The sequence below is a fragment of the Oceanospirillum maris DSM 6286 genome (genome assembly GCF_000422865.1).
Lineage (GTDB): Bacteria > Pseudomonadota > Gammaproteobacteria > Pseudomonadales > Halomonadaceae > Oceanospirillum > Oceanospirillum maris.
In genome coordinates this window covers 115343-173013 of sequence record NZ_AUGW01000008.1, presented here as the reverse complement: position 1 = coordinate 173013, position 57671 = coordinate 115343, and the positions used below count along the sequence as shown (strand labels likewise).

The following is a 57671-nucleotide window of genomic DNA, read 5'->3' as shown; positions in this document are numbered from 1 at the left end:
TTCAGCACCAGCGGCCTGCCACATCTGGGTAATACGGTTGACCGCTTGATCGGTATTGTCAGGTGTTGGCGTTAAAATCACCTTATGCTTCTGATACAGATCCACTAAAGCAGCGCTAACTCCACTTTTTTCGGAGCCGGCGATAGGGTGGCCTAAAACAAACGTTTCTGGCAAGTGCCCCCAGATATTAATGGCGGAGGCCAACACAGAGCCCTTGCTACTGCCAACGTCGGTTAATACTGTATCCGGGCGCAGTAAAGGCTTAACTTGTGCCATCACCGATTCCATAGCGATAACCGGCACAGAAAGCACGATCAGATCCGCATCGGCAATCCAGTCTTCTGCCTGAGTCGAGCCTTGGTCAATCATGCCGATCTCAATCGCCAAATCGACTTCATCTTGATCGCGATCACAACCAATAATCGTCCCACCTAAACCGGCTTTCCTTAGGGCTAACGCCAACGAACCACCGATTAAACCTAGGCCGATAATCAATGTTTTTTTAACAGGCTTCACTCGGGGTTGCTCTCCTCTAAAGGGGTTTGACGATCCGCCATAACCTTTTTCAAGGCGTTGATAAATCGACCGTTTTCTTCTGCAGTACCAATAGAGACCCGCAGATGATTCGGCATTTGATAAGGTGCAACCGAGCGAACAATTACGCCTTCTTGCAATAACGCCTGATCAACAGGCCCAGCAGGCTGTGCAACATCAACACAAATAAAGTTACCCACCGATGGGATAAAATCCAAGCCTAAGCGTTTAAATTCAGACTCTAAATACGCCATGCCCTCTGCGTTTACCTGCACACTTTTTGCCAGATAATCCTCATCATCCAAGGCCGCAATAGCAGCCTCTTGAGCAGCCATATTAGCGTTAAACGGTTGACGAATTCGATTCAAAATATCAGCGACTTGAAGATGACTCACGCTGTAACCAATACGCAACCCAGCTAAACCGTAGGCTTTCGAGAAGGTACGCGTGACCACAAGATTGGGATACTCGCTCAATAACGCAATACCATTCGGAAAATCAGGTTGATCTACATATTCAGTATAAGCTTCATCTAACACCACAATAATGCGTGCCGGTACCTTATCGAGAAAAGCCCGCACCTCTTGTTCACTCAGCCAAGTGCCGGTTGGGTTATTGGGATTCGCAATAAAAATCACACGGGTTTTATCCGTAATCGCCGCCGCCATCGCCTCCAGATCATGCCCCCAGTTTTTAGCCGGTACGGCAATATGTTGCGCACCAATCGCTTGGGTAACAATCGGATAAACCGCAAAAGCATGTTGAGAGTACAAAGCGGCACTATGACCGGTTAAATAAGCACGGCCAATCAACTCAAGTACATCATTGGAGCCATTGCCTAGGGTTATCTGCTCGCTATTAACACCCAGCTTCTTCCCCAAGGCCTGCTTCAAACGAAAAGCATTGCCATCAGGATAACGTGTTAACTCAGGTAGAATAGAACGAATGGCATCCAAAGCTTTCGGGCTTGGCCCAAGGGGATTCTCATTACTGGCTAGCTTAACAATATCGCTAATACCTAGTTCACGCTTTAGCTCTTCAACAGGCTTACCCGGCTGATACGGCTGTAAGCCCTGAACACCTTTATTGGCCAATTCAATGTAATCACATGCCATAATTATCTACCTTCTTTAACTGCTAAAACGGGAGGCTAAGCCTCCCGTTAGGATCATTCTATTTCGTTGGTGCGAATATCCTTGGGACGCCTAAAGCACACCCCTTGGATAAGAGCCTAGGATCTTAATATCAGAAACCCGAGGACTAATCTCCGCTAACGCAGCTTGAACTTGATCGCTGTCCGCATGGCCTGAAAAATCAATAAAGAAGACGTAATTCCAAGCACCCACTTTGGAGGGGCGAGTTTCTACGCGCGTCAAATCGATACCGTGACGCTGAAAGGGTTCCAGTAGATCATGCAGGGCACCGGGCTGATTACGGGTAGCAACCATAAGCGAGGTTTTATCTTCGCCGCTGGCAGGCACTTCTTGATTACCGATAATCAGAAAACGGGTGGAATTATCCGGTTGATCCTCGATCTTCTCCGCCAGTTTTTGTAAACCATAGAGCTGAGCGGCCATATCTCCAGCAATGGCCGCAGAGTGCCATTCACTTTGCACCAAACGTGCTGCTTCAGCATTACTGCTTACCGCAATACGTTCAGCGCTTGGGTAATGCTGATCCAGCCATTTACGACACTGGGCTAACGACGACGCATGGGAATAAATACGAGAGATTTTATCCGTGCGAGTATTGTTACCCACCAGTAAATACTGGTGAATACGCAATACCACTTCACCGGAGATCTTTAATGAGGAGTCAATAAAGCTATCCAGTGTATGACTGATCACACCTTCAGTGGAGTTTTCCACCGGCACAACGCCATAGGCAACAGCACCGGATTCCACTTCACGAAAAACATCATCAATTGCCGCCATCGGCAGACTAACAGCCGAATGACCAAAATGCTTTAATGCCGCCTCTTGAGTAAAGGTGCCTTCTGGGCCTAAAAAGGCAACCTTTACAGGATCTTCAAGGGCTAGACAAGCCGACATAATTTCACGGAACAGACGGGCCATCTCTTCATCCGATAGCGGGCCTTCATTTCGCTCCATCACACGGCGCAAGACCTGAGCTTCACGCTCAGGGCGATAAAACTGAATATCCGTAGCACCGGAAGCCTGTTTAACTTCTGCAACCTGTTGCGCACAACGGGCGCGCTGATTGATCAACTGTTGGATCTGCTGGTCAATATTGTCGATCTGGTCGCGCAGCAGGCCCAGCTGCTCTGCTTCACTAAGGTTTACTTCTGACATGACAATCTACCCGTGGCGTTTCTCGAAATCAGACATGAAAGCGGTCAAAGCATCAATCGCTGCTTCCGGTACCGCATTATAGATACTGGCGCGCATACCACCTACCGATCGGTGCCCCGCCAAGTTCAGCAGACCCGCTGCTTCAGATTCCTGTAGGAAGACTTTATCTAGCGCCGCATCTGCCAAAGTGAAGGGTACATTCATCTGCGAGCGGTTTGCGATGGCGATCGGGTTGGCATAAAAATCGCTGTTATCAATCGCCTGGTACAGCTTGTTCGCCTTACGGGTATTGATCTCAGCCATTTTCTCGAGGCCGCCGATATCGTTTTTCAGCCAGTCGAAAACCAGCCCCGCCAAATACCAGCCATAGGTTGGTGGCGTGTTGTACATGGAGTCGTTTTCAGCGCAGATCCGATAGTTCATCATCGAAGGTGTCGCAGGCATCACTTGATCTAGCAGGTCATCACGGATGATCACGAGAGTCAGTCCTGCTGGGCCGATATTTTTCTGAGCACCTGCATAGATCACACCATACTGAGTCACATCTAAAGGCTTAGACAAAATATCTGATGACATATCACAAACCAAAGGTACACCATCCGTTTCCGGTAGGTAATCAAAGGCTAGGCCGCCGATGGTTTCATTGCTAGTAAAGTGCAAATAAGCCGCATCATCTGTTAGTTTCAGCTCGTTTTGAGCCGGAACACAGGTATAGCCTTGAGCTTTGCTGCTACCGGCTACATGCAAACCTTCCGCATAGCGAGATGCTTCTTTAATGGCCTTGCCTGCCCAAACACCGGTTTCAATATAGTTTGGCGTGCCCCCATGACCCAAGAGATTTAGCGGCACCATTGCAAACTGGCTACTAGCGCCACCTTGCATAAAGAGCACTTTGTAGTTATCCGGGATATTCAGCAGCCCACGAAGATCTTTTTCAGCTTGACTGGCAATGGCAACATAGTCATCACTTCGATGACTCATCTCCATGACCGATAGCCCCCGTCCCTGCCAATCCAGCATTTCGTATTGAGCTTTTTTCAACACAGCTTCAGGTAACGCTGCCGGTCCCGCACAAAAATTAAAGTGACGTGTCATTATGCTCTTCTCAAAATCGAAGCGTTTACAGCCTTAAAGCAATCACTTTAGATTAAAGTCTTTGCCTGTAAGATCTGGGGGGATTATCTGTTTAGGGTTTTCGATAATCGCCCAAAGCTTCTGGTCGTATCAACGCGGTTGAAACCGCATCCGGTAGAAAACTGTTCCGACGAGGAGGCCCCCGCCGGAAAGGTGCGCTTAACGCGACTTATTCAGCTGTTGGATCAGCTTTATCGGTATCGCTAGAGCTATCCGTATCGGTATCAGATACTTCGCCTTCAATCTCAGGCTTGTCGCCTTCTGCAACAACCGTACAATCAACAACAGCACCATCAACAACAGCACCGTCTTCTAGCTCTTCTTCTATTTCTGTAGGCTCATCAACACGAACCGCTGTCACAAGGTTTTCATCAGCACCGAGACGAATCAGCGTGACACCTTGAGTATTACGACCAGAAACAGATACCTCAGCAACACGGGTACGTACTAAAGTGCCCTTATCGGTGATCAGCATCATCTCATCCAGATCACTAACCTGCATAGCAGAAACCAGCTGGCCGTTGCGTTCACTGGTTTGCATCGCGATAACGCCTTGTCCACCACGACCGTATACAGGGAAGGCTTCTAGACGAGTACGTTTACCATAACCATTTTCAGAAGCGGTCATGATATAGATCTGTTCGCTATTGTCGTTCTCTGCGCTCTCTTCTTCATCCACGACATTAGTCTGAGGAATAATAAGAGAGATCACATGGGCACCTTCCGGTAGACGCATACCGCGCACACCCCGTGCCGTACGGCCCATAGCTCGAACCTTGGACTCTTCAAAGCGGATCATTTTACCGGCACTGCTCAACAGCATTACATGGTTTTCACCATTGGTAATCGCCGCACCAATCAAACGATCACCCTCTTCAATATCTAGAGCGATCAAACCACTGCTACGGGGGCGAGAGAACTGGCTCAAGGCTGTTTTCTTAACCGTACCATTAGCGGTTGCCATAAAGACAAAGTGATCATCTGGGTATTCACGTACCGGTAAAATAGTGCTGATCTGTTCGCCATCTTCCAACGGCAACAGATTTACCATAGGTCGACCACGGGAACCACGACCTGCCTGAGGTAACTCGTAAACTTTCAACCAATACACTTTACCCTTGTTGCTAAAGAGCAGAATGGTATCGTGAGTGGAAGCCACTAGCAGGTGCTCAACAACATCTTCATCTTTAACCGATGTGGCTGATTTACCACGACCACCGCGATGCTGAGCACGGTAATCACTTAACGGCTGGGACTTGGCGTAACCACTACGGGAGATCGTCACAACCATATCTTCTTCGTTGATCAGATCTTCCATGGTCAAATCAAGGTGACTACTAATGATCTCGGTACGACGCTCTTCACCGTACTGCTCACGAATCGCTTCTAACTCTTCACGAATCACCTGCAGCAGTTTTTCAGCATCGGCCAAAATACCGGCTAACTCCGCTACTTTCTCCAGAATATCTTTATATTCGTTCAGTAGTTTCTCGTGCTCTAAGCCAGTCAGGCGGTGTAGGCGTAATTCCAGAATGGCTTGGGCTTGAGCAGGGGACAGGCGATATTCACCATTGTCTTCCTGTAGGCCAAATTCAGCTTCTAGGTCATCTGGGCGGCAAGAATCTGCGCCAGCACGCTCTAGCATAGCAATCACATTGCCCGGCACCCAGCTACTATTGATCAGCTTCTCTTTCGCTTCTGCGGCAGAAGGTGACTGACGAATCAGCTCGATCACTGGGTCAACATTGGCCAATGCAATCGCCAAACCTTCCAGAATATGACCACGCTCACGGGCTTTACGCAGCTCATAAACGGTACGGCGGGTAACGACTTCACGGCGATGACGCAGGAAGGCTTCAAGTAATTGTTTCAGGTTCAATACTTTAGGCTGACCGTTTTCCAGCGCCACAATATTGATACCAAACACATTTTGCAGCTGGGTCTGGGCAAACAGGTTGTTAACAACCACATCACCAGATTCACCACGCTTTAGTTCAATAACGACTCGTAAACCGTCTTTATCCGACTCATCACGCAGCTCAGAGATTCCCTCGATTTTCTTCTCTTTAACCAGTTCAGCGATACGCTCAATCACACGCGCCTTGTTTAGCTGATACGGAATCTCATGAATAATAATGGTTTCTTTGTTGGCTTTATCATCACGCTCAATCGTATGGCGCGCACGGACATAAATACGGCCACGACCGGTGCGATAAGCCTGAAGAATACCCGCACGGCCATTAATAATAGCGGCTGTTGGGAAATCAGGGCCGGGGATATACTCCATCAGCTCGTCAATAGTCAGCTCGCTATTATCCAGCAAAGCCAAACACGCGGTGACAACCTCGGTTAGGTTGTGTGGTGGAATATTGGTCGCCATACCTACGGCGATACCAGATGAACCGTTAACAAGGAGGTTAGGAACCCGAGCAGGCAAAACTTCTGGGATCCGCTCTGAACCGTCATAGTTATCGACAAAATCAACGGTTTCTTTATCAAGATCCGCTAGCATTTCATGGGAAATACGCGCCATACGTACTTCGGTATAACGCATTGCAGCGGCACTATCACCATCAATAGAACCAAAGTTACCCTGACCATCAACCAGCATATGTCGCATAGAGAAAGGCTGAGCCATACGCACAATAGTGTCGTAAACAGCGCTGTCACCGTGGGGGTGGTACTTACCAATCACGTCACCAACAACACGGGCTGATTTCTTATATGATTTGTTCCAGTCGTTGCCAAGCTGCTGCATCGCAAACAGTACACGACGGTGCACCGGCTTAAGGCCATCACGAACATCGGGAAGAGCACGACCTACAATTACGCTCATGGCGTAATCTAAATAGGATTGTTTTAGTTCGTCTTCGATGTTAACTGGCAGAATTTCTCTTGCAAATTCACCCATGAGTATCGGAATCCTTTATTCAGCAACACTGCGTTGCAACCCTGTGCGCAACACTCGTCTTGAAAATTCACCCGATTATACTCTTTATTACCCCCTTGCAGCAATTTGGTCACGTATCGAATAAGAATTACAAAAAGGTGATAAATCAAATTGTTAACAGATTTTGAGCGTTGACAATGAGAAAAAAACAAAAAAGAAAGAAAGGCCAAAAATCAAAGCAAGAGTTCTTTCCTGCTACGGGAAACACCCAAAGCGTTGGATATCCACAAGACCTTCTCGTGTACTTCCGTTTGTACCGAAAGAATAACATCCTCTGCTTGCGCGGCCTGACGCTCCATCTCTTCCATACTGGCAATAAAGACCTCAACCTGCCCGACTTGATTACGGGCGACTTTGGCACCTTGATGGGCAAACTCTGCCGCACGATCAGAATGCCCCTGTACGGTTTTTGACATCTCTAACAGATAGCTAGAGGCTTCCCTTTGCTCCTCTGCTGCACAGGAAATATCCGTCATATTGCTTTTTAAGTTATTCGACGAGTGCCTCAACTGACTCAGTATGCTGCCAATTTTAGTCACAGAGTTCTGCGTTTCCATCGATAAGTTACGCACCTCATCGGCTACCACGGCAAAACCCCGACCATGTTCACCAGCCCGAGCGGCTTCAATCGCTGCATTTAAGGCTAGTAGATTGGTTTGGTCAGAAATACCATTAATCACATCCAAAATACTGGTAACTTCGTCCACGGCCGCAATCAAGTCATCCAAGGATTCATGGCCGCTACTGAGTGTAGCAATAGCTTGCTCGCTGGAACGCTCAACATTCCTGGCGCTTAACTGGCTCTCTTCCATAAAGCTTGCCGTGCCACGGGCAAAGCTTTCAACCTGTGTCGAGCTAGCATCCACATCTTGGGCCAGCCGTGTTAGCTCATCAGTAAAGCTGTGGGATTTAGAAATATAATTACGGGTCTCATTAGCGGTTTTACTAATAGTATCAATATCGCTTAACACCACTTCTAGGGAATCCGTAATTTGTGTCAGTTGAGCGTGTTTTTCTTGCTGCTGATGCTGCATTGTTTCAATCATCTGATTAAAACTCTGGGCAATTTGCCCTGTTTCACTATCGGAGCTATGCACGGCAATCAATCGCATCTCACCACTTTCGATTAAGCTTCCAATGCCGTTAGAGAGTTCACGCAACGCTTTTAATACCACACGGCTTTGAAACAGGTGCAACACCAAGGCGACAATAACAATCAAAACGACATAGCCAATAAAGATGGTCGTGACCTGCTGCTCAACCTGATCTTTATGTACCAAAACCGTCTTCTGCCCGTCTTTAATCAACTGCTCAAGATTGCCAATCAGTTGATTCACTGCCCTACGACTTTCAACGCCCAGTAGAGTATCCCGAAGCATATTCTCAAGCTCAGCAGGATAACGACGTAAAAGATCGTTCAACTCACCAATCAGCAGATCTCCCTGCTCTTGCTTTTTCGCACCATACGACTCACCTGACCAACCCATAAGAGCGGCCATTTCATCAACTTCTTCTTCCTCATAAAGCCTAAAGCGAGGCAGCTCTTTGAGCGCCTCAGCCTTAGCTTGCAATTGATCAATCTCCGCCAACAGCAAGACCCTATGATGCTTATCCTGAGTATCGTTAAACTGCTCTCTCAAATATTTAATCTGGCTAATACCCAGAACAATAGGATGTAAGGCAAATAAGTAATCCGCACCCAGTCCTAAATCATCGGCTTGTCCTTGCTGGGACTGTCCTTGTTGAATATAGTCATAAAGAGCATCAGCAGCATTAGCGATCTCTTTTTCAGACTGCAACAAAAGTCCTTTTTGATTACCTGCCAGCTTACCTGCCGCACGAAATTTAACCGTTACTCCCTGCTTTAATTCATTCAGGGAATTTTCAATTTCGGCGGCTAATAGCGGCGGCAACTGATGAAGACTGCCACTCACAAGGCGATCAATATCTTGCTCCGCTTCACTGAGCTTTAAGGCATTGCCAGTGGCAAGATATTCTTGCACCTTACGCCTTAGATCAATGGTGACCTCTTCCTTGAGTTGTGAATAAGATTGAGTTGCAGAAAAAGCATTATCCAAACGCTTTAATCCCCAAAGCAGCGTAGCTGCCAAAGAAACGGCAATCAAAACCAAAACAATAGAGGTTGCCCGTGTGACCGTAGCAATTTTCATGGACATTTAGCCTTTGTCTCGCTAATTTTCTTACTTAGCTTTCAATATCGATGTGTTGTATTTTCCGCACACCTTGCCAAACCCAAATGACATATTTCTGACAGTTGCATGACAGAAATATGACAACAGTTATTGATTCAACTCAACCATAGCGTTCATCAAGCTTTTCCACTTTTGCCGCTTTTTTACAATTTTGTTACAAACTGTAATTTACCGGATTAAACCCTGTATTCTCTGGCCTATGAAAGACCTTTGTTGGATAATGTCGCGCCCCGAATTGATGGAGTCTTACGGTATGTGGTTTAAGAATCTTCAACTGTTTCAATTAAACAAAGACCTTGAACTCGATGCAGGCCAGCTAGAATCTCAACTAGAAGCATTCAAGTTTGAGCCCTGCAAAAGTATAGAGACCTATCGCTTGGGCTGGAGCTTGCCAGCACCAACAGCAAGTCAGTTATGCCATATTAGTGGTGGTGCAATTTTGTTATGCCTGCGCCGTCAGGAAAAAGTGATCCCTGCCGCCGTTGTTAATGAAACGTTAAAAGAACGCGTCGAAGAATTAGAAGCCAAAGAAAACCGCTATGTTGGTCGAAAAGAAAAACTCACCATCAAAGAAGATATTCTAAGCGAGCTAACCCCCCGCGCATTTGTTCGCTCAAGCTTTACCTGGGGCTATATCGCCCCTACAGAAAACATGGTGGTTATCGATGCGTCTAGCAGCAAAAAAGCCGACGAATTTTTAGATTTACTGCGACAAACCATCGGCTCACTCCCCGTCGTACCTTTTAATACCGAGCAAAGCCCTAGTATTGTAATGACCCAATGGTTACAAAATGCTGACACTCGACCACAGGGTTTAGAGCTTGATGGTCAGTGTGAGCTACGCTCTGACTTAGAAGAAGGTAGCGTTATTCGCTGCAAGCAACAGGAAGTGGATGCAGAAGAGATTCTCGCTCATTTGGAAACCGGTAAGCAGGTCGTTAAACTGGCACTTGACTGGCAAGAACGTCTTCAGTTTATTTTACAAGATGACCTGACAATAAAACGTCTACGCTTTGGTGATGATCTGCTAGAAGAAGCCAAGGACAGCTATGCAGACGAAGACCCAATGACACGACTGGATACAGATTTCACGCTAATGTCTTTAGAGTTAAAACGCTTTATTCCCACCTTAGCAGAATGGCTCGGCGGCCAAAGCCAGCTTGGACAAGCCTAAAACCGGCCTTAAATAAAAGAGCAGGGAGAAAGGGAGAAAGGGAAAAGAAGCCTAATAAGAGCGAATACGCATGTCGTCTCAGAGCGCTGAATCTACCTCGAAGCGCTGAACTTTGATCAAAATACTCAATTCGCCTCAAAACACTAAAACTGATTACTCAATGGACTCAGATCGAACATGAACACACCGGAAAACGATAGTTTTAAAGAGATTCGCCCCTACTACGACCATGAAGTTTACGATGTGGTGCAAGAGGTTATTCACAACCCTGAGTTGATCAATGCGATCTGCCAGTTTCGTTTTCCACAACTGAATAAAAGCTTCGGTTTTTTACTGCGTCCATTAGTTCGCCGCAAGCTAAAAAGTCAATTTGCGACGATCAAAACAATTGCGGATTTCCAAAGCCAAGTCGCCAGCTATATGGATCGTTTGATCCGCAATTCCACCGATGGTTTTACGGTTTCTGGCTTAGAAGAGCTGAACACCAATAAAGCTTATCTGTTTATTGCCAACCACCGTGATATTGCGATGGACCCAGCCTTTGTAAACTATGCCTTGTATCAAGCGGGACGTAATACTGTCCGTATCGCTATTGGTGATAACTTGCTTCAAAAGCCTGTCGTCAGCGATATTATGCGTCTGAATAAGAGCTTTATCGTAAAACGCTCGGCAAAAGGCGTGCGAGAGATGATGAAGACGCTGACCCAGTTATCAGGCTATATCAATTACTCGCTACTAGAAGAGAAACACTCAATCTGGATCGCCCAAAAAGAGGGTCGAGCCAAAGACGGTATCGATATAACAGATCCCGCTATCGTTAAAATGTTCTTTATGAGTCGCAAGAAAAAAGGCTCAGGCCCGAGCTTTGCGGACGTGATTAACGAGCTCAATATTGTGCCAGTGACGATCTCTTATGAGTACGATCCTTGCGATGAAATGAAAGCCCAGGAGCTTAACGCATTAGCAACAGATGGTAGCTACAATAAAAGTGAGTTCGAAGATATTGATAGTATCGTGAAAGGCATATCTGGCCAAAAAGGCAGAGTTCATGTGCATTTTGCTCAACCGATTTCAGGCGATTTTGAGAACGCGAACGAAGCAGCGGCACTTATCGATCATCAAATATGGGGCAACTACCATTTTTATCCGTCTAATTGGCTCGCTCTCGAAGCCTTAGGTGGCTTTGATCATTTGGATGGTAAACCAACGATCACCGATCAGGAGCGTGCTAAGTTCAACCAACGTATTGAAAACGTGCCTGAAGCACTACGACCTTATCTATTAACAATGTATGCTAATCCGATTTTAAATAGCCGCGGCTTGATTAAACCTGACTGAGTAAAAAACCATGGGCCTTGCCCAATAAAAGGATCTCTCAATGCTGCAAGATCAAGAAAAAGAAGCCCATAAAGTAACCCTTATTGGGGCTGTGCTTGATACGGTTCTAGGTGTGGCCAAAATTATCGTTGGCTGGCTCAGTAACTCCCACGCACTCATTGCAGATGGCATACATTCTTTATCTGATCTACTCACCGATGCGCTTGTTATTGTTGTCACCCACTATGGTCGCCAAAAACCCGACCAAGAGCATCCATACGGCCATGCCCGTTATGAAACCATGGGTACGCTGGTTTTAGGTAGCTTATTAATTGCAGTGGCTGGAGCCATATCCTACGACAGCTTAATCCGTTTATGGGAAGCAGAAAACCTTGCAGTACCCGGCTGGCCAGCACTTGTAGTTGCGGCATTATCTATTCTGGGCAAGGAGTGGATTTATCACTACACCATGCGGGTCGCCCATAAAATAAAATCGAAGTTACTGGTTGCAAATGCATGGCACAGCCGCAGTGATGCCTTGTCTTCTATTGTCGTTTTTATAGGCATAGCAGGCACGATGTCAGGCGTTCAATGGCTTGACCAAATTGCGGCTTTAATTGTCGGTCTTATGGTGGCCCATATTGGCTGGAAACTGGTCAGTGACAGTATGAAAGAGTTAGTCGACACGGCACTACCTGAAAAAGAAACCCATGACATGCTAGAGCAGGCTAAGAGCCTTGATAGCGTCAGATCAATACACAGTTTACGTACGCGTAGAATGGGGTCTCAGGTTTTTTTAGATATCCATGTTGAAGTTAACCCGCGTATTAGTGTGTCAGAGGGGCATCAAATTGGTGTTCAAGTTGAGCAAATTATCAGAGATAAGCACTCAGACGTAGAAGATATTACAGTACATATTGATGCCGAAGACGACTCAGATAAAAGCCTGCCACCACTTGAAGACCTGCTACCGTTACGGGAAGATATCATTCAACGTTTACAATATTGCTGGCGCGCCCTGCCGATTGATTTTCACTCTAATCAACTGGTGCTTCATTATTTAAACAACCGTATTGATATTGATCTCTATATAGCAGAAAGCCTGCCTAAAACGGTTTCAGAAGCAATTTTAAAGCAGCAAATTGAAGGTGAAGCCTGGCTAGGGCAACTTCGGGTATGGCGACGCGCTTAATCCTTAAGAAAAAAACGTCTATTTAATCCTGAGCACAGCTTATATAATTCAGCCATAGGCGAACTGTAGAAAGCCGAAAAAGATTACAGGTTGCAAACTGCATCTAAGGAGCCATTATGAGCACCGCAAACGAAATGAACAAAACACGCGTTATCAATGAACTGCGTCAGTTTATCAAAAAGCTACTACAAGACCCTGAGATTATCCCAACGTCTCTAGAGATTGCGCGCAAACACTACGGCGAACAAAATTCTGCGACCATTATCGCCAACGAGATCAGCAGTAACACCAGTGTAAAAATCCCTGATGCCCCTGAAGATTTCTCTGAAGCCGATCGCCTTTATTTAGAGTTATTAAAAGAAGTCACGGATGAAGAACAGGCAATGTACTAATGAGAAAAGGTACTAATGAGAAAAGGTACTAATGAGACAAGGTACTAATGAGACAAGGTACTAACCGCGTTTAATTATGCGGTCAGTATGAGGTAAACCCTCCAAGCGCTAGCATTTAAAGGTTGGCGGGTTTACTCCACAATCACATCATTTTTACCACCACCGTTACCGGCATCCTTTACCACAATCTCATGCACAGAGAGTTGACGCCGAAGCTCTTGGGGCGACTCATCAAACCAACGCTTAAAAGCACGGCTAAAGTTTGCAGGATGGTTAAAGCCCAGCCGATAGCTAATCTCTCCCATACTCAAATAATCTAATTGTACCCAGTGTAGCGCCTGCTTCTGACGCAACTCATCCAACACCTGTTGATAACTTAAGCCTTTCTCCTGCAATCGTCGCTGAAAAGTTCTCTGACTCAAATTAAGATGAGCAGCAATATCATTCAAGGAAAGATGGCCTAAGGGTAAATGGTTAAGCAGCAAAGATTCCAAGCGAGTGAGTAAATCACTACGATCTAAGCGCGCCAGATACTCAGCCACCAAAGCATCGTTTTGCTCTGCCAGTTCTGGGCTTGCGGTTAACAACGGCTGATACATCGCCTTGGCATCAAAAACGATCTTATCGTAAGCAGCATTGAAAAAAACCGGACATTTAAACAAGCGTTGCCACGGTGTTGGATCTAACGGCTGCGGGCGACTCAGCCAGACGAGTTTCGGTGAAAAACCTGGGCGATAAATATGCCGTGCAGTTAAAACACAAGTACCAACAAACGCATCCATCTCTTCTGGTGGTAGCTGTTCACGACCGAGTCCTTTTTTTAAACGCAGGCTAATCTCTACCTCTGCCCCCAAAGGGATAACCGTCATTCCAGCATAATTAGCAAACATTCTTAAGTTCTGAGCCAAGCGCCCAAAGCAATCCATCAGTGTGTCACTGGCCCAAATAGCAAAGCCTAACGCATGCCAAGAGGTTGGCCTCACAAAGCGTGCGACCGTTAGACCTACGGCCTCGTCCCCGGATAAATTTCGAGCCAATCGCCAAAGGCGCTCTAACACCATGAACGAATATCGAGTTTCCGGCAGATTAACCTGTGTTTGATCAATACCCACTCGCGCTAATAAAGAACCGCCATCAATAGAGTAATAATCCAGCGCTCGGCTAATCACTAAAGGCCAACTGCCAATAACGCTAACCTGATGAAAATATGACACCGACATGGCTGAATACCTCTAGCTCAGAAAATGATCAGATCAATTAAAGACGTACATTTTAAGCCGCTATTTAAATCAAGTGGCTATTTAAGTTAAGCCGCTATCGAGTAATAAGTTTATATATTTATCATTTCACGCCATTTAATTATCTATAGGTGACAAGCACTTGTTACGCACACCCTTTTCGCTCAAGAATCGATGCTCAAGGCTTTATTTAAAAAAGACCATAAAACGCGCGACGACATAACAAAAACAATGGAGATTGAACATGCCAACCAAAATTCTGCCAAGTGCAAAAGCCGCCAAAAACTATCCACTACTGATCAAACAGATTTTTGCTTCTGCTGGTCGCTTTGAGCCAGACAATAAAATCAGCTACCGAGGCGAAGCTGAATTCAGCTACGATGAATTTCGTCAGCGCGTACAGCAGCTTGCCAACACGTTAAAAGCTGCAGGCGTTGAGGCAGGGGACACGGTTGCCGTAATGGACTGGGATAGTCATCGCTATTTAGAGTGCTACTTTGCCATCCCTATGTTGGGAGCCGTGCTACACCACGTTAATATCCGCCTGTCCCCAGAGCAGATTGCCTACACCATGAACCATGCGGAAGATAAGCTGGTACTCGCCCATGATGATTTTATCCCTCTTGTACAACAGATTCAGGATCATTTAACCACCGTTGACGGCTATATTCGACTAACCGATACCAGCAATAGCGAAACCGTTGGAGAGATCGATTTTATCGGTGAGTACGAAGCTCTGCTACGCACCCAGGAGCCGATTTGTGAGTTCCCAGACTTCGATGAGAACAGCATCGCCACAACCTTCTACACCACCGGCACCACCGGCAATCCTAAAGGGGTTTACTTCAGCCACCGGCAACTGGTGCTACACACCATGAATATGGCAACAACGCTGGGCAGCTATGAAGGCTTACCTCTGCTGCGCTCCGACTCTGTTTATATGCCGATCACTCCAATGTTCCACGTACACGCCTGGGGCGTACCCTACGTTGCCGTGATGCTGAACTGTACTCAAATCTATCCAGGGCGCTATGAGCCAGATCTGCTGGTCCGCCTGATCCGTGACCACAAAGTCACTGTTTCCCACTGCGTACCTACTATTTTACAGATGCTGTTAGCCTGCGAGACCGGCCAGAAAACCCGCTTGGATAACTGGAAGATTCTAATTGGCGGTAGCGCTTTACCCCAAGGTTTAGCTCAAGCGGCAATCGATAAAGGTGCCGATATTTACTCCGCTTACGGCATGTCAGAAACCTGTCCTTTACTGACAGTAACGCACCTCAATAAAGAACAGCGTTCATTACCTATGGCGCAACAGTTGAAGTACCGCACCTTAACAGGGGTTCCCGTTAACTTTGTGGATCTGACAATTAGCGAACCCGATGGAAGCCTGGCGGTACATGATGGCCGAGCGGTAGGAGAGATAACGGTACAGGCACCCTGGTTAACTCAAGGCTACTTTAAAGAAGATCAAAAGCAGGAAGAACTATGGCAGGGCGGTCGCCTTCACACCGGTGACGTTGCCAGCATCCATGAGAATGGCTTTGTTGAAATTAAAGACCGTATTAAAGATGTCATTAAAACCGGCGGTGAATGGCTTTCCTCCATCGAGCTGGAAAACCTGATTAGCCAACACCCCGATGTTGCTGCTGTCGCCGTGGTAGGCGTGCCTGATGAAAAATGGGGTGAAAGACCTTTCGCGATGGTCGTACCAAAACAGCCGGAGCTGACCCAAGCAACCTTGCAACAACACCTACAACAGTATGTTGAATCTGGGCATCTATCTAAATGGGCTATTCCTGATGAGATTCAGATGGTAGATGACATTCCCAAAACCTCGGTTGGCAAGATCAACAAAAAAGAGATCCGCGCTCAGCTAAGCCATTAATTAAACGTAATGATCAGGGGCAGACAGCCCTCTAATTTTCTATTTTGGAGCAAATTATGACCCAACGTGTTGTTTTTCTTAGTGCGGTACGCACCGCGATTGGTGGCTTCGGCGGCAGCCTAAAAGACGTGCCCGCCACAACGTTAGCTGCATCGGTGACCCGTGAAGCGGTTGCTCGTGCCAATTTACAACCTGAGCAGATCGGTCACGTTGTATTCGGTAATGTACTACACACCGACCGCCGCGATATGTATATCAGCCGAGTAGCGGCACTTGAAGGCGGCTTACCTGAAAACACCCCAGCACTGACCGTTAACCGTCTATGCGGTAGTGGTCTGCAGGCTATTATTACTGCTGCACAACAGATTGAGCTTGGCGTTTGTTCCGCCGCTGTAGCCGGTGGTGCAGAATCCATGAGCCGCGCTCAATATTGGGTGCCTGCCGCTCGCTTTGGTCAACGTATGGGTGATAGCCAAATCATTGATTCCATGACCGGTGCTCTCACCTGCCCAATGGAAAACTATCATATGGGCGTTACCGCTGAGAATATTGCTGAAAAGTGGCAAGTCAGCCGTGAACAGCAAGATGCCCTTGCCGTGTTAAGTCATCAGCGGGCGCAGGCTGCAACAGAAAAAGGTTACTTTAACGATCAGATTATGCCCGTTGAACTCAAAAGCCGAAAAGGCAGTACCCTGTTTTCAGTAGATGAGCATATCCGTCATAACTGCACCGTTGAAGATATGACGAAGTTACGCCCAGCCTTTCAAAAAGAAGGGTCGGTCACGGCAGGTAACGCATCCGGTCTAAACGATGCCGCCGCCGCTGTTACGATGATGTCTGAGTCTGAAGCTGAAAAACTAGGCCTAACGCCTATGGCAAAATTGGTTGGCTATAGCTTTGCCGCCGTTGAGCCTAAATATATGGGTATCGGGCCAGTACCAGCAATACGACAACTACTTGAAAAGCACAATTTAAGCGTTAACGATATCGACGTTTGGGAAGTCAATGAAGCATTCGCAGCTCAAGCTTTGGCCGTAGCGAAAGATTTAGGCCTACCAGAAGACAAAGTAAACCCTAATGGCAGTGGAATTTCTTTAGGTCATCCCGTAGGTGCCACAGGTGCTGTGATCACAGTGAAAGCGATTTATGAGCTGGAAAGGGTTCAAGGAAAATATGCTGTAGCCAGCCTCTGCATCGGCGGTGGACAAGGCATTGCAATGCTGATTGAGCGTTAACAGCAGTAGTATCTTTAGCGTACTCGATGAAATAAGGCTCCCTAGGGAGCCTTATTTCATCGGCGTCTTTTTACGACGCCATTCAATTAACAATGTTCAACTAGCGGCATTCAGCTAAAACAACAAACCTAGTAAAAATCATCACTGGCTTTAGTTGCAATCATTTCACCGCTAAATAATGACAACAGCAAAGCAGAGATCCGCTCATGCATAATCACCGTGTGATAGTTGCCGCTTTCTTGCATATGTGTACGTAAAGCATCACGTACAGCCTTAACGCCGGTAACATCAATAATAATGTCGATGTTTGTACTTTCAACTAACAGACTATTCATATCCGTTGTCGTTAACACCTTATTTTCCCGCGCTAATAACATACCAGGGGCGTTATCATTGGTATCAGCCACACCAACGATATCAATAAAGTCCGCTTCAAAAAGCTTCTGCAGCAGCTCAATACCTGCATGACCTGCACCAATAACCGCTATTTTAAAGTGCTCCGTATTCATGTTTTATTTCCTTTTTTGTTTTATTGCCTAAAACGCTCTCTTGAGAGTGACAAAAAAACAGGTATTTGCAAAGAGAACAAGACCATTTTTCGTGTAAGCCAATGACTATTAAAGAGTTTATTGCTTTGAATCATCCTCTTGAGAGTAGTTCTCTCAAATCAATAATGGCAGCATTAGCCCGTGATATATAAGAAGCCATTACTAAAGAGTGATTAGCAAAGACACCGAAGCCACTGCCATTAAGAATCATCGGGCTCCACATGTTTTCCTGAGTTGACTCAAGCTCCCGTATAATTTGACGTAAACTTACTTCTGCATTCTTGTCTTCTAATACACCTTGAAAATCAGTCTCGACTGCTTTCATAAGATGAATCAAAGCCCAAGCCGTGCCTCGGGCTTCATAGAATACATCATCAATCTCAGTCCAAGGCGTTCTCACTTGCTGTAAATCAGGTGTTCGAGTGGATTGTGTTGCAGAACGATCGCCTGCCAAATCGATATTTTCTTGGCTTTTCCCCACACTAGCACTAAGCCGCTGAGACAGGCTTCCCAACCGTGTTTCTACATCCATCAACCAGTTACGAAGGTTATCGGAACGGGCATAAAACTGGGCGTCATTCTGATTATCATCGGCCAAACGGTCACGATAGCTAATTAATGCTTTAATTCCTTGGCGATACTCACCTTCAGAGGAAGGTAAAATCCAGCTATTACTATCAAAATTAAATTGCGGCTCAACCACCGTCAGGTCTTTATCTTCTGTCGATTGTGATTGCGATCGAGAGATGTCTTTACGCAACGAACGGCTCATATCCCGCAATTGAATCAATACGCCATATTCCCAGTTCGGAACATTATCCAGCCACAACCCCGGTGGAAAACGATCATTACTCAGATAACCACCGCGTTTGTCTAATAAAGTTTCTGCAATGCAGATCATGGTTGTTGTGGTTGCGTAACCCACCGTACCCTCTTTTACGTTATTTAACTGAGCTTGACTTTGAACGTGCTCGCGCACAGAAAAAGTCTCAGGTTCTTGACTCCAGTACCAACCAACCCCCACAGCCCCTACTAAATAAACAGCAAGGCCACCGCCAATAATTTTGCCCGCAAAACCACCGGGCATACGATCCTTCAAGTTGTCCCACAGGCCAAGGACTCTTGCTCCTAGCTGCTTTAACATATCTTTTGTGTCCTTATTAGAAACTATTAATATTAAATGCGGTCGATTGGATTCAGATTACAACAATCAGGTTACAATGCGTGCAAGCTAAGTATAGTGGGTACGATGCGCAAAAAGGTATAGAACTCTACATTGAACATAAACTCACTGGAACCCTATGGAAAATAGATGATCTTATGACTATAACAACATCGTTAAACCATTTCATTAGGATGACCATTTTGAAGCGATCAACAGCATTTTCATTTTTTATTGCCATCGTACTTTACTGCCAAACGAGTGTGGGTATGGCCGGTTTTTTCGATCAACCCTCTGCAGACTCTAAGCTATCTTCAACAAAAAATGCTGGTTTTGGTAGCGCTTCTGCAACAGGTTTTCTGCCGGTTGAGCAAGCGTTCCTACTCAAAGCCGCCTTAAAAGGGTCGACTCTTGATCTTACTTGGAAAATAGAGCCAGAGCACTATCTATACCGCTCAAGATTCAGAGTAGATGTTCTATTGCCTGAGCACACAGAGCTTTCTGAGATTTCGATTCCTAGAGGTGAACCTGTTCATGACGAGTTTCAAGGGGATGTGGAGATATTTCGGGATACGGTTCAACTAAGCTATGGCATAGAGGCGAGTAAGAGCCAATTACAAAAAGGCGTTGTTATTAACGTGACATTTCAAGGCTGTGCAGAAGCGGGGCTTTGTTACCCACCGCATACTCAAGAAATCAGTCTTGTACCGCGCTAATATCACGCCTTGAACGGTGCTAATCTCACCAAAGTATCCTGCTAGAATAAGCCCTGGGGCAGGCCATAAAAAACAAGTCTATAAAAAACATTTTTATGGCTTATTCAGCACTTAATCCATCACAAAGAGACTTGAAGCAGAGCACACACGATTGAAATAAGGCATTAAGTGTACAAAGGGACAAAATTCAGTAACACGCGGTAAAAAGTAGCCAAACAAGGCTGAACATACGAAAACTGGACAACATCTTACAAATTCGGCAAACTAGCCACCTTCAAAGAGTATGATTTACTATTTCGTCATCATTTAGCGGATATTTAATACAAATCATCTTCTTTTTATAGATTTTAACAGCAAACAAGCTCAAACAGCTGTTTGCTTTTTATTTTTTCAATTTTGCCCTTTGGATGCACGCATTATTATGGCTTCGATACTCGTGTTAAATGGCCCAAATTTAAACCTATTGGGTACTCGTGAACCTGAGATTTATGGTCACCAGACTCTCTCTGATATTTCAGAGCATCTAGCAGTTACAGCATCCAGTCAAGGCCATCAATTGGAATGCTTCCAAAGCAATGCCGAACACGCACTGATCGATCGTATTCATGAAGCCCGTAGCGAAAGCGTCAACTTTATTATTATCAATCCCGCTGCCTTTACCCACACCAGTGTCGCCCTGCGAGATGCCTTATTAGGCGTGCAAATCCCCTTTATTGAAGTTCATCTGTCTAATGTCCATGCCCGTGAACCTTTCCGGCACCATTCCTATTTATCAGATGTTGCCCAAGGAGTCATTTGTGGCTTAGGAGCACAAGGGTACGATTTTGCTTTAGCCGCAGCGCTACAATATATTGATAAAAATGCCATTAAGCTGGTGTAGTTCTGAAATACGCATAGACCTAAAATCAGCCCTGAAATTAACTCGGATATTAAAGTAGACCTGAAGACCCACGTTTCACCTTCAGGTTAAAGCACGCTTAAACAAATTATCTGCCTTAGCAGAATGCACATAACAGTAAACCGGATACGGTTTATTTTGTTCCACTCACATGCAAAAAGAGATTAATCATGGATATTCGTAAAGTTAAAAAACTGATTGAGCTGCTGGAAGAATCCAACATTGCTGAAATCGAAATCCAAGAAGGCGAAGAGTCCGTACGTATCAGCCGTAATATGGCAACAGCTCCTGTTCAGTATGCTCCTGCACCAGTAGCAGCACCGGCTCCTGCTGCACCTGTTGCTGCGGCATCTGCTCCGGCTGCACCTGCCGCTCCTACCGGCCATATTGTTACATCGCCAATGGTTGGTACTTTTTATCGCTCTCCAGCGCCTGGTTCTAAAGTGTTTGTAGAAGTGGGTCAGCAAGTTAAGAAAGGTGACACTATCTGCATCGTTGAAGCGATGAAGATGATGAATCAGATTGAAGCAGATAAAGACGGTACTATCGGTGAAATTCTAGTAGAAGACGGTCAAGCGGTTGAATTCGATCAGCCTCTAGTCACGATCGTTTAATTACGCAGTTTCCATTGACTCCAGAATTCATAAGGCTCGATCATGCTTGATAAAGTACTTATTGCAAACCGGGGTGAAATCGCGCTGCGTATTCTGCGTGCCTGTAAAGAATTAGGCATTAAGACTGTAGCCGTTCACTCTACAGCTGACCGTGATCTAATGCATGTTCGTCTCGCTGACGAATCTGTTTGTATCGGCCCAGCATCTTCAACCGATAGCTATCTGAACATTCCTGCGATCATTAGCGCGGCAGAAGTCACGGACTCCGAAGCGATTCACCCAGGTTATGGTTTCCTAGCTGAAAATGCCGATTTTGCAGAACAAGTTGAACGCTGCGGCTTTAAATTTATAGGCCCTAAAGCTGATGTTATTCGTCTAATGGGCGATAAAGTATCCGCTATTGAGGCGATGAAAAAAGCTGGTGTTCCAACGGTTCCAGGCTCCGACGGCCCGCTACCAGACGATGCAGAATATATTCTAAAAACCGCACGCCGCATCGGCCTTCCCATCATCATCAAAGCTGCGTCAGGCGGCGGTGGTCGTGGTATGCGTGTTGTACATACGGAAGCACACCTGGTTAACGCCGTACAAGTGACTAAAGCAGAGGCAAAAGCTGCATTTGGTGATGATACGGTTTACATGGAAAAATTCCTACAGAACCCACGTCACGTTGAAATCCAAGTACTGTCAGACGGCCAAGGCAATGCGATTCACCTTGGTGATCGTGATTGCTCTTTGCAACGCCGTCACCAGAAAGTCTTGGAAGAAGCGCCAGCACCTGGCATTCCTGATGAGATTCGTCGTGAAGTGCAAGAGCGCTGTGTAAAAGCCTGTGTTGATATTGGCTACCGCGGTGCAGGTACGTTTGAGTTCCTATACGAAGACGGTGGTTTCTACTTTATCGAGATGAACACCCGCGTACAGGTAGAGCATCCAGTATCTGAGATGGTTACCGGTGTTGATATCGTTAAAGAGCAGCTACGCATTGCTAGCGGCCAGCCTCTGAGCATCAAACAAGAAGATATTGTCATTCGTGGCCACTCATTCGAGTGTCGTATTAATGCCGAAGATTCAAAAACGTTCCTACCATCCCCTGGCCGAGTGGATCACTTCCATTCACCGGGTGGTTTAGGCGTACGTATGGACAGCCATCTTTATGATGGTTACACCGTACCGCCTTATTACGACTCCTTAATTGGTAAGCTGATTACCTGGGGTGAAACCCGTGAAATCGCGCTAACCCGTATGCGTAATGCTCTAGATGAGATCGTGATTGAAGGCATCAAGTCCAATATCGCGCTACAACAAGATCTAGTACGCGACAGTGGCTTTATGGAAGGTGGTGTTAACATTCACTACCTTGAGAAGAAGCTGTCTCTGTAAAGACTGCTGCTCTTCGCATTTTAAAAACCGGAAGCTTTTCGCTTCCGGTTTTTTTGTTTTACGTCAGACTAATCTGACGCCTCAGATCCAATAATCCCTTTTGTTTTACGTTAGGCTATTGTTTTACGTTAGAATAGTCGGCGTTATTCAATCTTATCCATCCGTTGAGTTTAGCTTACCAATACAACATAGATTCACGGATGTTATACAACATAGCTTTACTGCTGTTATTCGGAGATCTTTCATGCCTTGGCTTCAAATCAAAATGGATACCAACCCAGCCCACGCTGAAGTGTTGGAAGACGTGCTACTGGCAGCAGGTGCTAATGCGGTCACTCTAGAAGACGGTGAAGACCAACCCTTATTTGAACCGATCCGAGGCACCACCCCTCTATGGCAGCAAACACGCATTACTGGCCTTTTTGATGCTGAGCAAGATAGCAAAGCCATGGTTGAAGCGCTGCAAAATGGCTGGGCTGAGGTATTCCCTGATCAAGCTTTTCCATCGCCACGTATTGAAATTCTTGAAGATAAAGACTGGGAACGAGAGTGGATGGAAAACTTCCATCCCATCCAAGTGGGCGAGCGCCTTTGGATCTGCCCAAGCTGGAAAGAAGCCCCGAATCCAGAAGCAACAAACCTTGTACTCGACCCAGGTCTCGCTTTTGGGACAGGGACTCACCCAACCACCTTTATGTGCCTACAATGGCTTGATAAACATGATGTTAGCGGGCAAACCGTTATCGATTATGGCTGTGGATCTGGTATTTTGGGTGTAGCCGCTTTGTTGCTCGGCGCAGAAAAAGCCTATGGCGTTGATAACGATCCACAGGCATTAATTGCCACCCGTGAAAACACTGATCGCAATAGTCTACCCGCTGAAAGTTTTGATGTGTTTTATCCTGGAAAGATTGGTGATGTTCAGGCCGATCTTATGTTGGCTAATATTTTGGCGGGGCCATTAATTGATCTTGCGCCAACACTGGCAGCACTTATCCGTGATCAAGGTCATTTAGTCTTATCAGGTATTCTTGCTCACCAAGCGGATGATGTTATGGCCGCCTATGCCCCGTGGTTTAATTTTGCCCCAGTAGCTCAAAAAGAAGAATGGGTTTGCCTAAGTGCCATTAAAGTTCAATCTTAGAAGATTCAATTTTAGGGTATCATTATCTTAAGACCTAAAATCAAGACCGTTAACACCCATGATTCAATAGGCGATTAAAACGAGTAATACGCTATTAAAAACAGGCAATCCGTTTTATTCTGTGATTGCCTGTTTGCTTATAGACTTTTATGATGCACCTAAGACTCTTGCTGGAACATAGATAACCCGATGATGGATGACCGGCTAACTCACTGCCCTTACTGCTCAACGATTTTCTCCATTTCAGAAGCTGAACTAGAACAAGCTTATGGTGCCGTTCGTTGCGGAAGCTGCAAGAAAATCTTTAATGCATCAACGCATTTGTTTACCTTAGAAGAGACATTGGAAAGCAACCCAGCATCGTTATCGGTCTCTCAATGGCCCTTGTTTAACTCAGAGCCAGAACCTCGCCATGAATACGATCAAGAGCCTCCCCTTTACTCAGAATCTATTCAAGATACGGTTCAAGAGCCTATACCTTCCTCCCAGAAACAACCCCATAAGCCTAACCATGCACCTGATGATGAGTATGGGCAGTTTCAAGCAGACTCTAACACCGGCTATGAGCAAGATTATGATGAATACCCTGAGCATAACGGTGATGAGCTTAGCCATGAATACAACCATGAACAGGATTTTGGGATTGCGGTAGCGCCAGAGCCTCAGCTAGAAGAAGAGCCCCAGCCAGAAGAAAAGCCTCAGCCAGAAGAAAAGCCTCAGTCAGAAGAAGAAAAGCGACAAATAGAAGAACAACTAGAAATAGAAGCACAACGAGTAAAAGCACAACAAGCAGCACGCCGTGCTCAAAAAGCATCTAGAAAGAAACAACAAGCATCAAGCATCAGCCTTAAAGCGGATAGAAATGATGGAACATCAACCCTCAACAATAATATTCATTTTAATGCTGAGCCAGATACACCACAGCCTAAAAAACCAAAGCTGCAAAAAGATAATATATTGGCCAATGGCTTGCCGTGGATTCCGGCAACGGCTGCCGCTGCAATCGTAGCCGTAGTACTCCTACTACTCTGGAGTAATACCCGTAGTTTAAGCCAGTCGCCGGGGTTTGCAGGCTTTGCAGAAGCACTTTGCGAATTAAGCAGCTGCGACCACTTTTTACCCTCAGATTTTGACTCCTTAGAAGCCACGCAAACAGAGATCATTCAAAACAATACTCAGCTATTTGCAGATCTCCTGCTTAATAATCCTGGAAAAGTAGCGCTGCCATTTCCCGCTATTCTCGTAGAACTGCGCAGTAGTACAGGAAGGGTTGTTGCCGAACACCTTTATCAGCCAGATCAGTATCTAAGAGGTAAACCTTTCGCGGATCATATCCTACCGCCAGACCTGCCCGTTGCCTTAACACTGCCAATTGAAGAGAAAATACAGGATCTGAGTAATTTTACTGTTCTCTATTTCCCAGCGGCAGACCGATAGTTTCAAAACATATCTCTATGCCATATCAAGCTTCTACGCCTTTCCTTTCTAGTCCTTGGACATAGTTCTGCATATCTCTACCCTCCAAAAACACACGTCTGAATATTATTCTAAATAAACCTATTTAGCAGCATTGCACCATTTGAGAACAGTAAGAAGCCTATATCGCACTATAATAAAACACTAAAAAGCCCTGAAAATCGGCAATTTAACGATGCGCACTAATAAAAAACACTATACGCCCACTTTTGGAGCATTGCGCATCCAGTATACATTTCTTTATTATTCGACCTTATCCTAGACAGTCAACACCATAAATAAGACCCAAAAATTATAAATAACCTGTATTAAGTCACAGGCAAAACAACAATCCGTCATGCATACTAACCGAGGAAATCCATGCCATATATCCACAATACAATCACAGGCCTAATGGCCTCTAGCCCTGCCCAGTCCGAGTTTTATCAAGCCGTAGAGGAAGTCTTAGAATCACTGGAACCCTTACTGGAAAAAAGCCCTCACTACCGTAAGAACCACATTATTGAACGTATGGTAGAGCCTGAACGACAAATTATGTTTCGTGTGCCATGGGTTGATGACAACGGTGAAATTCATATCAACAAAGGCTACCGTATTGAGTTCAACTCTGCCCTAGGCCCTTACAAAGGCGGTCTTCGTTTTCACCCTTCCGTTAACGCCAGTATTATTAAGTTTCTAGGCTTTGAGCAAATTTTCAAAAATGCGTTAACCGGGCTGCAAATTGGCGGTGGTAAAGGCGGTTCCAACTTTGATCCGAAAGGGCGCTCTGATAACGAAATCATGCGTTTCTGCCAATCGTATATGTCGGAGCTTTACCGCCATATCGGCCCAACAACGGATGTACCCGCCGGTGATATCGGTGTTGGTGCCCGCGAAATTGGTTATATGTTTGGTCAATATAAGCGCCTTACCGGTCGCTATGAAGGCGTGCTAACGGGCAAAGGTACGCTTTGGGGTGGTTCACTTGTGCGTAAAGAAGCCACGGGCTATGGTTGTGTTTTCTTTGCAGAAAATATGCTGAAGTCACAGGGTGATGATCTTAAAGGTAAAACCTGCTTAGTTTCTGGTGCTGGTAATGTTGCGATTTACACCATTGAGAAGCTCTATCAGCTGGGTGCCCTACCGGTTAGTGCCAGTGATTCATCTGGCACGTTATATGATGCAAAAGGCATTAATCTTGCTCATCTAAAAGAGCTAAAAGAACAGAAGCGAGTTTCTCTGCAAAACTATCTTGAGCAGTATCCCCATGCGGAGTTTGTGCCGGTTAAAGACTATCCTGAAGATGGCCATGCGGTATGGCGCTATAAAGCGGATGCGGGCTTCCCTTGCGCCACTCAAAATGAGCTGACTGAAGCCGATGCCAAAGCTTTAATGACTAATGGCTGTAATTGCATTAGTGAAGGGGCCAATATGCCGTCGACACCTGAAGCCGTTGAAGTATTCCTACGCAATAAAATTCATTACGGCCCCGGTAAGGCAGCCAATGCTGGCGGTGTGGCAACCAGTCAATTAGAAATGAGTCAAAATGCCAGCATGCAGCAGCTTTCCTTTGAACAAGTTGAAACTCGATTGAAAGAGATCATGCATGATATTCACCAGCGCTGTAGTGAAACAGCGAAGGAGTTTGGTCAACCCCACAACCTTGTCTTAGGTGCCAATATTGCGGGTTTCCGTCGTGTTGCAGATGCCATGATAGAACAGGGTGTTGTGTAATTAGATAGCGGCTATGTATGGCTGTTATGTAATGAGTTAGATAGTGCTAGAGGCAGTTTAGCCTATATCTTCTTTTGCTTTTCTCGCGAAGCTAAGCCCTGTACATGAACAAATTTGGTACAGGGCTTTTTTTGGCAATAGTGATCGAAACGATAAAGGTTAAGGTAATGTCTATTTTTTAATCACATTTAGCCCTCTTCGACTTTACACCCGCAAGATTCCTAGTATCATTAGCGCCCCTCAATATGCCCATTTGGTGCAGCTTACAAGATGCTGGCCGCATCTTGGCCATCGTCTCACCACCTCTTTGGTGGCATTGCACCATTTTTCTTACTTTTACGGTTAACCATGATTAACATTGGCCCTTACACTCTTAAGTCACCGGTTATACTTGCTCCTATGGCAGGCGTTACCGACCGCCCCTTTCGACAGCTGTGTCGTGAGATGGGAGCTGGGCTTGTGGTGTCTGAAATGGTGACCTCTGATATTACGCTATGGAATACCCGTAAATCTCAACTGAGACTGAATCACCAAGGCGAAGAAGAGCCTAGATCCGTTCAAATTGCCGGTGGTGATCCTGGTATGCTGGCGGAAGCCGCTCGGATGAATGCAGAGCAGGGCGCGCAGATTATCGACATTAATATGGGCTGCCCTGCTAAAAAAGTCTGCAACAAAGCCGCAGGATCAGCACTATTAAAAGATGAACAATTGGTTGCCGATATTCTTAAAGCGGTTGTTGAGGCTGTGGATATTCCTGTCACGTTGAAAATACGTACTGGCTGGGATCGAGATAACCGTAATGGTGTAACTATTGCCAAAATTGCAGAAGATTGTGGCATTCAAGCCTTAGCGGTTCATGGCCGAACCCGAGCGGATGCCTATAAAGGTGATGCAGAATACGACACAATTGCCCGTATTAAGCAGGAGATCCAAATTCCGGTATTCGCCAATGGTGATATTACATCGTCGGAAAAAGCCCGCTATGTTATGGATTACACCAACGCGGATGCGGTAATGATAGGCCGAGCAGCCCAGGGGCGTCCGTGGATATTCCAACAAATAGCCCACTATTTGGAAACAGGCCAACATCTGCCTGATCCAGATTCAGCCACACGGCATCAGATACTGAGCCGCCATTTAACAGCACTTTATGCATTTTATGGCGAATTGATGGGCGTTCGTATCGCCCGAAAACACGTTAACTGGTACTTAGGTACTCAGGAAGCAGGGGCCTCATTTCGCCGCTACTTCAATCAGCTGGAGCAACCTGAAGCGCAACAAGATGCGATTCACCGTTTTATACTCGAACCCAGCCGGTTAAATGATTGGACTAACCCTGTGGCACGCACTGCTTAATGCCTGCCCGTTACAGATAAGAACCTGATCAATGGATATCTCCAGCAATACACCAGAAGTCTCTGCAGAAACCACTCACAATCGTACTCTTCGTAGCAGTGTTGAAGATGCGATGAGTAACTACTTCACCCATCTAGACGGCCAACCTGCCACCAACTTATACCAGATGGTTTTAGCTGAAGTAGAGCTGCCGCTGCTTGAGGCTGTGATGCGGTACACCAATGATAATCAAAGTCAGGCCTCTGAGATTCTTGGCCTAAACCGTGGTACTTTGCGTAAAAAACTAAAAACCTACGGCCTGCTTTAGGTCTGCTTTGAACAACCTTTTTTAATCAAAATGGCAGGTTTCCATACCCTCTGCTATTTCTGTTGTCTTACCACCCTTTGAGAAAGAAGAGCATACTATGTCTGCCCAAACGTCTGCCAAAACGTCTACCAAAGCACAAAACCTCCCCATTCGCCGGGCCTTAATCAGTGTTTCGGATAAAGCTGGCGTTGTCGAATTTGCCCAATCATTGTCTGATCGTGGTGTTGAAATCCTATCAACCGGCGGAACTTACAAGCTGCTAAAAGAGCAGGGCGTGCCTGCGGTTGAAGTCTCTGACTACACCGGTTTTCCAGAGATGATGGACGGTCGTGTTAAAACACTGCACCCTAAAATTCACGGTGGTATTTTGGCGCGACGTGGTCAAGATGATACCGTTATGGCAGAAAACGATATCCAAGGTATCGATCTTGTTGCCGTTAACTTATACCCGTTTGAAGCAACCATCGCCCGTGATGACTGTACACTAGAAATGGCAGTAGAGAATATCGACATTGGCGGCCCAACCATGGTGCGCTCCACAGCGAAAAACCACGCATTTGTCACCATCGTGGTTGATGTTAACGATTACAGCCGTGTGCTGGCGGATATGGATGCTAACGAAGGTGCCGTTGAGCAGAAAACTCGCTTTGACCTAGCAATCAAAGCCTTTGAGCACACCTCTAACTATGACGGTATGATCGCCAACTACTTTGGCCGCCTAGTTGAAGGTGGTAGTGAAGATTTTGCCCGCACTTACAATGTACAGTACATGAAAAAGCAAGAGATGCGCTACGGTGAAAACCCACATCAAAAAGCCGCTTTTTATGTGGAACAGAACCCCATTGAAGCTAGTGTTTCTACTGCGAAGCAGCTGCAAGGTAAAGAACTATCCTTCAACAATGTGGCGGATACCGACTCAGCTTTTGAGTGTGTAAAATCCTTTGTTGAACCCGCCTGTGTCATCGTTAAGCACGCGAACCCATGCGGTGTCGCTATTGCGGAAAACCCGCTACAAGCCTACGAACTAGCCTTCCAAACTGACCCAACCTCAGCCTTCGGTGGCATTATCGCCTTTAACCGTCCATTGGATGCTGAAACCGCACAGGCGATTGTTGATCGTCAGTTTGTTGAAGTGATCATCGCACCGGGAGTTTCTGCGGCTGCCAATGAAATCGTAGCAAGCAAGCCCAATGTTCGTCTGTTAGATTGCGGTGATAATTGGCCCGGTGAGCGTGATCATAGCCTTGACTACAAACGTGTTAATGGTGGCCTGCTGGTTCAGGATCGTGATCTGGGTATGGTAACGAATGAAGACCTGAAAGTTGTCACCCAAAAAGCCCCAACTGAAGAGCAAATGTGTGATCTGGCCTTTGCTTGGAAAGTGGCTAAATTTGTTAAATCTAACGCGATTGTTTACGTTAAAAATGGCCAAACCATTGGCGTGGGTGCCGGCCAAATGAGCCGTGTTTACAGTGCTAAAATTGCGGGTATTAAAGCGGGAGATGAGGGTCTAGAAGTACCTGGCTCTGTTATGGCATCGGATGCCTTCTTCCCATTCCGTGATGGTATTGATGCCGCAGCAAAAGCGGGCATCAGCGCGGTTATTCAACCGGGCGGTTCTATGCGTGACCAAGAAGTAATCGATGCCGCAGACGAGCATGGCATGGCGATGGTCTTTACGGGTATGCGTCATTTCCGTCACTAAGACTATTTCCATCGCTAATACTAAACAGCACAGATACAGGCTAGATGAGATAGGATAAAAAGAAGGCTCTGATATGGCATCAGGGCCTTTTTTATTAATGTCAGATCATGGCGTGTGAATATACGCCGAAGATACAGATGAAGTTGCTAGCCTAGCATTCAACCTCTATGCTAATCGAACGGGGAAAAATGGCTCCAGACAATCATGTTAAAATCGATATTCGAGAAAATGATCAAGACCTTGTTTACAATCCAATCCAGATTATCCATTCGCTCTTACAACCTGAAGCCCCGCAGCCATCGCCACGACTATGGCCAAGTTGTCATTCCGCTGCATGGGAAAATACAGATAGGCATTGCACCACTCTCTGTCAACACTATTGGCAATCAAGTCAACGCTACTGGCAATCAACATCCCGTCGACAACCTTGTTTTTAGCAAACCGGATGTGGCAGTCAAGCAAGGCATTTTTATTTATCCTCAGCAGGAACATTTTTTTGCAGCCCATGAGCACTCTCGCTTTTTGGTGGCTGATTTAGACCGATTACCGGATGTTTTTCAAGGCCGTAACAACCAATTTCTGACGCTATCGGAACACTTCTATAGCTTCTGCCTGTTCGCAGAGCATCAGCTTAACCACCAAGTGGACCTTAAAATTGAACGGCACATGGGGGCTATTTTTTTTCAACTACTGGGTCAGCAAGAAAGTTACCAGCATCTTGATAATCGTATCAACGCGGCGATTCAACGGCTCAACCAAGACTTGAGTCAAACGATTAACCTGCAACAACTGGCTCATCATGCATGTTTAAGTTTAAGCCATTTTAAGCACCTGTTTGCACAGGTTACGGGGCAGTCTCCCCAGCAATATCTGCTAAAATTACGTATGGATAAAGCAAGGGCATTATTGACTCATAGTGATACGCCCATTGGCTTAATTGCTGAGCAGGTGGGTTATAAAGATGCGTCTGCATTTAGTCGAAGGTTTTCTATTTATTGGGGGCAGCCTCCAAAGTCCTACCGTTCAAGCTGATTTTCCTTACCCAGCCCTGCCTTTCTCTTCTCTGCCTTTCTCTACCTTGCATGTCATCCTTCTGGTCATATAAAGCAGCTTTTCAGCACATTTTGCTTGCTTAATATCTTTTAGAATAGCGGTAATTTATTCATATCAAGGAACCCTAATGCCAACGTTTATTGGTTTAGTCGCTATTCTTATGTGGGGTGCTTTAGCACTATTAGGCACATTAACAGCTCAAATACCCGCCTTTCAGTTACTGTTTATCTGTTTTTCGATATCAGCAGGGTTACTCTTTGTTAAGCGTATATTGATCAAAGAAGCACTTTTTTCACCGCCAAGCCTCGGCTACAAACAATGGCTTTTCGGCATAATAGGGTTATTTGGCTTTCACTTTTGCTACTTTATGGCACTTAAATTTGCCCCTGCTATTCAAGTAAGCCTTATTGTTTACCTCTGGCCTTTGCTGCTAACGTTTTTTGTCGCAAAGGCTGAGGCGCGGCTTAAAGCCCTGCTAGGCGGTCTACTCGGCTTTATTGGAGTCAGTCTTGTGATATTACAGGGTAAGGATTTGGGAGCGTTAGGAATCACGAACGACCACCTTATCGGTTATAGCCTTGCCATTAGCTGCGCCTTTATCTGGTCAAGTTACTCATGGAGTTTGTCAAAAAATAAAGGTAGCGCCGATGATATCGGCTGGCTGTCGCTAGCCGTTGCGTTACTCTCTTTAGTGGCGCACCTATGCCTTGAAACCAGTGCTTGGAATCTTAAGGCCAGCGAAGTTATCGGGGCTATTTTATTGGGCTTAGGCCCCGTAGGTGGAGCTTTCTATCTTTGGGATATTGGTATGAAGAAAGGCAATCGATCTCTATTAGCAATATCCAGCTTTGCGGCACCTTTGATCACCGCCTTGAGTCTGGTCATCGCTGGTATCAGCCAATGGAGTTCAGTGCTGCTACTGGCCTTAATTCTGGTCATCCTTGGGGGTTGGATAGCCAATCGCTCATAAGCAAAAAAACAAAAACCGACACGGGGTCGGTTTTTGAGTAGAAGACTTTTTATCAGTTAAACTTTTCGTGGTCAGTCTTTAATACGATACTCGGCGGATCGGGCGTGTGCGGTTAAGCTTTCACCTCGGGCCAAAATAGACGCCACTTTACCCAGTTCAGAAGCGCCCTCCGCGGAACACATAATCAACGATGAGCGTTTCTGAAAGTCATACACCCCAAGCGGTGAGGAGAAGCGAGCAGTACCGGATGTTGGTAATACGTGATTTGGCCCAGCACAGTAATCGCCCAAGGCTTCTGCCGTGTAACGACCCATAAAGATAGCTCCTGCGTGACGTATTTGCTCAACCACCGCCAGAGGGTCTTCAATCGACAACTCTAAGTGTTCTGGGGCAATACGATTGGCAACAGTAATCGCTTCATCCAAATCTTTAACTTCAATCAGTGCGGCACGCTCTGCCATAGAGACACGAATAATCGACTCACGCTCGAGTGTTGGCATCAGCTTTTGAATACTCACATCAACCTGATCAATAAAGGTTTTATCCCAGCTGACCAGAATCGGCTGAGCATCTTCATCGTGTTCTGCCTGAGAAAACAGATCCATAGCGATCCAGTCTGGATCTGTTTTACCATCACAAACCACCAGAATTTCTGATGGCCCTGCGATCATATCGATACCAACGGCACCAAAAACCATACGCTTAGCGGTGGCGACAAAAATATTGCCAGGCCCAACGATCTTATCCACACGGGGAACCGTTTCTGTACCGTAAGCTAAAGCGGCAACTGCTTGAGCACCACCAATGGTAAAGACACGATCAACACCAGAGATACACGCCGCCGCTAAAACCAGCTCGTTAAGCTCGCCTTTTGGTGTCGGCACAACCATGATGATCTCTTTTACGCCCGCAACTTTTGCAGGAATTGTATTCATCAAAACAGAGGACGGATAAGCCGCTTTACCGCCAGGAACGTAAACACCCACCCGATCCATCGGCATCACTTGCTGACCTAGCAAGGTGCCATCCTCTTCGGTGTAATTCCAAGAACCCTGCACCTGTTTCTCATGGTAACGACGCACACGCTCTGAGGCTTGTTCAAGGGCGGTACGTTGCTCCTTTGGTAGGCCATCAAGAGCCTGTTGCAATCGCTCTTTACTCATTTCAAGTGCGGAAAAATCATCCACATGGAGATGGTCAAAACGTTCTGTAAAGTCCATCACAGCCTGATCACCACGGGTTCTCACCTGATGCAAAATATCAGTAACCGTTTGGTTAACCGCAGTATCCGATACGGATTCCCAGGCAAGCAAGGTATCAAGCTGTTGAGAAAAATCCGCTTGTGACGAAATAAGACGTTTTACAGAGACGTTAGATGACATAGAGGTTTCCGGTTTTATCAATACAAAGATAAATGAGCAGATTAGGGAGCATACCAAAGGGCTTGGTCTACTCTCCTTATCCTTAAGAGCGAACGGCGGCTTGCAGTTGCTCAATAATCGGCTGGATCAATCGATGTTTCATTTTCATAGCGCCCTGACTAACCACCAGTCGGGTACTAATGCCAGCAATATCTTCACGGGCTTCAAGGCCGTTAGCTTTTAGCGTATTGCCCGTATCAACGATATCTACAATCTCGTCCGCTAGATCCATAATCGGTGCGAGTTCCATACCACCATACAGCTTGATTAGGTCAACCTGAACGCCCTGTTCGGCGTAATAGCGTTTGGCAACGTTGATAAACTTGGTGGCAACGCGGATACGACCTTCTGGGCGCTCTTGGCCTTTCATGCCAGCAGTCATTAGGCGACAGCGAGCAATATTCAGATCAAGTGGCTCGTAGATACCTTTGGCTCCATGTTCCATGAGAACATCTTTGCCAGATACACCCATATCCGCTGCCCCTAGCTCAACGTAAGTCGGCACATCAGTGGCACGGATAATGATCAGTTTGACGTGATCTAGATTGGTATCAAAAATTAGTTTACGGCTTTTACGCACGTCTTCTAATGGATAAATACCGGCCTGCTCAAAAAGCGGCAGGGTTTCATCCAAAATGCGCCCTTTTGACAGGGCTATAATCAGCTGTTGTGGCTGCTCTTCTTGTGCCTGTTGCGGCTCTTGCGACGATTGAGACATAGTTAAAAACAAAACCTATTAGCTTGGGATTCGACGGATCTTAGCACCTAAAAGTTGCATCTTTTCTTCAATACACTCGTAGCCTCGGTCAATATGGTAAATACGGTCTACTAGGGTATCGCCATCAGCAACAATACCGGCAATAACAAGACTTGCTGAAGCACGAAGATCGGTGGCCATCACTGGGGCACCTTGCAGACGCTCAACACCGGTAATGATCGCCGTATTACCTTGAACATCAATTTTAGCGCCCATGCGCAGCATCTCTTGAACGTGCATATAACGATTTTCAAAAATCGTTTCTGTTACTTGAGAGGTGCCTTCTGCCACGGCATTCATCGCAACAAATTGCGCTTGCATATCGGTTGGGAACGCAGGATAAGGCGCAGTACGAAGATTAACCGCTTTAGGGCGATTGCCTTTCATATCCAACTCAATAAAACCTGAGCCCGTTATAATATGAGCGCCAGCTTCTTCTAGTTTGATCAAAACAGAATCTAGAATATCAGCACGGGTATCTTTAACGCGAATGCGTCCCCGCGATGCCGCTGCGGCAACTAAATAAGTGCCGGTTTCAATACGGTCAGCAACCACATTGTGTTCGCAACCGTGCAACTTCTCAACACCCTCTACGATGATAGTTTCTGTGCCATAGCCAGTAATGTTTGCACCCATCGCGATAAGGCATTCCGCCAGATCAATAACTTCAGGCTCTTGGGCTGCATTTTTAATAACCGAGCGACCATCCGCTAAACAAGCCGCCATCAGAATGTTTTCTGTGCCGGTTACCGTGACCGTATCGAACAAGATATGAGCACCTTTAAGGCGACCATTAACCTTAGCTTTAATATAACCTTCTTCGACCAGTATATCCGCTCCCATCGCTTCTAAACCACGAATATGCAGATCCACAGGACGACTGCCAATGGCGCAGCCACCGGGCAAGGAAACCTGTGCTTCACCAAAGTGAGCGAGAAGAGGGCCAAGCACCAAAATAGACGCCCGCATGGTGCGAACAAGATCATACGGCGCATGGCAGTTACGGATGGTACGCGCATCAATTTCAATACGCATTTTCTCATCAACGACAGGCTCAATTCCCATGCAGCTTAACAGCTCAATCATGGTGGTAATATCGTGCAAATGAGGCAAATTGCCGATACGAACAGGGCCTTCAGCAAGCAACGTTGCAGCCAAAATGGGTAGCGCTGAGTTTTTTGCGCCAGAAATACGGATGTCGCCATCAAGTGGGCGACTTCCGGTAATAAGTAGTTTATCCATCTGCGATCCGTAATGATTGTATGTACGATTAACCGACAAGCTATGTGATTAACCTAATAGCGGTGCGATCAACCTAATAGCAATGCGATTAACCCACACGGAGCTGTTCAGCATCTTTCCATTGTTCGGTCGTAAATGTGCGGATTTGTACCGCATGAACATCACCGGACGCAATCAATTCATTCAGGCCGGAATATACATATTGCTGCTTTTTAACGGGGTTCAAAGAGGCAAAAACCTCTCCGATAACAATAATTTCAAAATGACGACCATCATCACCTTGTACAATTACGTCGCAATCAGTCAGTTTGCTTTCTAAAATATTTTGCAATTCGCTGGCTTGCATCTTTGTCTCCGCGTTTGAGTGAAGCGCTGTTGTCTTAGTGAAACGCGCTCAATAAATCTAAGGGGGGTAATATTATTAGAAAAGACGGCAAAAGGCGATTTTTGCCCGAATCATTTAAGATATGATTTTTTTACAGTGATTTATTGGCAATGATGCGGCTGATCAAAGGCGAGATGTTCTGACAACCCTGAAACAGCAATAATCCGTTTTAACAAATCAGGAAGGCCCGTAAAACAGATCGATTTATCCGCCCGACAAGCGGCACGAAGCCAACACATAATTAAAGAAACGGCTGCACTACCGGAGTCATGTACACCGGAAAAATCGACCTCAATGCTACCGGTCGCATTGGCAATCAACTTTTCGCCTGTACGGCGAACACCAAGAACCGTCGTAAAATTAAGATCACCCTGAACCCGCAATACGCCATCACTCTGTACAATTACATCCGCTTTTGAGTTCGGGTTCATTCTGATACAACCTCGCTAACTTTGCCTTCAGAAACAACAGAAGCCGACTCACTTTTCAGCCAGTTCTCAATCACATAATCAAAGTTACGGTTATGGGCCTGCATGGCGCTATCAAACTGATTGCGAAAAGTTAACCCAAGGTTAATGCCGTTAACGGTGACATTAGTAATACGCCATTGATTGTCTTTGCCTTTACGCATGGCATAGATAATAGGATAAACCGTACCATCAACAGCAATGACTTCCATCTCAACCGTATCTCGGTCTGGGTCACGGGAAGGTGCTTTAGGGTCTAAAACCCGAATTTCTTCATTTGAAAATGCCAGCAACCCTTTAGCATAAGTACGAATCATGCTGCCTTTAAAGACTTCAAGAAAACGCTTACGCTGGTCTGCATCTGCAACACGGTAGTACTTCGCCATAACACCCGCTGCAAATCGGCGCATATCGATGGACGGCTCTAAAATCGCTTCTACCTTGTCATAAAAACGCTGAGGATCAGTGTCATAATAACCGCGAGCTTCTCCGATAATCCCTAGCAGTTCATTGGCAGTACGGGTGATTACGTCTTTAGGGACTTCAGTTTCTGCCCTAACCGGCGTAATAATCATCAACGACAGCAAAAAAAGAGTTAGAAAACGAAACGTAAAACGCTGTTTAAGCATATGACTACCCTTTGACATCCTGTTTTATCAAGCGTGTTTATCTTTATTTACAAGCTTGCGGCGAAACTTACGAGCTTACAGCGAAAAAATTACTCTTTTCCCATGCTAGACAAAAACTTACCAATCAAGTCTTCAAGCACAAGAGCCGGTTGAGTGTCACGAATTTCACCGCCATCCGCAAGCATCTCTTCTTCAGCGCCCACCACAATACCAATATAGTTTTCGCCCAGTAGGCCTGAAGTCAGAATCATTGCTGTGGTATCCGCAGAAAGTTTATTACGCATGCTGTTATCAATGCGTAGCGTCACTTTTGCATCGTACCACTGGGGATCTATCTCGATCGAAGATACGCGCCCAATATTAACACCAGCCATCGTTACTTTGGCTCTAGGCTTCAACCCACCCACATTGTTAAAGTGCGCATAAACGGTATAAGTACTGTCATCATCGGCGTTAAAGTTTAAACCGCTGACTTTAAAAGCTAACAACAGCAATGAAAATGCCGCTGCAATCACAAAGCCACCGACACTGATTTCTATCCAGCGAGTTGTCATCTTAAAAATCCCCAAACATTAAAGCCGTCAAAATAAAATCAAGCCCCAGAACCGCCAAGGAGCCGTGCACAACTGTTTTTGTAGTCGCTCGACTGATGCCCTCTGAGGTCGGCTCAAGATCGTATCCCTGAAATACCGCAATCCAAGTGATAACAAAAGCAAAAACAATACTTTTGATCACGCCGTTTAGAACATCATGAGTAAAATTAACCGATGCCTGCATATTGCCCCAATAGGAGCCGTCAAATACGCCAAGCCATTCAACCCCAACCAACATGCCGCCCCATACACCAATAATGCTGAACAGAATGCACAACAGCGGTAACGAAATAATGCCAGCATACAATCGAGGTGCAATAATCCGTTTCACAGGATCAACACCGATCATCTCCATGCTGGCGAGCTGCTCGGTCGCTTTCATTAAGCCAATTTCAGCGGTCAACGCGGAGCCGGCTCGGCCTGCAAAAAGCAATGCTGCAACAACAGGGCTTAGTTCTCGAAGTAATGTTAGAGCGACCATCTGCCCAAGGGCATCTTCCGCGCCAAAATCAACCAGAATCGAGTAGCCTTGCAACCCTAAAACCATACCGATAAACAAACCAGATACACTAATAATCGCAATCGATAGCACACCGGTGACATAAATTTGCTTAACTAAAAGGCGAAAGTTTTTTAGTACGTAACCTAACCCAAGCAAAGCCGCCAGCAACAACTGAGCCGAGCGCCCTAAGCCGCCAACAATCGAAAGAATGCGATGTCCCACTTGTTGTAATAGATCCAGCATTACGGTTTTGTCCTCAAAGGTGTTGCCGATAAGATATCCAGTGCAAAGTCCTCAGCAGGATACCGAAAAGGCACAGGGCCATCCGGCAGACCTTGAATAAATTGCTTAACCTCCGCCAGATCACTTTTCATGATCGCCTCAGGACTCCCTTGCACTAAAACTTTCCCACCGCTGAGCACACAAACATGATCGGCAATACTCAAGCACTCATCAATATCATGGGAGACCAAAACGGTCGTCATATTGAGAGCATCATTCAGTTGGCGTATCAGTTTTACAAGCACCCCAAGTGTAATCGGATCTTGGCCGACAAATGGTTCGTCGTACATCATCAATTCGGGATCAAGGGCAATGGCTCTTGCCAGTGCAACACGTCGCCCCATTCCGCCGGATAGCTCTGACGGCATCAGGTCACGGGCACCCCTAAGACCAACCGACTCTAGTTTGATAAGCACAAGATCACGGATCATGTCTTCAGGTAAATTAGTGTGTACACGTAGAGGAAAGGCTACGTTCTCATAAACACTTAATTCTGAAAATAAAGCACCACTTTGAAATAACATCCCCATACGCTGACGAAGACTAAACAGTTCTTTACGACCTAGATCAGGCACCGAGTAACCGTCCACCACCACAGAACCTTGGTCAGGCTTAAGCTGTCCACCAATTAAACGCAATAACGTGGTTTTTCCTGTTCCACTTGGCCCCATAATGGCAGTAATCTTGCCCTTGGGAATCTGGAGACTGAGATCTGAGAAAATCGCCCGTTTATCACGGCGAAATGATAGCCCATTGATCTCAACCAGCTTGTCAGTATCAGAAGACATATCAATTAAGAACCTTAAACGAGAGAAGCAAGCCAATAAAAGGCTGAACTGTACCTTACAAGGCCAGAAAATACAGCTTTCATATTAATCAGCATCTCTTAGCTGATCACTTTATGCCATCAAATGATGCGATCAAAGTGTTGTCAATTGTAGGCATTAGCGTTGTCAACTGTAGGCATTAGCCCTGATTTCTAGAAGGCTATACAGAATAGCATTCCCGCTACGACCATGAAATCTCATCGTGAATTGTTCATCCTTATATACAGCTTTCTCATTTTCAGACTTGCATTCGCAGGCAGTAACTCCTTTAATTGCCAACCAACTTTTTCAATAGATATTTCTCAACAAATATTTCTCACTAGAGAAAATAGGCCCTATGATTCCCGAAACCATCCCCTTTTCGATTGCAGCCCTCATTATTGGTTTAGCCCTTCTAGTGTGGAGTGCAGACCGTTTTATTGCCGGTGCAGCAGCAACCGCCCGTAATTTAGGCATGTCCCCCATGCTGATAGGCATGACGATTGTGTCCATTGGTACGTCCGCCCCTGAAATCTTAGTGTCTGCCATTGCGGCCATCGGCGGTAATCCAGGCTTAGCGGTTGGTAATGCGCTAGGCTCAAACATTGCCAACATTGGTTTAGTCTTAGGTATAACGGCTTTAATCGCGCCTTTGCCCATCAATATGAAGTTGATGCGAAAGGAAATCCCGCTATTACTCGGTGTCACGCTAATAGCAGGGGCGGTGATGCTTGATGGCGAGATCACCCTTGTGGATTCCTTTATTTTGGTTACCACTCTTGTTGCTAGCCTGTTATGGCTATTCAAAGGTGATGCAGAATCAATGGCCGATCAGGAGGAAGAGATTCCTGACATGACACAGGCCAAAGCCATTTTCTGGCTGCTGATCGGCCTAGCTATTTTAATTGGTAGCTCTCGAGTATTGGTCTGGGGTGCCATCAATATCGCCACCACATTCGGTGTTAGCGATGTTGTTATCGGCTTAACCATTGTCGCCATTGGTACCAGCCTGCCAGAGCTTGCTGCCAGTGTAACCAGCGCACTCAAAAATCATCATGAGATCGCTATAGGTAATGTGGTCGGCTCCAATATTTTCAACCTACTTGCGGTACTACCTGTACCCGGCTTCTTTGCCACCGTAACCATTGGCCCTGACATCATGGGTCGAGATTACGCCACAATGGCAGGCCTTACCTTTTTGATTGCGATCTTCATCGTTGCAATGCGTAAGAAAGGTAAGATTAATCGCTTAGAAGGCGGCATCTTCGCTGCTATTTATCTAGGTTATCTTTATATGATTTATCTATCAGCCACCGCTTAATGAGGGCTTAACATGCACGATTACATCTCCTCTGCACAGCGTACGTTTAAACTAGAAGCGGAAGCTGTTGCCGCTCAAGCGATCCACCTAGACGATAATTTTGTCAACGCCTGCGAACTCATGCTGAGCTGTAAAGGCCGTATCGTCGTTATTGGTATGGGCAAGTCTGGGCATATCGGTAATAAAATTGCAGCCACCCTAGCCTCAACAGGTACACCCGCATTTTTTGTCCATCCCGGTGAAGCTAGCCACGGTGATCTCGGTATGATTATCCGTGGGGATGTCGTGATTGCCCTTTCTAATTCCGGTGAAACATCGGAAGTCACTACCTTGCTTCCCCTGCTAAAACGCTTAGCAATTCCTCTTATTAGCATCACAGGATCGAAGACATCAACCTTAGCTAAGTTTTCTGATGCTCATCTGTTTATTGATATTCAACAAGAGGCTTGCCCGCTAGACCTTGCGCCAACATCCAGTACCACAGCAGCACTGGTAATGGGCGATGCGTTAGCGATAGCGTTATTAGAAACCCGTGGGTTTAGCCCAGAGGATTTTGCGTTCTCTCACCCCGGCGGCACCCTTGGCCGTAGGCTGCTGCTAAAAGTATCCGACATTATGCATTCCGGTGATCGCTTGCCTTTGGTTCAGTCGGGCACTGTGCTGAAAAAAGTACTGTTGGAAATTAGCCAAAAAGGCTTAGGTATGGCTGGTGTCATATCAGAGCACGGTGATTTATTGGGTATTTATACCGATGGAGACCTACGTCGAACCCTAGACCAAGGTTTAGATATTCATACGGTACAGGTAGATGATGTAATGACCAAGAATCCGGTAACGGTTATGGCGGAGCAACTTGCCGCTGAAGCGGTTGAGATTATGCAGCAGAAGAAAATCAATGCCTTGCTAGTTTCTGATCAAGAAGGCAAGTTAGTCGGTGCGCTAAATATGCACGACCTACTGCGTGCCGGTGTTATTTAATCATTAATATTGTTTTGTCTTATTTATTTCTTGTTTAACACCAACCATTAGGAGTTTCCCATGTCAAAGACGGTCACACCAAAAGATAAAGCTCGCGCGATTCGCCTTTTAGCGCTGGATGTTGACGGTGTGCTCACGGATGGCAGCCTTATCTTTCATGCCAATGGCAGTGAAAGCAAAGTGTTCAATAGCTTGGATGGCCACGGTATCAAAATGTTACAGGCTAGTGGCGTCGATGTCGCTATTATCACGGGCCGCAGTTCCAAAATGGTAGAACAGCGGGCCGGTGCCCTTGGTATTAAAATTTTATTCCAGGGCCACGAAGACAAACGTGTTGTTTTAAAAGAGATAAAAGAGAGTAAAAATCTGGAATGGTCTCAAATTGCCTATTGCGGCGATGATCTGCCAGATTTAGCCGCCATTCGATCTGCGGGACTTGGTATTACCGTTCCGAATGCACCGGAATACATGCTGCAATATGCCGATATGTGTACCACTCGTGATGGTGGTAAAGGCGCAGTTAGAGAGGTTTGCGACTTTATTATGCAATCCCAGGGAACACTGCAAGATGCTATTGATCATTATCTTTTAGGGCTTTAAATCAATGCTATTTGGGTCACGTCTGAAAAAACGTTTTATCAGTTTATTGGGCTTAATTATTCTAGGGCTTGCGATACATTTCTTAGATGTTCAACGCCCCCAATCTTTCGACCTTTTTTCAGACGTACCCAGCGCCCCAACCGAGCCGGATTACTACACGGTCAATAGCACCTTTAATGAATTTAACGAGCAAGGTCTTCTTGTACACTCGTTAAAAACGGAGCGCCTTCTTCACTACCCTAGCACCGAAGAAACAGCATTGGAAAAACCTGTTATCACAAGCTATAACGATGCGGGAGCACCTCTGTGGAAAGCCTCGGGTGATTCTGGATTACTCGAAGGTGACGGCAGTCATTTTCAATTAAATCAAAATGTTATAGTCTGGCAGATCGGACAGCAGGTTTCTAAACAGTCGGCGAATCCAAACCCTATTCAGATGCAATTAACAACTGAACAGTTAAATATCGATATGGATAATAACCAAGCGTCTTCAGATCAAGCGATTCGCATCGTCACACCTGAAGGCACAACAGATGCCGTAGGCCTGTTTGTTGATATGAGCTCAAATCGCATCGTATTAGAGAGTCAGGTAGAAGGGCGCTACCAAACAAAAATATCACCGATAGAAACGCTAAACTTAGACCCAGAGTAATTCGTTATCGTGTTTTTATATTCGCTTATGTATTTATATTCACTTATGTATTTGCATTCGCTGAATTGACCAGCGGTTTATCGGAGCTTATAGGATTTTGACCATGCCACACACATACAGCAGAAACAGCGAGAAAAACCGCGTAAACTCGATGCTGCTTACGCTTTTTTTTGGTGTTTTAATCGTTATTTTTGCATTAGTCACACCTCGCGCCTTTGCACTAGACACCGATGCCGACCAACCGATTAGCGTACTAGCTCAAAGTGCTGAGTTTAATCCTGATCAAGGCCTTGCGATTTACACAGGCAACGTTGAAATTGAGCAGGGCAGCTTAAAAGTTAAAGCCCATAAGGTAACGGTTTACCGCAAACCTGATGGCAGCATGGATAAAATTATCGCAGAAGGCCAGTCAGAACGCGTACACATGCAGCAAAGGCCCAATACAAATGATCCTGTTGTACATGCTTACGCCATGCGCATTGACTATTTAACTGACGCTCAACAAGTCGATCTAAACCGTCAAGCTCAACTGGAAAATGGACAAGATCGCTTTACCGGTGAACGTATTCTTTACCATCTGCAGACTAAGCGCATTCAAGCCTGGGGACAGCGTGCAGAGCAAAACGCAGACAGCGCTAAAAAAGATAAAGGGCAAGACGGTGAAGGGCGCGTCAAAATCATTCTGTTTCCGAACAGTGATGAGGCTCCATGATGAAAACCCTTAAAGCAGGACATCTAGCCAAAAGCTATAAAAAGCGACAGGTTGTTAAAGACATTAGCCTTGAAGTCAATCAAGGGCAGATTGTTGGGCTTTTAGGGCCAAACGGGGCAGGGAAAACCACCTCTTTCTATATGATTGTGGGGCTTGTGCGCTCTGATACGGGCTTTGTAACCCTAGATGGTGAAGATATCACGCCATTACCAATGCATGGCAGAGCACAAAAAGGGCTGGGGTATCTTCCCCAGGAAGCCTCTATTTTCCGCAAACTCTCTGTGGAAGATAATATTCTCGGTATTTTAGAAACCCGTAAAGGGCTCAGTAAAAAAGAGCAAAAAGTCCATCTTGAGCGCTTACTCAATGAACTTAGCATTACTCATATTCGTAAAAGCTTAGGTATGAGTTTATCCGGTGGGGAAAGGCGTCGAGTCGAGATCGCAAGAGCGTTAGCAACAGAACCGTCTTTTATCTTGCTGGATGAGCCTTTTGCTGGCGTAGACCCTATTTCTGTCAATGAAATTAAGTCGATTATTCGTCAGCTTAAAGCTCGCAACATTGGCGTACTCATTACAGACCACAATGTTCGTGAAACCTTGGATATCTGTGAAAAAGCCTATATCGTCAGTGCAGGGCAAATTATAGCCGAGGGCGATGCCGCTAATATCATGGATAACCAGCAGGTTCGAGATGTCTATCTCGGTCATGAGTTCAAGTTATAATCACTTTGGGAATAAGCCGTAACCTATGAAACCGGCCTTACAGCTTAAAATGGGTCAAAGCCTGACCATGACGCCTCAACTGCAACAAGCCATTCGCTTGCTGCAGCTGTCTACTTTAGATCTTCAGCAGGAGATTCAAGAAGCTCTTGAATCCAATCCTATGCTAGAGCTTGAGGATGAGTTTGATTCCGCCAATGAGGCCGAATCAAACGCTGACAACAGCTCTGACAATAGCGAGGATAGAAACGCTGACCATCATGAAGAGGCCTCATCGAAGTCAGAAAGCGATGACAAAACCAACGCTGAAAATCAGGATGCTGAGCTTGAAAGCTATACCGCAACGGCGGAGGATAGCTGGCAGGACTCTATCCCTGAGGACTTACCGGTTGATAGCGGCTGGGATGATGTTTATCAAGAAAGCCTTTATACCCAATCATCCGCACCAAGTGACGATGACGGCTCTTATTTGGAGCAAAGAGGCACCGTTACTGAAACCTTGCAGGATCATCTTCTCTGGCAACTAAACCTATCAGGCCTACCAGAGGGCGATCGAACCATTGCCGAAGCTATTATTGATAGCATCGACCCCGATGGTTACTTATCGTCCCCACTTGAAGAAATTTACGAAGGTCTATCCGATCGAACTGAGTTCAAAAATGCAGCCTTCGAGCTAGAAATAGAAGATATTGAAGCTGTATTAGGCTATATCCAACATCTTGATCCGATTGGCTGCGCCGCAAAAAACCTGCAGGAATGCTTGTTAATCCAGCTTAAAACCCTAGATACCTCAGATTTTTTACTGGAAAAAACACGTAAGCTCATCACCTTCCATCTTGACCTACTCGGAAGCCGAGACTTTGCTCAGCTAATGCGTAGACTTCGGGTTAAAGAGCCCGAGTTACAAGAGATTATTGAGCTTATTCGCAGCTTAAACCCTAAGCCTGGCTCCTCAATATCCACCGAACATGCGGAATATATAACGCCAGATCTGTTTGTGACTCGCGAGGAAGATCACTGGAAAGTTGATCTCAATCCTGATATTGCGCCAAAAATTCGTATTCATGGTGCTTATTCTGGCATGATCAAACGAGCGGATAGCAGCCCCGACAACACCTTTATGAAAAATCAGCTACAGGAAGCCCGCTGGTTTCTAAAAAGCCTACACAGTCGCAATGAGACACTGCTTAAAGTAGGATTAGAGATTGTTAAGCGCCAGCAAGCCTTTCTTGAGATTGGTGAAGAAGGTATGAAGCCTCTGGTGTTACATGATATTGCTGATGCTATCGGTATGCACGAATCGACTATTTCACGGGTGACCACACAGAAATATATCCATACACCCCGTGGAATTTTTGAGTTGAAGTACTTTTTCTCAAGCCACGTGGGTACAACAGCAGGCGGAGAAGCGTCATCCACCGCAATACGAGCTATGATTAAAAAGATGATCGTGGATGAGCCTCCGCGCAAACCGTACAGCGATAGCAAATTGGCTGATATGCTGGCGGAGCAGGGAATCAAGGTTGCTCGAAGAACCGTCGCCAAGTACCGTGAAGCGATGAATATTCCACCATCAAATGAACGTAAGAAATTGATTTAAAATCGATTTAGAAAAAAACGCTTTGCAAATACCTGAAAAGCGATACAATCAGATTTGCAAGACCGCGAATAATAAGGAGCTACTTATGCAATTAAATATTACCGGTCAACACCTAGAGTTAACTGAAGCGCTTCAAGAATATGTTTCTACTAAATTTGAACGCTTGGAACGCCACGTCGACAACATCACCAATGTGCAAGTTGTCCTTAAGTTAGAAAAAGAGCGCCAAATTGCTGAGGCTACTCTGCACGTTGCTGGTGCAGATCTGCATGCCACCGCAGAAGCCGAAGATATGTACGCATCAATCGATATGCTCACTGACAAAATTGACCGCCAGTTGATTAAGCATAAAGAAAAAGCCCAAGCCCGAAGTCAGGGTGCGGCAGCCCGCTAATTATTGAGCATAACTGATATCTATGTTACTCAATTCAGTTCTGACACCTCTGCGAACCCTTGACGGGGTTCCCGGAGGTAGCAAGAAGCGCCTTCTTGAGTTCTTCAGCAAGTTTATTTCCCAACAGGTTCCTACGCTGGAAAGCATTGAGGTTTTTGATAACCTGATTGCCCGCGAACGACTTGGGAGTACAGGGGTTGGGGAAGGCATTGCCATTCCTCATTGCCGAGTAAAAAACTGCTCAGAAAGCATTGGCACCTTCATCCGTCTAAAAGATAAAATCGACTTTGATGCCATTGATGGACGCCCTGTTGACCTAGTATTTATTCTACTAGTGCCAGAGGAAGCCACCGATGAGCATTTACAGCTGCTATCTAGCTTAGCTGAAAAGTTCTCAAAGCCCGATTTTAGCCGTCTTCTACGGGAGGCTCCTGACGCAGAGTCACTCTATGAACTTTGGGCGGTAGACTAACCATAGGCAAAATTTAGCTGAATCAACGTCACAGCACGATGAGCTGTCATGGATAAATCGCAGATATAAACCAATAGGGTCAGCTGTCATTCAGCTGACCCTATTGCGTGTTAAGATATGGTTTAAAGAATGCCAAAACAAAAGTAGGCTAATTGATAAAAAAGGGAAGCAGTATGAAGCTGGTTATTATTAGTGGGCGCTCTGGCTCTGGCAAAAGTATCGCCCTTCATGTCCTTGAGGATCTAGGCTACTTTGCTATTGATAACCTGCCAATCGGCCTGTTGAGCCAGCTGCCTAAGAATCTCCCTGTATCGAATAACAATGTTGCCGTGAGTATTGATGCTCGCAATATTGTCACTGACCCCCAAGGGATTCAGCCTCACTTTGAAAAGCTCAAAGCTGAGGGATACGATACACGCATTATCTACTTAGACTCAGATGATGGGACACTTATTGATCGATTTAATGCCACACGACGCAAACACCCCTTATCATCTGAAAAAGTGTCATTATCTGAAGCTCTGATTCAAGAAGGCAACTTACTTGAAGTTATTGCCGAACAAGCGGACCTGAGAGTCGATACCAGCAACCTTAGCATCTACGATCTTAGGGATATTATTCGTCAGCAGCTGGATAATAGTGACGGCCAAAAAAGTGTCGCGATCCAATTTCAGTCTTTTGGCTTTAAACGTGGCTCACCAAAAGACTGTGATTTTTTGTTCGATGTTCGCTGTCTGCCGAACCCTTATTGGGAGAGCCATTTAAGAGGTTATACCGGCCAAGACCAAGCGGTTATCGACTTCCTTGAGCAAGATTTTAGCGTTCGAGCTATGTTGTCTGATATCTCAAGTTTTTTGGATAAATGGCTACCAAGTATTATTTCAAGCAGTCGCAGCTACATTACGATTGGTATCGGCTGCACAGGAGGGCAACACCGCTCTGTTTTTGTTGCCGACCAACTTGCCCAACGCTTTCAGCGCCAGTACCCCCAAACATTAGTACGCCACAGAGACCTCAGCCTAGCCAATAAAGATTAATAGGCTAAATAGACATCAAAAGGACACGACAATGGCGCAATTTTCGGTAACCGTCACAAACAGTAAAGGCTTCCATCTTCGGCCCGCATCAAAGCTGCTACAGTTAGCCTCTCAATATGAAACAGCAGAGATCACTCTGCATCATCCTGAATCAGGGCGCAGTGCCGATTGTCGCAATATGATGGCTTTAATGATGATGAGCTCCCCTCAGGGAACGGTATTTACGATTGAAGTAAACGCCGATAATAGTGCAGAAATTGAACAGGAGATCACAGCACTATTTGCCGATGGTTTTGGTGATTAACTCCGTCGGCTAACTCAATAAAAATTCGGTAATATCAGTGTATTACAGTTAACACCTTGTATTACTTTTCAAACCTTTCTCTTTCACTAATGCGGTAATATATGGCCAGCGAAAACCAGGATATGCCACCCATTCTTGAGCGCCTGACCAATGCTATGGACTCAGGGGCTTTTGCTCAAGTTCGCCGTATGCTTAATCGCGGCTTACCCGCGCAGGATGTTGCGCACCTATTAGAATCGTCTCCGCCAAAAGAGCGTGATCTGCTTTGGAGCATGATCGAACCTGAATTCCAAGGTGATGTACTTCAACACCTTGTGGATGATATTCAGGCGATCTACCTGAAGCGTATGAACCCTGAAGAATTTCTAACGGCAACGGAAGGCCTGGAAACCGATGATATAGCTGATTTACTTCAGCAGCTACCTGACACGGTGATCCAAGAAGTCTTGGTCTCTATGGATGCCCAAGACCGCCACCGCGTTGAAGCCGTATTATCCTATCCTGAGGATACTGCCGGCGGCCTAATGAACACGGACACCATTACGGTACGTCCTGATATTAGTCTTGATGTGGTGATGCGTTATCTACGTCGCCACCAATCATTACCGGACTCAACAGACTCGGTATTGGTCGTCAGCCGAGGCGATCACTTTATTGGCCGACTGCCCATTGTGCGTCTTTTAGTCTCCGATCCTAATATCACGGTTCGGGAGGTGATGGATACTGACACCATCGTTATTCCCGCAGATATGCATGATAGTGAAGTCGCCAATCTGTTTGAAAAATTCGACTTAATTTCCGCCCCTGTCGTCGATACAGAAGGCACGCTACTGGGTCGTATCACCATTGATGATGTGGTCGATGTTATCCGAGAAGATGCCGATCACTCTTTAATGAGCATGGCCGGTTTGGATGAAGACGAAGATACCTTCTCGCCGATATTGCTCACCGCGAGACGACGTGCCGTTTGGCTCGGCATCAACTTAATGACCGCCTTTTTAGCGTCAGCCGTTATTGGGGTATTTGATGCAACTATCGAGAAAGTGGTCGCGCTAGCCGTGCTTATGCCCATTGTCGCTAGTATGGGGGGGATTGCGGGGAGTCAAACCTTAACCGTCGTCATTCGTGGTATGGCCTTAGGTCATATTTCATCAAGTAATACACCCTGGCTACTTAACCGTGAGTTTATCGTCGGCTTAATTAACGGTGTCATCTGGGCAGCGGTTGTCGCGGTTGTCGCGATACTGTGGTTTGATGATTTGGTCCTAGGCTTCATTATTGGCACGGCGATTATCATTAACTTACTGGTTGCGGTTCTTGCCGGTGCGTCTCTTCCCTTAGCACTAAAATGGATGAAAATTGACCCCGCACTGGCTGGTAGCGTTTTGCTCACCACGGTAACTGATGTGATCGGCTTTATGGCTTTTTTAGGCCTAGCCACCGCATTTTATTTATAGAAAATAAAGAACGGTAAAAGAATAAAAAAGCGCAGAATGGCATCACCATTCTGCGCTTTTTCTGGCCTAATCAAATCTAACTCAGCATAAGCCCATTAAGCCCCAGCAACTGCCATTTCTTCAATCAGAATAGAGCCGGTTTGAGTATTACCGCGAACATCCACATCACTGCCTATTGCAATAATATGGCGGAACATATCATTTAAGTTACCGGCAATAGTGATCTCATGTACAGGGTACTGAATCACACCATTTTCTACCCAAAAACCAGCTGCTCCCCGTGAATAATCACCGGTGACCATATTCACACCCTGCCCCATAAGCTCCGTGACTAATAGCCCTGTGCCCATCTTTTTCAAGACCTGCTCATAGGTCTCACCGGTTGAGGTTATTCTCAGATTACGAGCACCACCGGCATTAGCGGAAGTATCTAACCCCAGCTTACGAGCGGAGTAACTGCTCAGCATGTATTGATTCAACACACCCTGCTCAACAAAGACATTATTACGGGTTGCAACACCTTCTTGATCAAACGGCGCACTAGCAACACCAGCGATAAGATGAGGCTGCTCATAGATAGAAACAAACTCAGGAAACAGCTGCTCCCCTTGGCGGTCTTTCAAAAAGGAAGCATTGCGGTACAAACTACCACCGCTTATCGCCCCCATTAAATGACCGACTAAACCCGATGCAACTTCAGCGGCAAACATCACCGGCATTTTACCTGTGGATAATTTCTGCGGATTTAAACGGCTTAAAGTACGCTCAGCCGCTTTTTTACCGATCATCTCAGGATCACTTAATAGCGCCCACTGTCGATTACTGTCATACCAGTAATCCCGCTGCATCAGCTCACCTTGCCCAGCAATTAGCACACAACTGGCGGAATAACTTGTCCCCCAAAGCTGCCCTGTGAAGCCGTGGCTATTGGCGTAAAGCGTTGTACTTTCTCCGGCATAAAATCCTGCACCATCAGAGTTAGTAATGCGCTCATCCGTCCGACCAGCCGCTTCACAAATCAATGAAAGCTCAACCAATCGATCAACATCAAAAGGCTCTGGATAATACAGTTGAGGGTCATCCCACTGCTGAGCCATTAACGATTCATCAGCTAAGCCAGCAAAGCTATCTTCAGCGGTATGCTCGGCAAAGGCTAAGGCCATATCCACGGCTTGCTCTAGTGCTTTATCCGTTAAATCTGTTACGGAAACATGGCCTTTTCTTTGGCCTTTATAGAGCGTTAAAGAAAGGCTTTGATCTTGGTTAAACTCAACGGTTTCAACCTCGGCTAGGCGGGCATTAATGGATAACCCTCGGCTACCCGAAACAGAAAGCTCTGCACTGCTCGCACCTTTCTGAGAGGCAAGCTCCAGCACTTTATGAGCACACTCAGGAAGTTGTTGATGCCAACTTTGCATCTGCTCGCTTAAAGCCTGATCTGTTTCATGATTCTGATTTTTTATATTACGTTGGGACATTAGCGACCCCCTAATGGATTCGGTGTCATATCAAGTGACTTACTAATCAAATGCATCGTCAAATCGGTCTTCATTCGTAACTGTGTTAAACTTTGCACAAGTAATAACTGTACAAGTGGATGATATGACCGACGACATTCAAGAAGACTACGAAGAGTTTGATGAAGGCCCAAGCAAAACCCAGATAAAACGGGAGATGAAGGGGCTTCAAGAGATGGGTGCAAAACTGCTAAAGCTGAATGCAGACCAGATAAAACAGCTGCCGCTTTCTGATGAAATGCTAGCGGCGGTTGCTGAATTCCGCCGAATTCGCTCCCATGAAGCACAGCGCCGCCATCTGCAGTACGTTGGCAAGGTGATGCGCAATGAAGATATTGATGCGATTGAAAAAAAACTGGCTCTGTTTGATACCACAAGCGATGCATATAACCGTCAGTTCCATATGATAGAACACTGGCGTGATCGTTTGGTTGCTGAAGGTGATCCAGCGCTAAATGCGTTAATCGAAGAGAAGCCGAATACAGACCGTCAGATGATGCGTCAGCTAATTCGCACCGCACAGAAAGAGCTAAAGGATGGCAAACCACCTGCGGCTGCCCGAAAAATATTTCAGGGCCTCCGCGAAATTTTTGGCTTATAGGCCAATGGTTGTCCTTTAAAAGGAATGTTGGCACTAGGGTCACTCCCCTGTGCCTCCTACGGTCAACTCATCAATTTTCAATGAGGGTTGGCCAACCCCTACCGGCACGCTTTGCCCATCTTTACCGCAAACACCCACCCCATCATCAAGGCGTAAATCATTACCGACCATTGATATTTTCTGCATGGTTTCAGGGCCATTACCGATTAGTGTTGCCCCTTTAATAGGAGCTGTTACCCGTCCATTTTCAATCAGATAAGCTTCACTGGCGGAGAAAACAAACTTGCCGGAAGTAATATCCACCTGACCACCGCCAAAATTAACCGCATAGATGCCTTTCTTAACACTAGCAATCAGCTCTTCCGGCGGATGCTCCCCCGGTAACATATAGGTATTAGTCATTCGAGGCATCGGTAAGTGAGCAAAAGATTCCCGTCGTCCATTACCTGTAACCCCATGCCCCATTAAGCGAGCATTCATCTTATCCTGTATGTAACCCACAAGACGGCCATTTTCAATAAGCGTCGTATTCTGAGTAGGGGTGCCCTCATCATCCACAGACAATGAGCCACGGCGATCAGCCAAGGTGCCATCATCCACAATAGTACATAACGATGAGGCAACCTGCTCACCAATACGACCTGAGAATGCAGAGCTACCTTTACGGTTAAAATCACCCTCAAGACCATGACCAACCGCCTCATGCAGGAGTACACCCGGCCAACCTGACCCTAAGACAACAGGCATATTTCCTGCTGGAGCATCAACAGCCTCAAGGTTCACCAATGCCTGACGAACCGCCTCTTTGGCAACTGTCTCCGCTAATGATTTGTCCAACAAGGTTTTTAAGCTATAACGGCCACCGGCACCCGCTGAACCACGTTCTTTACGACCATTTTGCTCGGCAATCACGCTGACATTAATCCGCACTAACGGGCGGATATCCGCCGCCAATGTGCCATCACTCGCCACAATAAGTACTTGTTCAAAGCTAGCCGATAACGAAGCCGTAACCTCTTTGACTCGGGAGTCCACTTCGCGAGCGATAGTATCCGCCTGCTGCAAGATCGCTAATTTCTCTTCCGAGCTTAACGCTAGAATCGGGTTATCGGCCACATAAAGCGGGTTAAAATGAACACGGGCTAAAGCTTGTACTTGGCCTGACTGACCTTGGCGAACAATACTTCGCGCGGCTTGTGCAGCTTGAGAAATCGCCAAAGCAGTAATATCACCACTATAGGAGAAACCTGTTTTCTCTCCTGAAATAGAGCGCACACCCACACCACGATCAGCGCTATAACCGGCATCTTTAACCAGTCCTTCTTCCAGAACCCAGCTTTCACTCATCGACTGCTGAAAATAAAGATCCGCAAAATCAATACCTGGCCCCATTGCCTGAGTTAAAAATTGATCCAGTTGGTCAAGGCTAACATTACCGGGTAACAACAATTCCCGAGAAACCTGTTCTATCATAAACACTCTCTTAGAGCAGGCTAAAAAACCCGCTTCAACTCAATTTTTGGTTTATCCCACTCACCTTTTATCGTGTAGGTAGCGCGGGTAAATTTCTCGAACAGATTGCCAAACACTTTCTGGACAATATAAATGGTTCCACCAATCTGAGGCGCACCGGCTAACACCGCCGCAAAAGGCAGTGTTTCTCCAACCGGCAAGGTAACCACCATCTCTTGATCAAACTGTTCGCTAATGAAGTCAATCTGACCGGTCATCTCAAATTTAGTAGCCGTACCGTCTACTTTAATAGGCTCACTAATAACGCCAATCCCCTTATTAAGGATCACTTTGCCCGTCACCTTATCATAGGATAAGCCTTTGCCTGATAAGTCAGAAAAATCAAGCTGAAGCCTACGCACTAGAGAGTCAAAGTTAAAAAGGGATAAGAGCTTTAAGGCAGAAACAGATTGAACTTGCTCAAACTGTCCTTTATCAAGATCAATAGCGACTTGACCAGATAAAGTTTTAGAATCAACCTCATGAGGCAAGCCTAGCCAGTTAAGACGCAAACCCATAGCCGCTTTACTACTGGTAACAGCAACAGGGATATCAAAAGCGTTCTGTACATCACTCAAATCCTTTCCCTTAACAGAGAAGATCAACGAAGATTCTGCTCGCGTCTTTTCATCGGGAACCAGCCAATCAAGAGTACCGGCAAAGTTAATACTTTTCTGGGATAGATTATTTAATTTTATCTGCCGTGACTGGCGCTGAGTACGGTAGCTAACATCCAGTTTTTGACCGCTAACGCCAAATACAACAAAGTTATCCACTTTAATATTCGCATTAGGCCATGCAGGTAGGAATATTTGCTCAAACAACTCCCGCCGTTCTGACCGCTTTGACTCCGCTTGACTATCCGGCTTCTTGATAAAGACCCGCTGCATATCAAGCTCCACAAGTTCAGAGCCAACTTTAACAACCCCTTCGAGCTGCTGTCCGGCAAAGCGTGCTTCAACCTCCTGTCCTGAGATTTCCGCATCAACCGTTAAATCATTTATCTCTGTATGCTGATAAGCAAGGACATCTGTTTTCAAGTGAAGCCGTACACGACCGGAGTCGTCTGTGGGATTACCGATACCGCTATTACCAATATTTCCGTTATTACCAATATGCCTATTACTAACGGTATCTCTGTTATGAACAATAGCTGAACTTGAAATATTTTGTTCAAATTTAGAGACCGAATTAACAACCGACTGACGGGCAAGCTCCTGCTTTGCAAAGGCTACCCATGGCGATATCTCAATATACGATTTGCCGATATAGAGATCCGTACGATTGCTCGCCTTATCCAAAGGCTTAGCACTAGGAATAGTATTACCAAACCAAACACCAACCCCGTACTCTGCTTTTTCAGCCCCTTGCCCCCATAAACCATGACTAATCAGATGAGATTCTGTGTCTGGCTCGCCATAAGCAATATAAAATTTATTACCCTGCTCCGCAAAGCTCATATCAATGCCTAAAGGCTGGGCAACCCCTTTAGCTTTGCCTAGAGGCTTAGGCAAACCAACCATGATTTGCTCCAAGCCCGAGGTCAATTTAAGCTTACTCACACGATCCAGTTCTAAGTCGAATTGGTAATCGAACGCCCCTTTAAGCCAAGGGGAAAAAGGCATCGGCTGCCAGCGGCTCAACGCCTCAGCTTTTGCCTGTCCCTCACCAGTCACCGTAACAGATTTACGCTCCAGATCCGTTGCGATGGAGAAGCGGGCTGGCCCACCTAAAAAATTGACCGTTGCTTTATCCGCACTTAGTCCCTGATCAATATCGTAAGTAATAGTCGACTGCAGATTCTCAAAAGGTGTCGATAGCTCAGGAATTAACAAGCGGTTATCTTTGGCATCAACCGTAACAACACCCGCCCCTTGACGACCATCCACAGGAAAGTGCAAGTCCGTTAATAACTGTAAAGGGGCACCAGATAATTGCCATTGGAGTAGAGATTCCGGTACCAGAGAAGCCAAAGGCGTATCGGTAAAAACCTGCCACCCCCACTCTGGTACTAAATCTCCCATTAAACGTAAACCCACAACGCTACTAGTACCGTCATCCCTTAAATCAACCTCACCAGACAAACCACTGTTGCCCAAATAGCGGCCTGAATGTAAAAGAACATCTAACTCGGTTCCATCCAGCTGAACCCGAGCATCCAGTTGATCCGCTTTAGGCCAGTCGGGCATAAATTTCAACGCACCCTGTTCTATATCCAGCATTAAAAGCGTTGATATTTCCCGTACAGGGGATTGAGAATCTAGGTTTAGCGTGCCGTCATAGATAAAACCACCGGTTTTAACCTGAGCTTGTTCAATACTGGTATTGAGCCATTCCGTTAGATCCTTCGGTACAATTAAATCCGGTATCAAACGAAGGCCAAAACTCTGCTCTGCATCCGTAAGTCCCACATTTAAATAGAAAAGATCATCGGCATCTTTAGGTAGTGTCAGATCAAACTCACCAGCAATTTCGGCCTCTTCTCGATTTAACTGTAAGCCTAAGCCATAAACCCGCAAAGCCTCACCAATATCCCAATGAACCTCTCCCTTCGCTTTATTAAACCACCAGCCGCCGCTATATAGCATGGGGTATCCCATATAGAACGCGTCAGAGTTAAAACGGATAAAACCTGCATCAGCACTGCTTTCTACATAGCCATTAACGCCTTTTAATACGGGAGCGCCATAAAAGGCATCAACACTCACCGTATCCAACTCTGTTTTGAGTAGAAAGCCCTGACCTGCGGTTTGACTCACAGTGAGGTTGTTAAGCGTGCCTTTAGGTTGTAAGCGTTGAAGGGCATCTCGCGCAGCACCTGGCAGTTCAGTCCAATCCAATAAGGTTTCACTGACTGTTTTAAGATCTAAATCAGCAACCTGTAGGCTCCAGCTATCCGGTGTTTTATAAGCCGCTATTTGGTTAAGAACGAAAGATCGTCCCTGTAACTTAAGCGCTAAATTATCAGCAATAAGCTCCCAGCCAACTTTTTTACGCTGCCAAAATAGAGTGGTATTTAAATCAGAAAGCTCAATTTTGGGTAGATCAGGCAAGGCCAGCTTAAGGAAGCCATTTTCAAGTTCGCCTTTTAAGCTATGCAGCTGGCCATTTTGCCAATGCCCCCAAAGTTCTAACCCGCCTTCAACCTCAGGTGAACTAAAAGGCAGTAAGTGGGCCACTTTTTCTAGCCAAGAGGTCAGTGATTGAGAATCTGCTTGTAGGTAAAATTCAACCGTTAAAGAGCGCTGATCAAAGGGATCGCCTTTAACTTCCATGATAAATTCAATCTGCTGAGGGGTTTCAGGATTAAGTTGTAGTTGGCCTTGTAGGCGCTGAATGCCATCCACTTCATAAACTTCTAAACGACGACTATAAGCTCGATATTCTCGACCAAAACGGTCCGTAAGCTCCAACCAAACATGCTCCATTTTCAGGTGCTGCTGACGAAGCAAAAAGTTAAGTAGCAAGGTAATCGGCGCAACATCATCCCGTAAACGGTCACCCTCTCTAAGGGTTTTACGCTTTAATTCAGAAGAGGCATCTTTTTCTTTAATCTCAGCACTTACCCCTTGGTTTTGCCATCCGTTTAACAGCCAAGATTCGTCACCGCCTTGCTTTAAGCGCAGCGTTACCCCTTCGATAGAAGCTTGCCGAATAATAGGATATTGATAACGAAAAGAGTTTAGGCTATCCAGCTCTAGGCTAAAGCGATCAACGGTGATAGCAGGCTTAATAAGCCCTCGACTATCAACATCTGGAGCATAGATCGCAATTTTATCAAAGCTGATAAAAGGGTCGAAATCGTTCCACTGGCCGTCAAGCTGATCAATCTCAAGATTGATCGCCAAACGCTCATTGGTCCACATAACAATATCGTCTCTATAATTTTCCAGAAGAGGAAAAAAATAGCGACCCACACTAACATACAGCGCTAAAACAACCACAATAGGCAGCACGAGCCAAATAATACTGTGGTTAAAAATATGTCGAGGTACAGACATTAAAAAAACCAAAAATGGCGAGTGTTGGTCATAATAAGTGATCGTCTCTTAATCATATTTAGAAATGATCGTTTAATCATATT

General features: G+C 45.9%; 53 protein-coding genes (2 of these 53 running past the window's edge). 31 read left to right on the top strand and 22 right to left on the bottom strand.

Annotation, left to right across the window (positions count from 1 at the left end):
* The 6 genes from G517_RS0103670 to G517_RS0103645 form a co-directional block, all read right to left on the bottom strand.
* Positions 1-516: the 5' end (the start) of a bifunctional prephenate dehydrogenase/3-phosphoshikimate 1-carboxyvinyltransferase gene (locus tag G517_RS0103670; RefSeq protein ID WP_028303285.1), read on the bottom strand. It extends 1734 nt beyond the left edge of the window; the window shows 516 of its 2250 coding nt (coding positions 1-516); it begins with the start codon at positions 514-516; the stop codon falls past the left edge of the window.
* Positions 513-1649 carry a histidinol-phosphate transaminase gene (gene hisC / locus G517_RS17610; RefSeq protein WP_051205986.1) on the bottom strand — a complete coding sequence of 379 codons (1137 nt, stop codon included), beginning with the start codon at positions 1647-1649 and terminating at the stop codon, positions 513-515. The genes G517_RS0103670 and hisC overlap by 4 nt, the downstream gene beginning before the upstream one ends.
* Positions 1650-1739: 90 nt before the next feature.
* Positions 1740-2846 (bottom strand): prephenate dehydratase, encoded by a 1107-nt coding sequence (pheA, locus tag G517_RS0103660; RefSeq protein WP_028303284.1) that lies wholly within the window; start codon positions 2844-2846, stop codon positions 1740-1742.
* A gap of 6 nt (positions 2847-2852) precedes the next feature.
* A complete protein-coding gene (serC, locus tag G517_RS0103655) occupies positions 2853-3941 on the bottom strand; it encodes a 3-phosphoserine/phosphohydroxythreonine transaminase (RefSeq protein WP_028303283.1) in 1089 nt (362 codons plus the stop codon).
* 208 nt (positions 3942-4149) lie between these two features.
* Positions 4150-6891: a DNA gyrase subunit A gene (gene gyrA / locus G517_RS0103650; protein WP_028303282.1), complete on the bottom strand. Its 2742-nt coding sequence runs from the start codon at positions 6889-6891 to the stop codon at positions 4150-4152.
* Positions 6892-7103: 212 nt separating this feature from the next.
* Positions 7104-9101, bottom strand: coding sequence for a methyl-accepting chemotaxis protein (locus G517_RS0103645; RefSeq protein WP_028303281.1), 1998 nt, complete (start codon positions 9099-9101; stop codon positions 7104-7106).
* Between the two features lie 295 nt (positions 9102-9396).
* Between G517_RS0103645 and rdgC the strand changes: the two genes are divergently transcribed.
* The 4 genes from rdgC (at position 9397) to G517_RS0103625 (ending at position 13218) form a co-directional block, all read left to right on the top strand.
* Positions 9397-10317: a recombination-associated protein RdgC gene (rdgC, locus tag G517_RS0103640; protein ID WP_028303280.1), complete on the top strand. Its 921-nt coding sequence runs from the start codon at positions 9397-9399 to the stop codon at positions 10315-10317.
* 177 nt (positions 10318-10494) lie between these two features.
* A complete protein-coding gene (locus G517_RS0103635) occupies positions 10495-11655 on the top strand; it encodes a 1-acyl-sn-glycerol-3-phosphate acyltransferase (RefSeq protein WP_028303279.1) in 1161 nt (386 codons plus the stop codon).
* Between the two features lie 40 nt (positions 11656-11695).
* Positions 11696-12826: a cation diffusion facilitator family transporter gene (locus tag G517_RS0103630; RefSeq protein WP_028303278.1), complete on the top strand. Its 1131-nt coding sequence runs from the start codon at positions 11696-11698 to the stop codon at positions 12824-12826.
* Between the two features lie 116 nt (positions 12827-12942).
* Positions 12943-13218 carry a hypothetical protein gene (locus tag G517_RS0103625; protein WP_028303277.1) on the top strand — a complete coding sequence of 92 codons (276 nt, stop codon included), beginning with the start codon at positions 12943-12945 and terminating at the stop codon, positions 13216-13218.
* A gap of 131 nt (positions 13219-13349) precedes the next feature.
* On the opposite strand, the gene G517_RS0103620 is transcribed toward G517_RS0103625, so the two are convergent.
* Positions 13350-14438: an AraC family transcriptional regulator gene (locus G517_RS0103620; RefSeq protein WP_028303276.1), complete on the bottom strand. Its 1089-nt coding sequence runs from the start codon at positions 14436-14438 to the stop codon at positions 13350-13352.
* 262 nt (positions 14439-14700) lie between these two features.
* Between G517_RS0103620 and G517_RS0103615 the strand changes: the two genes are divergently transcribed.
* Both G517_RS0103615 and bktB read left to right on the top strand, forming a co-directional pair.
* A complete protein-coding gene (locus tag G517_RS0103615) occupies positions 14701-16344 on the top strand; it encodes a fatty acid--CoA ligase (RefSeq protein WP_036590266.1) in 1644 nt (547 codons plus the stop codon).
* Between the two features lie 56 nt (positions 16345-16400).
* Positions 16401-17579 carry a beta-ketothiolase BktB gene (gene bktB / locus G517_RS0103610; RefSeq protein WP_028303274.1) on the top strand — a complete coding sequence of 393 codons (1179 nt, stop codon included), beginning with the start codon at positions 16401-16403 and terminating at the stop codon, positions 17577-17579.
* A 128-nt stretch (positions 17580-17707) separates the two neighbouring features.
* Here bktB and G517_RS0103605 read toward each other — a convergent pair whose 3' ends face one another.
* Entirely contained in the window at positions 17708-18088 is a 381-nt protein-coding gene (locus G517_RS0103605; protein ID WP_028303273.1) for a Gfo/Idh/MocA family oxidoreductase, read from the bottom strand.
* A gap of 130 nt (positions 18089-18218) precedes the next feature.
* On the bottom strand, positions 18219-19271 hold the full coding sequence (locus tag G517_RS0103600; RefSeq protein ID WP_051205984.1) for a DUF2333 family protein: 1053 nt from the start codon (positions 19269-19271) through the stop codon (positions 18219-18221).
* Between the two features lie 221 nt (positions 19272-19492).
* On the opposite strand from G517_RS0103600, the gene G517_RS0103595 reads away from it, so the two are divergent.
* The 12 genes from G517_RS0103595 (at position 19493) to G517_RS0103540 (ending at position 32624) form a co-directional block, all read left to right on the top strand.
* Complete coding sequence (locus G517_RS0103595; protein WP_157833140.1) at positions 19493-20005, top strand: protein-disulfide reductase DsbD domain-containing protein; 513 nt, start codon at positions 19493-19495, stop codon at positions 20003-20005.
* Positions 20006-20426: 421 nt separating this feature from the next.
* Complete coding sequence (aroQ, locus tag G517_RS0103590) at positions 20427-20885, top strand: type II 3-dehydroquinate dehydratase (protein WP_028303270.1); 459 nt, start codon at positions 20427-20429, stop codon at positions 20883-20885.
* Positions 20886-21073: 188 nt separating this feature from the next.
* Positions 21074-21517, top strand: coding sequence for an acetyl-CoA carboxylase biotin carboxyl carrier protein (gene accB / locus G517_RS0103585; RefSeq protein WP_028303269.1), 444 nt, complete (start codon positions 21074-21076; stop codon positions 21515-21517).
* 42 nt (positions 21518-21559) lie between these two features.
* Complete coding sequence (gene accC / locus G517_RS0103580) at positions 21560-22900, top strand: acetyl-CoA carboxylase biotin carboxylase subunit (RefSeq protein ID WP_028303268.1); 1341 nt, start codon at positions 21560-21562, stop codon at positions 22898-22900.
* A gap of 244 nt (positions 22901-23144) precedes the next feature.
* Positions 23145-24044 (top strand): 50S ribosomal protein L11 methyltransferase, encoded by a 900-nt coding sequence (prmA, locus tag G517_RS0103575; protein ID WP_028303267.1) that lies wholly within the window; start codon positions 23145-23147, stop codon positions 24042-24044.
* Positions 24045-24233: 189 nt separating this feature from the next.
* The gene (locus G517_RS0103570; RefSeq protein ID WP_028303266.1) at positions 24234-25481 is read left to right on the top strand and encodes a DUF3426 domain-containing protein; all 1248 of its coding nucleotides are present in this window, start codon (positions 24234-24236) and stop codon (positions 25479-25481) included.
* Positions 25482-25880: 399 nt separating this feature from the next.
* Positions 25881-27233 (top strand): NADP-specific glutamate dehydrogenase, encoded by a 1353-nt coding sequence (gdhA, locus tag G517_RS0103565; protein ID WP_028303265.1) that lies wholly within the window; start codon positions 25881-25883, stop codon positions 27231-27233.
* A 348-nt stretch (positions 27234-27581) separates the two neighbouring features.
* Positions 27582-28589 carry a tRNA dihydrouridine synthase DusB gene (gene dusB, locus G517_RS0103560; protein ID WP_028303264.1) on the top strand — a complete coding sequence of 336 codons (1008 nt, stop codon included), beginning with the start codon at positions 27582-27584 and terminating at the stop codon, positions 28587-28589.
* 31 nt (positions 28590-28620) lie between these two features.
* Positions 28621-28896, top strand: coding sequence for a DNA-binding transcriptional regulator Fis (fis, locus tag G517_RS0103555; protein ID WP_028303263.1), 276 nt, complete (start codon positions 28621-28623; stop codon positions 28894-28896).
* A gap of 97 nt (positions 28897-28993) precedes the next feature.
* Positions 28994-30601 carry a bifunctional phosphoribosylaminoimidazolecarboxamide formyltransferase/IMP cyclohydrolase gene (gene purH / locus G517_RS0103550; RefSeq protein ID WP_028303262.1) on the top strand — a complete coding sequence of 536 codons (1608 nt, stop codon included), beginning with the start codon at positions 28994-28996 and terminating at the stop codon, positions 30599-30601.
* A 204-nt stretch (positions 30602-30805) separates the two neighbouring features.
* Entirely contained in the window at positions 30806-31633 is an 828-nt protein-coding gene (locus tag G517_RS0103545) for a helix-turn-helix domain-containing protein (protein ID WP_051205982.1), read from the top strand.
* A 148-nt stretch (positions 31634-31781) separates the two neighbouring features.
* Positions 31782-32624, top strand: coding sequence for an EamA family transporter (locus tag G517_RS0103540; protein WP_028303260.1), 843 nt, complete (start codon positions 31782-31784; stop codon positions 32622-32624).
* A 71-nt stretch (positions 32625-32695) separates the two neighbouring features.
* On the opposite strand, the gene hisD is transcribed toward G517_RS0103540, so the two are convergent.
* From hisD to G517_RS0103495, 9 genes are all read right to left on the bottom strand, one after another.
* On the bottom strand, positions 32696-34006 hold the full coding sequence (hisD, locus tag G517_RS0103535; protein ID WP_028303259.1) for a histidinol dehydrogenase: 1311 nt from the start codon (positions 34004-34006) through the stop codon (positions 32696-32698).
* Between the two features lie 82 nt (positions 34007-34088).
* Complete coding sequence (gene hisG / locus G517_RS0103530; RefSeq protein ID WP_051205981.1) at positions 34089-34763, bottom strand: ATP phosphoribosyltransferase; 675 nt, start codon at positions 34761-34763, stop codon at positions 34089-34091.
* A gap of 18 nt (positions 34764-34781) precedes the next feature.
* A complete protein-coding gene (murA, locus tag G517_RS0103525; RefSeq protein WP_028303257.1) occupies positions 34782-36044 on the bottom strand; it encodes a UDP-N-acetylglucosamine 1-carboxyvinyltransferase in 1263 nt (420 codons plus the stop codon).
* A gap of 88 nt (positions 36045-36132) precedes the next feature.
* Positions 36133-36390, bottom strand: coding sequence for a BolA family protein (locus G517_RS0103520; protein ID WP_028303256.1), 258 nt, complete (start codon positions 36388-36390; stop codon positions 36133-36135).
* A 140-nt stretch (positions 36391-36530) separates the two neighbouring features.
* Positions 36531-36860, bottom strand: coding sequence for an STAS domain-containing protein (locus G517_RS0103515; protein WP_051205979.1), 330 nt, complete (start codon positions 36858-36860; stop codon positions 36531-36533).
* On the bottom strand, positions 36857-37525 hold the full coding sequence (locus tag G517_RS17605; protein ID WP_051205977.1) for an MlaC/ttg2D family ABC transporter substrate-binding protein: 669 nt from the start codon (positions 37523-37525) through the stop codon (positions 36857-36859). The genes G517_RS0103515 and G517_RS17605 overlap by 4 nt, the downstream gene beginning before the upstream one ends.
* An 89-nt stretch (positions 37526-37614) precedes the next feature.
* Positions 37615-38079, bottom strand: a complete 465-nt coding sequence (gene mlaD, locus G517_RS0103505) for an outer membrane lipid asymmetry maintenance protein MlaD (protein WP_028303254.1) — start codon at positions 38077-38079, stop codon at positions 37615-37617.
* 1 nt (position 38080) lies between these two features.
* Positions 38081-38863 carry a lipid asymmetry maintenance ABC transporter permease subunit MlaE gene (gene mlaE / locus G517_RS0103500; protein ID WP_028303253.1) on the bottom strand — a complete coding sequence of 261 codons (783 nt, stop codon included), beginning with the start codon at positions 38861-38863 and terminating at the stop codon, positions 38081-38083.
* A complete protein-coding gene (locus G517_RS0103495; RefSeq protein ID WP_028303252.1) occupies positions 38863-39690 on the bottom strand; it encodes an ABC transporter ATP-binding protein in 828 nt (275 codons plus the stop codon). The genes mlaE and G517_RS0103495 overlap by 1 nt, the downstream gene beginning before the upstream one ends.
* 376 nt (positions 39691-40066) lie before the next feature.
* Between G517_RS0103495 and G517_RS0103490 the strand changes: the two genes are divergently transcribed.
* The 12 genes from G517_RS0103490 to mgtE all read left to right on the top strand — a co-directional run bounded on the left by G517_RS0103490 (position 40067) and on the right by mgtE (position 49957).
* Positions 40067-41029 (top strand): calcium/sodium antiporter, encoded by a 963-nt coding sequence (locus G517_RS0103490; RefSeq protein ID WP_036590264.1) that lies wholly within the window; start codon positions 40067-40069, stop codon positions 41027-41029.
* A gap of 12 nt (positions 41030-41041) precedes the next feature.
* The gene (locus G517_RS0103485) at positions 41042-42007 is read left to right on the top strand and encodes a KpsF/GutQ family sugar-phosphate isomerase (protein WP_028303250.1); all 966 of its coding nucleotides are present in this window, start codon (positions 41042-41044) and stop codon (positions 42005-42007) included.
* Between the two features lie 60 nt (positions 42008-42067).
* On the top strand, positions 42068-42607 hold the full coding sequence (locus tag G517_RS0103480; protein ID WP_028303249.1) for a KdsC family phosphatase: 540 nt from the start codon (positions 42068-42070) through the stop codon (positions 42605-42607).
* Between the two features lie 4 nt (positions 42608-42611).
* Positions 42612-43259, top strand: coding sequence for an LPS export ABC transporter periplasmic protein LptC (gene lptC / locus G517_RS0103475; protein ID WP_028303248.1), 648 nt, complete (start codon positions 42612-42614; stop codon positions 43257-43259).
* 103 nt (positions 43260-43362) lie between these two features.
* On the top strand, positions 43363-43971 hold the full coding sequence (gene lptA, locus G517_RS0103470; RefSeq protein ID WP_028303247.1) for a lipopolysaccharide transport periplasmic protein LptA: 609 nt from the start codon (positions 43363-43365) through the stop codon (positions 43969-43971).
* Positions 43971-44696: an LPS export ABC transporter ATP-binding protein gene (gene lptB, locus G517_RS0103465; protein WP_028303246.1), complete on the top strand. Its 726-nt coding sequence runs from the start codon at positions 43971-43973 to the stop codon at positions 44694-44696. Before lptA ends, lptB begins: the two co-directional genes overlap by 1 nt.
* Positions 44697-44721: 25 nt before the next feature.
* Positions 44722-46293 (top strand): RNA polymerase factor sigma-54, encoded by a 1572-nt coding sequence (locus G517_RS0103460; RefSeq protein WP_028303245.1) that lies wholly within the window; start codon positions 44722-44724, stop codon positions 46291-46293.
* Positions 46294-46378: 85 nt separating this feature from the next.
* Positions 46379-46687: a ribosome hibernation promoting factor gene (gene hpf / locus G517_RS0103455; RefSeq protein ID WP_028303244.1), complete on the top strand. Its 309-nt coding sequence runs from the start codon at positions 46379-46381 to the stop codon at positions 46685-46687.
* A gap of 22 nt (positions 46688-46709) precedes the next feature.
* The gene (ptsN, locus tag G517_RS0103450; protein ID WP_028303243.1) at positions 46710-47159 is read left to right on the top strand and encodes a PTS IIA-like nitrogen regulatory protein PtsN; all 450 of its coding nucleotides are present in this window, start codon (positions 46710-46712) and stop codon (positions 47157-47159) included.
* Between the two features lie 173 nt (positions 47160-47332).
* On the top strand, positions 47333-48196 hold the full coding sequence (gene rapZ / locus G517_RS0103445) for an RNase adapter RapZ (RefSeq protein ID WP_028303242.1): 864 nt from the start codon (positions 47333-47335) through the stop codon (positions 48194-48196).
* A 31-nt stretch (positions 48197-48227) separates the two neighbouring features.
* Positions 48228-48500 (top strand): HPr family phosphocarrier protein, encoded by a 273-nt coding sequence (locus G517_RS17600; RefSeq protein WP_051205975.1) that lies wholly within the window; start codon positions 48228-48230, stop codon positions 48498-48500.
* Positions 48501-48601: 101 nt separating this feature from the next.
* Entirely contained in the window at positions 48602-49957 is a 1356-nt protein-coding gene (gene mgtE / locus G517_RS0103435; protein ID WP_102043343.1) for a magnesium transporter, read from the top strand.
* Between the two features lie 95 nt (positions 49958-50052).
* Here mgtE and pmbA read toward each other — a convergent pair whose 3' ends face one another.
* Positions 50053-51435 carry a metalloprotease PmbA gene (gene pmbA, locus G517_RS0103430; RefSeq protein WP_245543186.1) on the bottom strand — a complete coding sequence of 461 codons (1383 nt, stop codon included), beginning with the start codon at positions 51433-51435 and terminating at the stop codon, positions 50053-50055.
* 124 nt (positions 51436-51559) lie between these two features.
* Here pmbA and yjgA point away from each other — a divergent pair, with 124 nt between their 5' ends.
* A complete protein-coding gene (gene yjgA, locus G517_RS0103425; protein WP_028303239.1) occupies positions 51560-52075 on the top strand; it encodes a ribosome biogenesis factor YjgA in 516 nt (171 codons plus the stop codon).
* A gap of 39 nt (positions 52076-52114) precedes the next feature.
* On the opposite strand, the gene tldD is transcribed toward yjgA, so the two are convergent.
* From tldD to rng, 3 genes are all read right to left on the bottom strand, one after another.
* Positions 52115-53548 carry a metalloprotease TldD gene (tldD, locus tag G517_RS0103420; RefSeq protein WP_036590262.1) on the bottom strand — a complete coding sequence of 478 codons (1434 nt, stop codon included), beginning with the start codon at positions 53546-53548 and terminating at the stop codon, positions 52115-52117.
* A gap of 20 nt (positions 53549-53568) precedes the next feature.
* Entirely contained in the window at positions 53569-57588 is a 4020-nt protein-coding gene (locus G517_RS0103415; RefSeq protein WP_028303237.1) for a YhdP family protein, read from the bottom strand.
* Positions 57589-57670: 82 nt separating this feature from the next.
* On the bottom strand, position 57671 holds a 1-nt sliver of the coding sequence (gene rng, locus G517_RS0103410) for a ribonuclease G (RefSeq protein ID WP_028303236.1). The gene runs 1475 nt beyond the window's last position; just 1 of its 1476 coding nucleotides falls inside the window; the start codon falls outside the window, past its right edge; the stop codon is cut by the window's right edge — 1 of its three bases falls inside, at position 57671.

Bases quoted from the DNA above. Each gene is read 5' to 3' on its own strand.
- hisC (WP_051205986.1), bottom strand. From the start codon at position 1,649: ATGGCATGTGATTACATTGAATTGGCCAATAAAGGTGTTCAGGGCTTA.
- pheA (WP_028303284.1), bottom strand. From the start codon at position 2,846: ATGTCAGAAGTAAACCTTAGTGAAGCAGAGCAGCTGGGCCTGCTGCGC.
- serC (WP_028303283.1), bottom strand. From the start codon at position 3,941: ATGACACGTCACTTTAATTTTTGTGCGGGACCGGCAGCGTTACCTGAA.
- gyrA (WP_028303282.1), bottom strand. From the start codon at position 6,891: ATGGGTGAATTTGCAAGAGAAATTCTGCCAGTTAACATCGAAGACGAA.
- G517_RS0103645 (WP_028303281.1), bottom strand. From the start codon at position 9,101: ATGAAAATTGCTACGGTCACACGGGCAACCTCTATTGTTTTGGTTTTG.
- rdgC (WP_028303280.1), top strand. From the start codon at position 9,397: ATGTGGTTTAAGAATCTTCAACTGTTTCAATTAAACAAAGACCTTGAA.
- G517_RS0103635 (WP_028303279.1), top strand. From the start codon at position 10,495: ATGAACACACCGGAAAACGATAGTTTTAAAGAGATTCGCCCCTACTAC.
- G517_RS0103630 (WP_028303278.1), top strand. From the start codon at position 11,696: ATGCTGCAAGATCAAGAAAAAGAAGCCCATAAAGTAACCCTTATTGGG.
- G517_RS0103625 (WP_028303277.1), top strand. From the start codon at position 12,943: ATGAGCACCGCAAACGAAATGAACAAAACACGCGTTATCAATGAACTG.
- G517_RS0103620 (WP_028303276.1), bottom strand. From the start codon at position 14,438: ATGTCGGTGTCATATTTTCATCAGGTTAGCGTTATTGGCAGTTGGCCT.
- G517_RS0103615 (WP_036590266.1), top strand. From the start codon at position 14,701: ATGCCAACCAAAATTCTGCCAAGTGCAAAAGCCGCCAAAAACTATCCA.
- bktB (WP_028303274.1), top strand. From the start codon at position 16,401: ATGACCCAACGTGTTGTTTTTCTTAGTGCGGTACGCACCGCGATTGGT.
- G517_RS0103605 (WP_028303273.1), bottom strand. From the start codon at position 18,088: ATGAATACGGAGCACTTTAAAATAGCGGTTATTGGTGCAGGTCATGCA.
- G517_RS0103600 (WP_051205984.1), bottom strand. From the start codon at position 19,271: ATGTTAAAGCAGCTAGGAGCAAGAGTCCTTGGCCTGTGGGACAACTTG.
- aroQ (WP_028303270.1), top strand. From the start codon at position 20,427: ATGGCTTCGATACTCGTGTTAAATGGCCCAAATTTAAACCTATTGGGT.
- accB (WP_028303269.1), top strand. From the start codon at position 21,074: ATGGATATTCGTAAAGTTAAAAAACTGATTGAGCTGCTGGAAGAATCC.
- accC (WP_028303268.1), top strand. From the start codon at position 21,560: ATGCTTGATAAAGTACTTATTGCAAACCGGGGTGAAATCGCGCTGCGT.
- prmA (WP_028303267.1), top strand. From the start codon at position 23,145: ATGCCTTGGCTTCAAATCAAAATGGATACCAACCCAGCCCACGCTGAA.
- G517_RS0103570 (WP_028303266.1), top strand. From the start codon at position 24,234: ATGATGGATGACCGGCTAACTCACTGCCCTTACTGCTCAACGATTTTC.
- gdhA (WP_028303265.1), top strand. From the start codon at position 25,881: ATGCCATATATCCACAATACAATCACAGGCCTAATGGCCTCTAGCCCT.
- dusB (WP_028303264.1), top strand. From the start codon at position 27,582: ATGATTAACATTGGCCCTTACACTCTTAAGTCACCGGTTATACTTGCT.
- fis (WP_028303263.1), top strand. From the start codon at position 28,621: ATGGATATCTCCAGCAATACACCAGAAGTCTCTGCAGAAACCACTCAC.
- purH (WP_028303262.1), top strand. From the start codon at position 28,994: ATGTCTGCCCAAACGTCTGCCAAAACGTCTACCAAAGCACAAAACCTC.
- G517_RS0103545 (WP_051205982.1), top strand. From the start codon at position 30,806: ATGTTAAAATCGATATTCGAGAAAATGATCAAGACCTTGTTTACAATC.
- G517_RS0103540 (WP_028303260.1), top strand. From the start codon at position 31,782: ATGCCAACGTTTATTGGTTTAGTCGCTATTCTTATGTGGGGTGCTTTA.
- hisD (WP_028303259.1), bottom strand. From the start codon at position 34,006: ATGTCATCTAACGTCTCTGTAAAACGTCTTATTTCGTCACAAGCGGAT.
- hisG (WP_051205981.1), bottom strand. From the start codon at position 34,763: ATGTCTCAATCGTCGCAAGAGCCGCAACAGGCACAAGAAGAGCAGCCA.
- murA (WP_028303257.1), bottom strand. From the start codon at position 36,044: ATGGATAAACTACTTATTACCGGAAGTCGCCCACTTGATGGCGACATC.
- G517_RS0103520 (WP_028303256.1), bottom strand. From the start codon at position 36,390: ATGCAAGCCAGCGAATTGCAAAATATTTTAGAAAGCAAACTGACTGAT.
- G517_RS0103515 (WP_051205979.1), bottom strand. From the start codon at position 36,860: ATGAACCCGAACTCAAAAGCGGATGTAATTGTACAGAGTGATGGCGTA.
- G517_RS17605 (WP_051205977.1), bottom strand. From the start codon at position 37,525: ATGCTTAAACAGCGTTTTACGTTTCGTTTTCTAACTCTTTTTTTGCTG.
- mlaD (WP_028303254.1), bottom strand. From the start codon at position 38,079: ATGACAACTCGCTGGATAGAAATCAGTGTCGGTGGCTTTGTGATTGCA.
- mlaE (WP_028303253.1), bottom strand. From the start codon at position 38,863: ATGCTGGATCTATTACAACAAGTGGGACATCGCATTCTTTCGATTGTT.
- G517_RS0103495 (WP_028303252.1), bottom strand. From the start codon at position 39,690: ATGTCTTCTGATACTGACAAGCTGGTTGAGATCAATGGGCTATCATTT.
- G517_RS0103490 (WP_036590264.1), top strand. From the start codon at position 40,067: ATGATTCCCGAAACCATCCCCTTTTCGATTGCAGCCCTCATTATTGGT.
- G517_RS0103485 (WP_028303250.1), top strand. From the start codon at position 41,042: ATGCACGATTACATCTCCTCTGCACAGCGTACGTTTAAACTAGAAGCG.
- G517_RS0103480 (WP_028303249.1), top strand. From the start codon at position 42,068: ATGTCAAAGACGGTCACACCAAAAGATAAAGCTCGCGCGATTCGCCTT.
- lptC (WP_028303248.1), top strand. From the start codon at position 42,612: ATGCTATTTGGGTCACGTCTGAAAAAACGTTTTATCAGTTTATTGGGC.
- lptA (WP_028303247.1), top strand. From the start codon at position 43,363: ATGCCACACACATACAGCAGAAACAGCGAGAAAAACCGCGTAAACTCG.
- lptB (WP_028303246.1), top strand. From the start codon at position 43,971: ATGAAAACCCTTAAAGCAGGACATCTAGCCAAAAGCTATAAAAAGCGA.
- G517_RS0103460 (WP_028303245.1), top strand. From the start codon at position 44,722: ATGAAACCGGCCTTACAGCTTAAAATGGGTCAAAGCCTGACCATGACG.
- hpf (WP_028303244.1), top strand. From the start codon at position 46,379: ATGCAATTAAATATTACCGGTCAACACCTAGAGTTAACTGAAGCGCTT.
- ptsN (WP_028303243.1), top strand. From the start codon at position 46,710: ATGTTACTCAATTCAGTTCTGACACCTCTGCGAACCCTTGACGGGGTT.
- rapZ (WP_028303242.1), top strand. From the start codon at position 47,333: ATGAAGCTGGTTATTATTAGTGGGCGCTCTGGCTCTGGCAAAAGTATC.
- G517_RS17600 (WP_051205975.1), top strand. From the start codon at position 48,228: ATGGCGCAATTTTCGGTAACCGTCACAAACAGTAAAGGCTTCCATCTT.
- mgtE (WP_102043343.1), top strand. From the start codon at position 48,602: ATGGCCAGCGAAAACCAGGATATGCCACCCATTCTTGAGCGCCTGACC.
- pmbA (WP_245543186.1), bottom strand. From the start codon at position 51,435: ATGTCCCAACGTAATATAAAAAATCAGAATCATGAAACAGATCAGGCT.
- yjgA (WP_028303239.1), top strand. From the start codon at position 51,560: ATGACCGACGACATTCAAGAAGACTACGAAGAGTTTGATGAAGGCCCA.
- tldD (WP_036590262.1), bottom strand. From the start codon at position 53,548: ATGATAGAACAGGTTTCTCGGGAATTGTTGTTACCCGGTAATGTTAGC.
- G517_RS0103415 (WP_028303237.1), bottom strand. From the start codon at position 57,588: ATGTCTGTACCTCGACATATTTTTAACCACAGTATTATTTGGCTCGTG.